The sequence below is a fragment of the Acinetobacter sp. 231_lipA genome (genome assembly GCF_058243005.1).
In genome coordinates this window covers 1,152,737-1,210,407 of the sequence record NZ_JBZAYU010000001.1, presented here as the reverse complement: position 1 = coordinate 1,210,407, position 57,671 = coordinate 1,152,737, and the positions used below count along the sequence as shown (strand labels likewise).

General features: G+C 41.6%; 44 protein-coding genes and 5 pseudogenes (1 of these 49 cut by a window edge). 27 read left to right on the top strand and 22 right to left on the bottom strand.

The features are described 5' to 3' along the window. From guaB to AC4CUX_RS06160, 5 genes are all read left to right on the top strand, one after another. Positions 1-916, top strand: the 3' portion of a protein-coding gene (gene guaB, locus AC4CUX_RS06180) for an IMP dehydrogenase (protein ID WP_004691717.1). The gene continues 551 nt to the left of window position 1, outside the view; 916 of the gene's 1,467 nt are visible here — the last part of the coding sequence; its start codon lies beyond the left edge, outside the window; it ends in the stop codon at positions 914-916. Between the two features lie 121 nt (positions 917-1,037). Continuing rightward, complete coding sequence (glmM, locus tag AC4CUX_RS06175) at positions 1,038-2,369, top strand: phosphoglucosamine mutase (RefSeq protein ID WP_201706901.1); 1,332 nt, start codon at positions 1,038-1,040, stop codon at positions 2,367-2,369. A 14-nt stretch (positions 2,370-2,383) separates the two neighbouring features. Beyond that, positions 2,384-3,040 carry a pyridoxamine 5'-phosphate oxidase gene (gene pdxH, locus AC4CUX_RS06170; RefSeq protein WP_058951540.1) on the top strand — a complete coding sequence of 219 codons (657 nt, stop codon included), beginning with the start codon at positions 2,384-2,386 and terminating at the stop codon, positions 3,038-3,040. Then, a complete protein-coding gene (recJ, locus tag AC4CUX_RS06165) occupies positions 3,041-4,747 on the top strand; it encodes a single-stranded-DNA-specific exonuclease RecJ (protein ID WP_201952860.1) in 1,707 nt (568 codons plus the stop codon). An 89-nt stretch (positions 4,748-4,836) separates the two neighbouring features. Further along, positions 4,837-6,141: an IS4 family transposase gene (locus tag AC4CUX_RS06160; RefSeq protein ID WP_062032364.1), complete on the top strand. Its 1,305-nt coding sequence runs from the start codon at positions 4,837-4,839 to the stop codon at positions 6,139-6,141. A gap of 51 nt (positions 6,142-6,192) precedes the next feature. On the opposite strand, the gene AC4CUX_RS06155 is transcribed toward AC4CUX_RS06160, so the two are convergent. The 4 genes and pseudogenes from AC4CUX_RS06155 to AC4CUX_RS06140 all read right to left on the bottom strand — a co-directional run bounded on the left by AC4CUX_RS06155 (position 6,193) and on the right by AC4CUX_RS06140 (position 8,986). After that, on the bottom strand, positions 6,193-7,029 hold the full coding sequence (locus AC4CUX_RS06155; RefSeq protein ID WP_201952856.1) for a putative porin: 837 nt from the start codon (positions 7,027-7,029) through the stop codon (positions 6,193-6,195). A 165-nt stretch (positions 7,030-7,194) separates the two neighbouring features. Continuing rightward, positions 7,195-7,977: a putative porin gene (locus AC4CUX_RS06150; protein ID WP_201952853.1), complete on the bottom strand. Its 783-nt coding sequence runs from the start codon at positions 7,975-7,977 to the stop codon at positions 7,195-7,197. A 174-nt stretch (positions 7,978-8,151) separates the two neighbouring features. After that, a pseudogene (locus AC4CUX_RS06145) lies at positions 8,152-8,544 on the bottom strand (transposase family protein); the annotation flags it as partial. Between the two features lie 37 nt (positions 8,545-8,581). Beyond that, the gene (locus tag AC4CUX_RS06140; RefSeq protein ID WP_000669095.1) at positions 8,582-8,986 is read right to left on the bottom strand and encodes a transposase family protein; all 405 of its coding nucleotides are present in this window, start codon (positions 8,984-8,986) and stop codon (positions 8,582-8,584) included. A 425-nt stretch (positions 8,987-9,411) separates the two neighbouring features. Here AC4CUX_RS06140 and prfB point away from each other — a divergent pair. From prfB to AC4CUX_RS06115, 5 genes are all read left to right on the top strand, one after another. Then, a protein-coding gene (gene prfB / locus AC4CUX_RS06135; RefSeq protein ID WP_100222790.1) for a peptide chain release factor 2 occupies positions 9,412-10,507 on the top strand; the annotation gives its coding sequence in 2 pieces (ribosomal slippage) (positions 9,412-9,483 and positions 9,485-10,507; 1,095 coding nt in all). A gap of 140 nt (positions 10,508-10,647) precedes the next feature. Further along, positions 10,648-10,947 carry an ArsR/SmtB family transcription factor gene (locus AC4CUX_RS06130; protein WP_004978252.1) on the top strand — a complete coding sequence of 100 codons (300 nt, stop codon included), beginning with the start codon at positions 10,648-10,650 and terminating at the stop codon, positions 10,945-10,947. 15 nt (positions 10,948-10,962) lie between these two features. Next, positions 10,963-12,042 (top strand): alkene reductase, encoded by a 1,080-nt coding sequence (locus AC4CUX_RS06125; RefSeq protein WP_201952850.1) that lies wholly within the window; start codon positions 10,963-10,965, stop codon positions 12,040-12,042. 99 nt (positions 12,043-12,141) lie between these two features. Then, the gene (locus tag AC4CUX_RS06120) at positions 12,142-13,422 is read left to right on the top strand and encodes a 3-deoxy-D-manno-octulosonic acid transferase (RefSeq protein WP_201952848.1); all 1,281 of its coding nucleotides are present in this window, start codon (positions 12,142-12,144) and stop codon (positions 13,420-13,422) included. Positions 13,423-13,635: 213 nt separating this feature from the next. Next, positions 13,636-14,346: a 16S rRNA (uracil(1498)-N(3))-methyltransferase gene (locus AC4CUX_RS06115; RefSeq protein WP_126034864.1), complete on the top strand. Its 711-nt coding sequence runs from the start codon at positions 13,636-13,638 to the stop codon at positions 14,344-14,346. On the opposite strand, the gene AC4CUX_RS06110 is transcribed toward AC4CUX_RS06115, so the two are convergent. Then, positions 14,332-15,303, bottom strand: coding sequence for a mechanosensitive ion channel family protein (locus tag AC4CUX_RS06110; RefSeq protein ID WP_004691703.1), 972 nt, complete (start codon positions 15,301-15,303; stop codon positions 14,332-14,334). The two genes, AC4CUX_RS06115 and AC4CUX_RS06110, sit on opposite strands and share 15 nt — an antisense overlap. Positions 15,304-15,755: 452 nt before the next feature. Here AC4CUX_RS06110 and acs point away from each other — a divergent pair, with 452 nt between their 5' ends. After that, on the top strand, positions 15,756-17,699 hold the full coding sequence (gene acs, locus AC4CUX_RS06105) for an acetate--CoA ligase (RefSeq protein ID WP_490792239.1): 1,944 nt from the start codon (positions 15,756-15,758) through the stop codon (positions 17,697-17,699). A gap of 119 nt (positions 17,700-17,818) precedes the next feature. Here acs and AC4CUX_RS06100 read toward each other — a convergent pair whose 3' ends face one another. The 5 genes from AC4CUX_RS06100 to msuE form a co-directional block, all read right to left on the bottom strand. Continuing rightward, positions 17,819-18,433 carry a riboflavin synthase subunit alpha gene (locus tag AC4CUX_RS06100; RefSeq protein ID WP_176536751.1) on the bottom strand — a complete coding sequence of 205 codons (615 nt, stop codon included), beginning with the start codon at positions 18,431-18,433 and terminating at the stop codon, positions 17,819-17,821. 61 nt (positions 18,434-18,494) lie between these two features. Then, positions 18,495-19,328, bottom strand: coding sequence for an SDR family NAD(P)-dependent oxidoreductase (locus AC4CUX_RS06095; protein ID WP_490792238.1), 834 nt, complete (start codon positions 19,326-19,328; stop codon positions 18,495-18,497). Then, on the bottom strand, positions 19,325-19,735 hold the full coding sequence (locus tag AC4CUX_RS06090) for a DoxX-like family protein (protein WP_125274275.1): 411 nt from the start codon (positions 19,733-19,735) through the stop codon (positions 19,325-19,327). Before AC4CUX_RS06090 ends, AC4CUX_RS06095 begins: the two co-directional genes overlap by 4 nt. 127 nt (positions 19,736-19,862) lie before the next feature. Further along, positions 19,863-20,966 carry a dimethylsulfone monooxygenase SfnG gene (gene sfnG, locus AC4CUX_RS06085; protein WP_490792237.1) on the bottom strand — a complete coding sequence of 368 codons (1,104 nt, stop codon included), beginning with the start codon at positions 20,964-20,966 and terminating at the stop codon, positions 19,863-19,865. A 27-nt stretch (positions 20,967-20,993) separates the two neighbouring features. After that, positions 20,994-21,722, bottom strand: coding sequence for an FMN reductase (gene msuE / locus AC4CUX_RS06080; protein ID WP_490792236.1), 729 nt, complete (start codon positions 21,720-21,722; stop codon positions 20,994-20,996). Between the two features lie 377 nt (positions 21,723-22,099). Between msuE and AC4CUX_RS06075 the strand changes: the two genes are divergently transcribed. Beyond that, the gene (locus AC4CUX_RS06075; RefSeq protein ID WP_004691689.1) at positions 22,100-22,750 is read left to right on the top strand and encodes a response regulator; all 651 of its coding nucleotides are present in this window, start codon (positions 22,100-22,102) and stop codon (positions 22,748-22,750) included. A 59-nt stretch (positions 22,751-22,809) separates the two neighbouring features. Here AC4CUX_RS06075 and AC4CUX_RS06070 read toward each other — a convergent pair whose 3' ends face one another. Both AC4CUX_RS06070 and AC4CUX_RS06065 read right to left on the bottom strand, forming a co-directional pair. Next, entirely contained in the window at positions 22,810-23,577 is a 768-nt protein-coding gene (locus tag AC4CUX_RS06070; protein WP_490792621.1) for a hypothetical protein, read from the bottom strand. 402 nt (positions 23,578-23,979) lie between these two features. Beyond that, positions 23,980-27,477: a PAS domain-containing hybrid sensor histidine kinase/response regulator gene (locus AC4CUX_RS06065; RefSeq protein WP_490792620.1), complete on the bottom strand. Its 3,498-nt coding sequence runs from the start codon at positions 27,475-27,477 to the stop codon at positions 23,980-23,982. A 186-nt stretch (positions 27,478-27,663) separates the two neighbouring features. Here AC4CUX_RS06065 and AC4CUX_RS06060 point away from each other — a divergent pair, with 186 nt between their 5' ends. The 4 genes and pseudogenes from AC4CUX_RS06060 (at position 27,664) to AC4CUX_RS06045 (ending at position 32,777) form a co-directional block, all read left to right on the top strand. Next, positions 27,664-27,996, top strand: a complete 333-nt coding sequence (locus AC4CUX_RS06060; RefSeq protein ID WP_004691685.1) for a DUF485 domain-containing protein — start codon at positions 27,664-27,666, stop codon at positions 27,994-27,996. Continuing rightward, a complete protein-coding gene (locus AC4CUX_RS06055; RefSeq protein WP_114836372.1) occupies positions 27,996-29,711 on the top strand; it encodes a cation acetate symporter in 1,716 nt (571 codons plus the stop codon). Before AC4CUX_RS06060 ends, AC4CUX_RS06055 begins: the two co-directional genes overlap by 1 nt. A gap of 251 nt (positions 29,712-29,962) precedes the next feature. Next, complete coding sequence (locus AC4CUX_RS06050; protein WP_004691682.1) at positions 29,963-30,652, top strand: ion channel; 690 nt, start codon at positions 29,963-29,965, stop codon at positions 30,650-30,652. A 157-nt stretch (positions 30,653-30,809) separates the two neighbouring features. After that, positions 30,810-32,777 (top strand): annotated as a pseudogene (locus tag AC4CUX_RS06045) (glycine betaine transporter). Between the two features lie 49 nt (positions 32,778-32,826). On the opposite strand, the gene omp33-36 reads toward AC4CUX_RS06045, so the two are convergent. Beyond that, a complete protein-coding gene (gene omp33-36 / locus AC4CUX_RS06040) occupies positions 32,827-33,720 on the bottom strand; it encodes a porin Omp33-36 (protein WP_490792235.1) in 894 nt (297 codons plus the stop codon). 1,084 nt (positions 33,721-34,804) lie between these two features. Between omp33-36 and AC4CUX_RS06035 the strand changes: the two genes are divergently transcribed. Beyond that, entirely contained in the window at positions 34,805-36,571 is a 1,767-nt protein-coding gene (locus AC4CUX_RS06035) for a GGDEF domain-containing protein (RefSeq protein WP_490792234.1), read from the top strand. Here AC4CUX_RS06035 and AC4CUX_RS06030 read toward each other — a convergent pair. Then, positions 36,562-37,590, bottom strand: coding sequence for an IS701 family transposase (locus AC4CUX_RS06030; RefSeq protein ID WP_176536921.1), 1,029 nt, complete (start codon positions 37,588-37,590; stop codon positions 36,562-36,564). The genes AC4CUX_RS06035 and AC4CUX_RS06030 overlap by 10 nt on opposite strands. Before the next feature lie 129 nt (positions 37,591-37,719). On the opposite strand from AC4CUX_RS06030, the pseudogene AC4CUX_RS06025 reads away from it, so the two are divergent. Further along, a pseudogene (locus tag AC4CUX_RS06025) lies at positions 37,720-37,893 on the top strand (HIT family protein); the annotation flags it as partial. Between the two features lie 62 nt (positions 37,894-37,955). On the opposite strand, the gene AC4CUX_RS06020 reads toward AC4CUX_RS06025, so the two are convergent. Beyond that, positions 37,956-39,088 (bottom strand): IS3 family transposase gene (locus AC4CUX_RS06020; protein WP_490792228.1). Its coding sequence is split into 2 segments (ribosomal slippage): positions 37,956-38,836 and positions 38,836-39,088, totalling 1,134 coding nucleotides; the frame shifts between segments, so codons are not numbered across the junction. A gap of 90 nt (positions 39,089-39,178) precedes the next feature. Between AC4CUX_RS06020 and AC4CUX_RS06015 the strand changes: the two are divergent. Further along, a pseudogene (locus tag AC4CUX_RS06015) lies at positions 39,179-39,472 on the top strand (diadenosine tetraphosphate hydrolase); the annotation flags it as partial. Positions 39,473-39,683: 211 nt separating this feature from the next. On the opposite strand, the gene AC4CUX_RS06010 reads toward AC4CUX_RS06015, so the two are convergent. From AC4CUX_RS06010 to tenA, 4 genes are all read right to left on the bottom strand, one after another. Further along, positions 39,684-40,193 carry a hypothetical protein gene (locus tag AC4CUX_RS06010; protein ID WP_078388338.1) on the bottom strand — a complete coding sequence of 170 codons (510 nt, stop codon included), beginning with the start codon at positions 40,191-40,193 and terminating at the stop codon, positions 39,684-39,686. A gap of 99 nt (positions 40,194-40,292) precedes the next feature. Then, the gene (gene uvrA, locus AC4CUX_RS06005; protein ID WP_114836368.1) at positions 40,293-43,124 is read right to left on the bottom strand and encodes an excinuclease ABC subunit UvrA; all 2,832 of its coding nucleotides are present in this window, start codon (positions 43,122-43,124) and stop codon (positions 40,293-40,295) included. A 320-nt stretch (positions 43,125-43,444) separates the two neighbouring features. Next, on the bottom strand, positions 43,445-43,819 hold the full coding sequence (locus tag AC4CUX_RS06000) for a hypothetical protein (protein ID WP_114836367.1): 375 nt from the start codon (positions 43,817-43,819) through the stop codon (positions 43,445-43,447). A 160-nt stretch (positions 43,820-43,979) separates the two neighbouring features. Next, a complete protein-coding gene (tenA, locus tag AC4CUX_RS05995) occupies positions 43,980-44,654 on the bottom strand; it encodes a thiaminase II (RefSeq protein ID WP_004691671.1) in 675 nt (224 codons plus the stop codon). 211 nt (positions 44,655-44,865) lie between these two features. Here tenA and AC4CUX_RS05990 point away from each other — a divergent pair, with 211 nt between their 5' ends. From AC4CUX_RS05990 to ssb, 3 genes are all read left to right on the top strand, one after another. Next, the gene (locus AC4CUX_RS05990) at positions 44,866-45,945 is read left to right on the top strand and encodes a DUF475 domain-containing protein (RefSeq protein WP_058870674.1); all 1,080 of its coding nucleotides are present in this window, start codon (positions 44,866-44,868) and stop codon (positions 45,943-45,945) included. A 159-nt stretch (positions 45,946-46,104) separates the two neighbouring features. Beyond that, complete coding sequence (locus AC4CUX_RS05985) at positions 46,105-47,469, top strand: MFS transporter (protein ID WP_279692466.1); 1,365 nt, start codon at positions 46,105-46,107, stop codon at positions 47,467-47,469. Positions 47,470-47,520: 51 nt separating this feature from the next. Further along, positions 47,521-48,105: a single-stranded DNA-binding protein gene (gene ssb, locus AC4CUX_RS05980; protein WP_114836365.1), complete on the top strand. Its 585-nt coding sequence runs from the start codon at positions 47,521-47,523 to the stop codon at positions 48,103-48,105. Between the two features lie 211 nt (positions 48,106-48,316). On the opposite strand, the gene AC4CUX_RS05975 is transcribed toward ssb, so the two are convergent. Further along, on the bottom strand, positions 48,317-49,735 hold the full coding sequence (locus tag AC4CUX_RS05975; RefSeq protein WP_114836364.1) for an aspartate ammonia-lyase: 1,419 nt from the start codon (positions 49,733-49,735) through the stop codon (positions 48,317-48,319). A 134-nt stretch (positions 49,736-49,869) separates the two neighbouring features. Between AC4CUX_RS05975 and AC4CUX_RS05970 the strand changes: the two genes are divergently transcribed. Then, positions 49,870-50,760 carry a LysR substrate-binding domain-containing protein gene (locus AC4CUX_RS05970; protein WP_114836363.1) on the top strand — a complete coding sequence of 297 codons (891 nt, stop codon included), beginning with the start codon at positions 49,870-49,872 and terminating at the stop codon, positions 50,758-50,760. 136 nt (positions 50,761-50,896) lie between these two features. Here AC4CUX_RS05970 and AC4CUX_RS05965 read toward each other — a convergent pair whose 3' ends face one another. Further along, on the bottom strand, positions 50,897-52,195 hold the full coding sequence (locus tag AC4CUX_RS05965) for a dicarboxylate/amino acid:cation symporter (RefSeq protein WP_114836362.1): 1,299 nt from the start codon (positions 52,193-52,195) through the stop codon (positions 50,897-50,899). 896 nt (positions 52,196-53,091) lie between these two features. Between AC4CUX_RS05965 and AC4CUX_RS05960 the strand changes: the two genes are divergently transcribed. The 4 genes from AC4CUX_RS05960 to ahpC all read left to right on the top strand — a co-directional run bounded on the left by AC4CUX_RS05960 (position 53,092) and on the right by ahpC (position 56,585). Further along, positions 53,092-54,084, top strand: a complete 993-nt coding sequence (locus AC4CUX_RS05960; RefSeq protein WP_004978188.1) for a DUF1852 domain-containing protein — start codon at positions 53,092-53,094, stop codon at positions 54,082-54,084. Between the two features lie 36 nt (positions 54,085-54,120). Next, complete coding sequence (locus AC4CUX_RS05955; RefSeq protein ID WP_005401562.1) at positions 54,121-55,167, top strand: methionine synthase; 1,047 nt, start codon at positions 54,121-54,123, stop codon at positions 55,165-55,167. 84 nt (positions 55,168-55,251) lie between these two features. Continuing rightward, complete coding sequence (locus AC4CUX_RS05950; protein ID WP_005401563.1) at positions 55,252-55,743, top strand: flavin reductase; 492 nt, start codon at positions 55,252-55,254, stop codon at positions 55,741-55,743. Between the two features lie 278 nt (positions 55,744-56,021). Beyond that, positions 56,022-56,585, top strand: a complete 564-nt coding sequence (gene ahpC, locus AC4CUX_RS05945; protein WP_005401564.1) for an alkyl hydroperoxide reductase subunit C — start codon at positions 56,022-56,024, stop codon at positions 56,583-56,585. A gap of 97 nt (positions 56,586-56,682) precedes the next feature. Here the strand turns inward: ahpC and AC4CUX_RS05940 are convergent. Next, a pseudogene (locus tag AC4CUX_RS05940) lies at positions 56,683-57,606 on the bottom strand (LysR substrate-binding domain-containing protein). Between the last annotated feature and the right edge of the window lie 65 nt (positions 57,607-57,671).

The following is a 57,671-nucleotide window of genomic DNA, read 5'->3' as shown; positions in this document are numbered from 1 at the left end:
TGTTGGTGAACACAACGAACTCAAAGGTTTAATTACAGTCACTGACTTCCGTAAAGCGGAAAGTTATCCAAGTAGCTGTAAAGATGACCTTGGTCGCTTACGCGTGGGTGCTGCCGTCGGTACAGGTGTAGAAACACCAAGCCGTGTAGAAGCTTTGGTTGAAGCGGGTGTAGATGCGATTGTCGTAGATACGGCGCATGGTCACTCTGCGGGTGTGATCGAGCGTGTACGTTGGGTGAAAGCGAATTACCCACAAGTCCAAGTGATTGGCGGTAATATTGCAACAGGTGATGCTGCATTGGCACTCCTTGATGCAGGCGCAGATGCGGTCAAAGTCGGTATCGGCCCAGGTTCAATTTGTACCACTCGTATTGTGGCGGGTATTGGTATGCCGCAGATTTCTGCGATTGATAGCGTTGCCAATGCACTGAAAGATCAAATTCCATTGATCGCCGATGGTGGTATTCGTTTCTCTGGTGACATGGCGAAAGCGATTGGCGCGGGTGCGAGTACGATTATGGTCGGTTCACTCCTTGCCGGGACTGAAGAAGCGCCAGGTGAAGTGGAATTCTTCCAAGGTCGTTACTATAAAGCGTATCGTGGTATGGGTTCATTGGGCGCGATGGCAGGCGCAACAGGTTCTGCGGATCGTTATTTCCAAGACTCTAAAGCAGGTGCTGAGAAACTTGTTCCTGAAGGTATCGAAGGTCGTGTGCCATACAAAGGACCAATGGGCAACATTGTGCACCAAATGATGGGCGGTTTACGTTCTTCTATGGGTTATACGGGTTCATCTGTGATTGAAGATCTTCGTCAAAATGCGAAGTTTGTGAAAATTACTTCGGCAGGTATGTCTGAGTCACATGTTCATGACGTAACGATTACCAAAGAAGCGCCGAACTATCGCGTGGGCTAATTCAGCTATACCAATTGTTCAAAGTAAAAGCCGTCATTTTTATGACGGCTTTTTCGTTTTGGTGTAAAGTGATGTCAGTAAAAAGTGATGATTTAGATCACCATTAAGAAGTGAGTAAAATATGAGTTATTTTGGTACCGATGGTATTCGCGGTAAGTTTGGCGTCCTCCCTATTACCCCTGAATTTGCCCTTAAGTTAGGCTTTGCCGCAGGGAAAGTTTTAAAACGCCACAGTAAAAAATCAAAACCATTGGTGGTACTCGGTAAAGACACACGTTTATCGGGTTATATTTTAGAGTCAGCATTACAAGCGGGTTTAAACGCAGCAGGGGTGTATGTACATTTACTAGGCCCATTGCCAACCCCAGCGATTGCTCATTTGACCCGTGCTTTACATGCAAGTTTGGGCATTGTGATTTCAGCATCACATAATCCTTATTTTGATAATGGGATCAAGTTCTTTTCCAGTGAAGGTAAGAAACTACCAGATGCTATTCAAGAAGAAATTAATCAAGAACTTGAAAAAGAATTAGTGATTGAAGACACGGCAAACTTGGGTAAAAGTGTCCGCGTAAAAGATGCCAATGGGCGTTACATCGAGTTTTGTAAATCCACATTTCCATACCATTTAGACTTGAATGATTTAACCATTGTGGTGGATTGTGCCAATGGTGCTGCATATAACGTGGGTCCATCGGTCTTTCGTGAGCTCGGCGCCAAGGTCATTGCCATTCATAATGAGCCTAACGGTGTAAATATCAATGAGCAATGTGGTTCAACACACCCTGAAAGTTTGCAACAAGCTGTAGTTGAAAGTGGTGCAGATTTGGGCATCGCTTTTGATGGGGATGCAGACCGTGTTATTTTGGTGGATAAAGATGGCAAGCTAATTGATGGCGACCATATTTTATATATCTTGGCGACACAGAGCGCTAAAAAACCTGCTGGAATAGTGGGTACCTTAATGTCAAATATGGCTTTAGAGCTGGCTTTGGAAAAAGCCGGTGTAGGGTTATTACGTGCCAAAGTGGGTGATCGCTATGTATTACAAGGTCTAGAAGAAAAAGGCTGGGTGATTGGCGGTGAGCCATCAGGGCATATCTTAACCTTGGATAAAAGTACCACTGGTGATGCCATTATTGCGGCTCTACAAGTCCTTACCGTGATGGTCGAGCAGAAGAAAGCACTGCATGAATTGGTTGCTGACTTTAAGCTTCTACCGAATGTGCTGGTGAATGTACGTTTAGAGGCGATGTTTGACCCTTATGCGGTGCCTGCTTTGGTGGCTGAATTTGATAAAGCCGAGCAACAACTCAAAGGTCGTGGTCGTTTGTTGATTCGTAAATCAGGTACTGAGCCTGTGATTCGTGTCATGGTGGAAGGGGATGACCTCGATGAAGTCAGCACTTTAGCCCATACATTAGCTGATGCTGTACGTGCGAATGCAGCTTAAAAGGGAGTGAAGAAATGAGTGATTTAATTAAAGATCTCAGTGAGCTTCGTTTAAGTTATCAAAAAGGCGAGCTGCATGAAGATCGAGTAGAAACCCATCCACATGCTCAGTTCTTGATTTGGTTTAATCATGCTTTAGAAGCACAACTGCACGAACCTTATGCTATGTCATTGGCGACAGCAAGTGTGCAGGGTCGGCCGCATGTACGAACGGTATTGCTGCGCGGTGCAACTGAAGCAGGGTATGATTTTTATACCAATTATGACAGTCAAAAAGGCAAGGATCTGGCAGAAAACCCATATGCAGAGTTATTGTTTTATTGGCAAGAGCAGGAACGTCAGATTCGCATTGGCGGTAAAGTGGTCAAAATTTCTGAAGCAGAATCGACGGACTACTATCATAAGCGTCCACGAGATAGTCAAATTGCAGCACATATCAGTACACCACAAAGTGGTGTGATTGAAAGCCGTGAGGTATTGCAACAACGTTTTGAGCAATTGCAAAGCCAAGTTGAAGGTAAATCAGAACTGAATAAACCTGTCTTTTGGGGTGGTTACCGCCTTGAGCCTGACTATTATGAGTTTTGGCAAGGGCGTCCGAACCGTTTACATGACCGTTTAAGTTATGAAAAACAGCAAGATGTCTGGATGCTGAAGCGTTTGATGCCATAAATGTCAGCCATTCAAATTAAGCAAAGACCCTTCATTACCCGTCCTGAATTATTTCAGGACATTCCTGCGTTTATTGCAGAAATTTTAGCCCGTCGTGGGGTGGCGTCAACGCAGGAGCTGGAGTTAAAGCTCAAGCATTTACTGGCCCCTAGTCTGAAAGGCTTAAATGAAGCGATTCAGTTGATGGATGCTGCAATTGATCAGCAACACAAAATCGTGATTGTGGGTGATTATGATGCAGATGGTGCAACTAGCACCGCTTTAATGATCTTGGCTTTGCGAAAAATGGGGGCGCAGGTAGAGTATCTGGTTCCAGATCGCTTTAAATATGGTTATGGCTTAACGCCTGCGATTGCGGATTTAGCATTTACCAGCTTTACACCTGATTTATTGATTACCGTTGATAATGGTATTTCCAGTCATGACGGCGTGAAACAAGCGCAAGATCATGGTATGCAGGTGATTATTACCGATCACCATTTGACCACCAAACCGACTCCCAGTGCCCAAGCGGTAGTGAATCCGAACCAGTTGGGGTGTGATTTTCCAAGTAAAGCCTTAGCTGGGGTGGGCGTGGCCTTTTATGTCTTGGCCAACTTATCGACCTATCGTAAAAAACTGCATAAGTCCTCGGCACTCATGAGTCAGTATTTGGATTTGGTGGCCTTAGGCACCTATGCCGATGTTGCGAGTCTTGACTATAACAATCGCATCTTGGTCGATGTTGGCCTGAAGCGCATTCAACAACATTTATGTCGTCCTGGCATTAGTGCTCTACTGGAGATTGCGGGGCGAGAGGCTGCAAGTTTAAAAGCGCAAGATTTGGGGTTTGTACTGGGACCACGTATTAATGCGGCAGGTCGTATGGAAACCATGGATATCGGGATTGAATGTCTATTGGCACAGGACTTTGCCTCTGCCTATCCATTGGCAGAACAACTGAATCAGTTGAATGTGGAACGTCGTCAAGTTGAAACCACGATGAAACAAGAGGCCTTAATAGCCTTGGATCAAATTCAACTGGATGATACGGTCTTACCTGCGGCTTTAATTATGTTCGAGCCGCATTGGCATCAAGGGGTGATTGGCATTGTTGCAGGGCGTTTAAAAGAACAGTTTCACAGGCCAAGTATTGTATTTGCCGCAGATGAAGATGGGATACATATCAAAGGTTCTGCCCGCTCGATTGAAGGAATCCATATTCGCGATGCCATTGAGTGTGTTGCTGAGCAAAATCCACATTTGGTCAGCCACTTTGGTGGGCATGCTGCGGCAGCGGGTTTAACCATTCAAAAAGTTCATTTTGAAGAGTTTAAGCAGGCCTTTGAAGCACTGATGGCAGCTCAGGATGAAGGTTTATTTACGGCGACTTTATGGACCGATGGTGAGTTAGCAGCAGAAAATATTCAGGTTGAAACGGTTGATCTGCTGCAGCAGATTAGTCCATGGGGGCAAAAGTTTCCAGCGCCTATTTTTGAAGGAAATTTTCAAATTTTAGATTTCCGCTGGCTGAAAGAAGTGCATTTAAAATTACGTGTTGCTTTAGACAATGGACAGGTCGTGGATGCCATTGCTTTTAATGCGGCGGACAAATACCAGTTCAATGAGATGAACCATCAAATTCGTTTGGTCTATGAGCTGGATAAAAATGAATTTCGTGGCAATGTAAGCGTACAACTTCGCATTTTGCACTTAGAACAATACTAAAAAAACCGCTCTATAGAGTAATGCCAGTCAGTTAAGCAAAAAAAGTTAAAATGCTGTAAAAAGAGCGTATGTAAATACGCTCTTTTTTTATGAATTTATCTCAGAATCTAGATTTAACATTAAAACAAACCTTACCTTCACTTTCACAATTCAGTGAATTGATTGATTTAAACTGGATTGAAGATTGCTTAGACCAAACAGGTAAAGCATCAATTCGAAAAAGAAAACTGCCTGCTGAACATGTTGTTTGGCTGGTAATCGGACTTGCTCTATTTCGAAATCAACCGATTTGGTATGTGGTTCAACAATTGCAACTTGTTTTCGGTACGGCAGAATACTGTGTACCGAGTGCATCCGTACAAGCAAGACAACGCTTAGGCTTAGAACCCATGAGTGCTTTATTTTCGACATTAAGTCAGGCATGGTTTAAAGACTCACAACAACAATATAGCAACTTTCACGGTCTATGCGTTTGTGCTGTAGATGGTGTGGTTTGGTCTATGCCTCATACAGAAGAAAACTTTAAGCACTTTGGTTCATCCAAAGGCAAAACAGCAGCTGCACCTTACCCACAAGTTAGAGCGACTTGCCTGGTGAATACCAATACCCATGAAATGATTGATGCCCAAATGGGCAGTATGGATCAAGGTGAATTAACCTTAGCCAGTCAATTAAAAGCACCAGTTCGCAGTATTACCCTATTTGATCGTGCTTACTTCTCTGCTGATTTTTTAGTGAGCTGGCAATCTCAGGCAGAAGAGAGTCATTGGTTGATGCGAGCAAAGGACAACCTGCGTTATGAAGTGATTCATCATAATGCGGCCCATGACTTTCAGATCAAAATGCCTGTTTCAGCAAGAGCAAAAAAGATAAATCCGTCATTGGGTGACTATTGGGAAGCACGTTTAATTGAAGTTGAATATGCAGGAAAAATAAGACGTTACATTACATCATTAACAGATTCTAAAGTTTATCCATTCAAAGACCTTGCAATGCTTTATATCCAGCGTTGGGAAATAGAAATGTGTTATCGGGAAATTAAAAGTGATTTACAGGATGCAAGGATTTTAAGAAGCAAACAACCTGATTTGGTCTATCAAGAATTGTGGGGGGTATTTATTGCATATAATATCTTAAGAAGACAGATGAGGTTTATCGCTGAACATGCAAAGGTGAGTCCTTTAAGGATCAGTTTCCATGTTGCATCTATGAGTATTATCAATATCTTAAGGCACACACCTTTAGAATCAGCAGGAAACCTACCCAAACATTTAGCGCAATTATTTGAACAATCTAAAATATTTGTATTACCTGAAAAAAGGCAAAGGCAATGTCCGCGAGTAGTGAAAATTAAAGCACAAAAATATCCAAGAAAATGCCAGTCAATTTCTTAACTGACTGGCATTAGCTCTATAGAGCGGTTTTTTTAGTACATTTAGTTGCAATTAGAAGCGGAATGTACCATTGATACCGTATGAATCAGCATCTTCCGTTGTTGTGTAGTTCAAGCCAACAGCAATAGCAGGCGTAAAGAATTTTTGCGCGCGAACAGCCCAAACAGTGTCAAAGTCATCGAATGTTGTATCCATAAATGAAACACCAACACTTAAGGTTGGATCGATATATAAATCGGTACCTAAGCGGTAAGCAGTTTCATCGCCAAAGTATGTTGCACCTTCAAAATTGGTAAAATAGTTACCAATTTGAGTCACATATTTAGCGCGTAAGGTCACAGCTGTATCGTCTGCTACTGCGGAGATATTTGAGAATGTATCAATGAAGCCATTTTTTGAAACATACATTGGATCAAGATTTTCTTTGGCTACACCAGCCGCAATGAGTAGCCCATCGACAGGCAGGTAACCTGCTTCTAATGCATAACCCACATTATCATCTGATGCTTTACCAAATTCACTTTCAACCGTTACTTCAGAGCGGTTGAGGCTACCAGAAACATAAAATTGAGAGTTTGGGATGAAAAATTCACCATTTAAGCCGACTGAGTCAATTTCTAAATCAGCACCGTCTTCATCAATACTTGAGTTTGTATAGCCTAGACCAATGTTGCTTGCTTTACTTAAAAAAGCGGCTTCTGCCAGTGGACCATTTTTAGTATTTACCCCATTTAAGTAGTACTTGCCACCGATGCCAAAAGTATCAAGATCTTCACTATCACCATCAAAGCTTGTATTTTCGTAGTTTGCATTGATTTCTGCTTGGTAAGCGTGAGCAGTTCCGAGGCTCGCAATAAGTGCGGTAGTAAGTGCAAGTTGTTTAAGCATGTAGAAATTCTCTCTTTGTTATAAAATATGACTGTTCTATGACAGTTGTAACGAAGTGTACAAAAAAGTGGCAGGGAGTCAATCTTTATTTATAACAATGCCTTATCAGAGTGCAAAAAGCCCATTCGAAAATGGGCTTTGAGTATTCAAGGTTTTTAATTGGTTTTAGAAACGATATTTCGCAGCTAAACCGAATTTGTTGTAGTCGTTGTTGCCATCTTTACCAAAACCAACACGGCCTTCAAGGCTGACTTGCGGGGTAAAGAATTTACGTGCATTGATACCAAATTCGTTAGTATCACCATAGTCACGGTCTTTGCTGTAGTAATCTACACCTAGGCTTAAGGTTTTATCGATGAAGTAATCTGCTGCAAGATTATATTCGTCTAAATCACCAAAACCTGCGCCTGCTTCTAAGTTAATGTCTTTACCATTGCTTAAAGAAGTGACATATTTAGCGCGAAGAGTAGGATCTACGCCATCGTCATAATCGTTGTCATAGCCTTTTAGACCCGCAGCAATTAATAAACCTGGTGCTGGTAAATAACCCACTTCAGCGCCATAAACGGTCTCATCAAAATCGCCACCGCGGTCAAATTTCCTATCATCGCGACCAACATTACCACTCACATAGAAATCTGAGTTAGGGACAAAGACTTCAGCACCGACGCCATAACGATGACGTTCATTATCACCTACTTCGTCGTATTGGTATTTTGCGTTAACGTTACTTGCACGGTCTAAGAATGCTGCTTCTGCAAGTGGCGCATTACGTGTTTGAACTGGGTTGAAATAGTATGTGCCATCTACGCCAAAAGAGCCGCTTGAACTACCGTTGTCTGGATCAATTAGGCCAGCTGAAGCACCCACCTCTGCTTGGTATGCATGTGCAGTACCTGTGATCGCTAGAGCTGAAAGTAATGCTGAAGCAATTGCTAATTTTTTCATGGTATGTACCCCTCGTAAGTGGAACTGTATTTCATTAATTTTTTGTTACAACTTCAGTCTAGGGCAAAATAAAAAAGCGTCAACCAAAGGAAAGTTAATGCTCTGTATCTAAGGTTACATCGTGTAATTTTTTAAATTTAAATGATTAGACTTCCTTCATAAATCATTTTTCAATCAATTTAATTGTTTATCTTTCACCCAATCTAAATTGTATATGCCAGCAAGTAAATTAAACCGCAGGTTTAATCTTTTACGACGATTTCTATATACACAAGATAAAATCTTAAAACATTTCATCCTTCCAAATACATGCTCTACTTGAATTCGTCTACGACCAATCTCTGTATTTAACTTTTTTAATTCAGAATCTAATTTTTCAGTTTTCTTTGCTTTAGATGGCATGAGGCATCCAAAACCCAATTTTTTTATCCCTAAATACCCCTTATCAACGATAAAAAAGGGCTTAAATTTTAATTTCCTCATACTTTTTTTAAATATTTTAAAATCATGCATGCTTCCATGACTTCCACATACACTCAGTATTTCACCTGTTGTATAGTGCATAGATAGCTGAAATTTAAAGGTATGTCGCTTTTTTTTACCGCTATACCATTTCTTCTGTTTTTTTTGGACGTTGAACTAATATTTCAGTTGCATCAATCACAACAACTTCCCAATCCACTTCATCTCGATTAGGAAGTTGTTTTGGCAAGTTAAATTTTCCAGAACGGATTAAGGTATCTTCAATAACACGTGTGATACGAATTGCACTCGTTTCAGATACACCGTAACTCATACCAAGATGGAAAAATGTTCGATATTCTCTCCAATATTCTATACATAAGAGCAAACGATCTTCCAACGGTAATTTATGCGGTCGTCCTTTACCAATATGACGAGGTAAATGCTTATTTAGCTCGGCCAACATGAGGTTAAATGTAGCCCAACTAACACCGGTAAGCCTACGAAACTTAACGTTTGATAATTTTTGAATATCTTTGAATTTCATCCAAGGATTATCTCTTGAATTAAATAATTTTGCTGATTAATTTAAGATCAAATAAATTGTACGTTTTTTGATTTATGACGGAAGTCTATTGATAATAAATTATAAATTTATAATGTTTTGTTTTATTAAAATTGTGTAGATTCTGTGGAGTTCATAATTTTTGACGCCATTTTAACCAATTTTAACTCAAAATGTTTAGTCCGTTTGTCTGTTGAGAACACTTCTCAGGTGTGTATTTTGTGGGATGGTTCGCATTTATATGCAGCTTGATTGCGGTTGAAGAGAATGCTTTTTTGGAAACTAAACGGTTTTAAGGACTAGAAAGAAGGCGTAATTTTGTCGAATTTGAGATGAATAATCCCAGCCGTCGACTGTGGTATAATCAGCGGCTATTTTTCGCTTTATATTGATTGAGAGTAATTCACGTGGAAATTAATCCGTATCTAAACCAATTAAAAGACTTAAACGACCGTGGTCTCACATTACGGGGGTATCTTTGACTACGATCTGAAAAAAGAGCGTTTAGAAGAGGTTCTCCGTGAATTAGAAGACCCAGCGATTTGGAATGATCAAAGCCGTGCACAAGCCATGGCCAAAGAAAAAGGCGAACTTGAAAACGTCTTAAATGTGTTAGATGGTTTGGCAACGCAGCTTGAAGATGCGCAAGCGATGCTTGATTTGGCAGTCGAAGCAGATGATGAAAGTCTGTTGGCTGATGTCCAAGCTGAATTGACTTCTGCAGAAGAAGAGTTAGCGAAGCTTGAATTCCGCCGTATGTTCAGTAACCCAATGGACCCAAATCCATGTTATGTGGAAATTCAAGCCGGTTCAGGTGGGACAGAAGCACAAGACTGGGCTTCAATGCTACTGCGTATGTATATGCGCTGGATTGAGCGTCATGGCTTTAAAGCTGAATTGATGGAAGAGTCGGATGGTGATGTGGCTGGGATTAAGTCAGCAACGATTCGTGTGGAAGGTGAATATGCCTATGGTTGGTTGCGTACCGAATCGGGCGTGCATCGCTTAGTACGTAAATCGCCATTTGACTCGGGTAACCGCCGTCATACCTCATTCTCTGCGGTGTTTGTCTCGCCAGAAGTCGATGACAATATTGAAATTGATATCAACCCATCTGACGTGCGTACCGATACCTACCGTGCTTCGGGGGCAGGTGGTCAGCACATTAACAAAACAGACTCTGCGGTACGTTTAACCCACGCGCCAACAGGCATTGTGGTGGCGTGTCAGAACCAACGTTCACAACATGCCAACCGTGACCATGCTTGGAAACAGTTACGTGCGAAGTTGTATGAGTTGGAAATGAGCAAACGTAACGAAGCAGCGCAAGCACTTGAAGACTCGAAGTCGGATATTGGTTGGGGCAGTCAGATTCGTTCTTATGTATTGGATGACTCGCGTATTAAAGACTTACGTACGGGTGTTGAAAACTCCAACACAGGTGCAGTACTAGATGGTGACCTTGATAAGTTTATTGAAGCAAGCTTAAAACAAGGTTTGTAATTTAAATGATGAATAAAAGCAAAGGGTTATCAGTTATTCTACAATATATCTAAAAAAATCGATATTAAAATCGAAAAAATGCGATATATTAAGTAAAACAAGCTGACAACGCTTTGTTGCCTATTAAACGTGTCTTGAGTATGGATATAGATTTAATTTTTAAAGCCTTGGCTAATCCAACGCGTCGCCAAATTTTGGAATGGTTAAAAAAACCGGAACAATTTTTATCGAGTGACGAATGTGGTGACTTTAGACGCGGCGTATGTGCAGGTCATATCGAACGGTTGGGAAATGTATCGCAATCGACGATGTCGAACCATTTGTCCGTTTTACAGCAGGCTGGTTTAATTCAAGTGGAAAAATATGGACAATGGTCTTATTTTTCTCGCAATGAAGCGTTGATTCAGCAATTTATCGAACACCTACAACAACACCTTTAACAGGTGGGAGTAACGATGGCTGAATTAAATTCTCCTTTAACGCTCGGTGCGTTAGAGCTTAAAAACCGTGTCATCATGGCGCCGCTGACCCGTAACCGCGCAACTGCTGATCGCGTTCCAACCCCAATGATGGTTGAGTACTATGCGCAACGTGCAAGTGCTGGCCTGATCATTTCTGAAGCTACAGTGATTTCTGAAGAAGCCAATGGCTATTTGAATACTCCAGGATTGTTTACCGATGCTCAGGTCGAAGGCTGGAAAAAGGTCACTCAAGCGGTTCATGAGAAGGGCGGTCTGATTGTTGCCCAGCTTTGGCATGTTGGTCGTGTATCGCATCCGGATCTGTTAAATGGTGAAACACCAGTCTCTGCAAGTGCAGTACAACAGGCGGGTCATGTCAGCTTGTTACGTCCAAAACGTCCTTATGTGTTGCCGCGTCCGCTGGAAATTTCGGAAATTCATGCCATTACCGAGCAATATAAGCAAGCCGCGATTCGTGCTAAAGAAGCCGGTTTTGATGGTGTTGAATTACATGCTGCCAATGGTTATCTGATTGACCAGTTCTTGCAAAGCAAAACCAATCAGCGTGAAGATGAATACGGCGGTTCAGTGGAAAATCGTACACGTTTCCTGCTAGAAGCAACTGATGCACTGATTGAAGTATGGGGCGCAGATCGTGTAGGGGTGCATTTTGCGCCGCGTTGTGATGACCATGACATGGGTGACAATGATCCACGTGAAACATTTGGCTATGCCATGGAGCAGCTGGGTAAGCGCAAGATTGCCTTCTTCTTTACCCGTGAATATCTGGCAGAAGACAGTATTTCTGAATATATGAAAGAGCATTCTGGTGGAGTGGCTTATATTGCCAATATGCAACTGAGTCGTGAAGATGCGATTGAGCTGTTGGCATCAGGCAAGGCTGATGCGGTGTCTTTTGGTAAGGCGTATATTGCCAATCCAGACTTGTATGAGCGTTTACTGCAAGATGCGCCATTGAATGAATTGAAACTGGAAAATATGATTGGAACAGATGTCGCGGCAGGCTATGTGGACTATCCGACTTTAGCTGAAATGGAAACTGCTGCGGTTTAAATTGCTTTTCCGTTCAATTCGCGACAAGATAACAGCGCAATTCATGGGATAATATGAGTTGCGCTGTTTTATTTTTGCATTGATTTTTGGAGCACGTATTTGGCTACTCCTTTTTGGTATAACGCAGCACTTGCGCTGATCAAACCGCTGTATAAGTCTAAAATAAAAAAACGTGCAGAGACTACAGAACAATTTCAACAAGAATGTCTCGAACGTTTCGGGCCATTTCAACCGGTTAAAAATCGCCAAGCGATTTGGTTTCATGTGGTGTCGGTGGGTGAAACCAATGCAGCGCAGCCTCTCATCGAGCATTATTTAAAAGCCGGTCATCCAGTCTTGGTGACCAATACCACCAAAACGGGACAGGCACGGGCCAAATCACTATTTTTAAAAGCACCTTATCTAGACCTGTTCCAAGCAGTATATTTACCTGCGGATCAAAAACCTTTAGTTCGTCAGTTTTTCGCATTGTATCAGCCCAAACTTTTGGCTTTGGTTGAAACGGAACTGTGGCCAAATTTAATTGCCCAAGCGGGGCAGAGTCAGGTGCCATGTATCTTGATTAATGCGCGCCTCTCTGAAAAATCAGCCAAAGGCTATGCCAAAGTATCTAGCCTGACGCAGCCGATGTTACAGGGGCTAGATCAGCTTTTGGCACAAGATCGGGCAACTGCAGAGCGCTTTATTCAGCTTGGTGCAGCGCCATCGGTAACACAGGTCGTGGGCAGTATTAAGTTTGATATTCATGCGCCAGAATCGGCTGTCAAACAGGCAGCTCAGCTCAAGCAAGAATGGTCACTCGCTGGGCGTAAGATCATCACTATTGCCAGTACTCATGCACCCGAAGAACAAAAACTGTTAAGTGCGTTTAAGCCATATTTGGATACACAGCCTGAACTGTTGTGCATTGTTGTACCGCGTCATCCAGAGCGTTTTGATGAGGTCTTTGCTGTTGCACAGAGTTTAAATTTAAACACCACTCGCAGAAGTACGGGACAAAGCATAGAGGCGGAAACCCAAGTCTATTTAGCCGATTCGATGGGAGAGATGTGGTTATGGTATGCCTTATCGAATGCTTGTTTTGTCGGGGGATCACTAAATGAACCGGGTGGCGGACATAATATTTTAGAGCCAATTGCGTTACATGTGCCGACGGTTTTGGGCAAAAACTATTTTAATTTTCAAACCATTGTCGATGAATTTGTACAGGCCGATGCAGTGAAAGTTGTTGAGGATGCTGAACAAGCTGCTGAGGTGTTGATGATACTGTTAGATGATGCCGAGCAGGCGAATACACTGAATCAAGCGGCACAAAAGATTATGCAGTTAAATACCGGCTCTTTGAAAAAGCATATTCAAGTGATTGATGCTTATTTATAAAACTTGAGTGAGTTTGTCATTACTACAAATACTGTAGATTTTATGGATGGCTTTGCGTAGGTGGCTCCTACTTTTCAAAGATGAAAAGTAACAAAAATCTTTTGCTGTGCTGAGGTACATCCTGTACCTCAGCACAGCGGGCGACATCCTTGTCGCCTTTCACGATGACATCTGCTGATGAGGCCTCCACTGTTTGGATTTTTTCTATTTATTATGAATATCGTTCTATTAGACCCGCGCCAAACTGAATCTGAACTCTGGTCCATTAGCGCCAAGCGTCAGCTTGAACATTTGCATCGTCATTTAGAGCTGAAAGTCGGTGATACGTTAAAAGTAGGGATACAAAACGGAAAGCGTTATCTTACACAAGTGGTTGATGTTTCTGAAACAGTGGTACGCTTAAAGCCCTTATATGAAGAACCTGTACCTGCCAAACTAGCATTGACTTTAATTGTCGCGATGCCACGCCCTAAAGTTCTGCGTCGTTTGATTATGGATGCGGTGACTTTAGGGGTTGAAAAAATCATTTTGCTGCACAGCTATCGGGTCGATAAAAGTTATTGGCAAACCCCGTTCTTACAACAGTTGGATCAATATGTGACTTTGGGGCTAGAGCAGGCAGGTGATACGGTTGCACCCAAAATTGAAATTTATAAACGCTTTAAGCCTTTTGTTGAAGATCACTTGCCAAGCTTAATTTCAGCCGACTGTCCTGCCTATGTGGCACATCCTTATAGCGATGCCAAAATGCCTTTTGCGATTAAGCATCCGTGTACGGTTGTGATCGGGCCGGAAGGTGGGTTTATTCCTTACGAAGTTGACCTACTTGTAAAAAACGGCTGCCAAGCGATGAGCTTAGGCAACCGTATTATTCGGACTGAAACCGTGATCCCTTATGTTTTAGGACGCTTATTTAGCGGTTGAAGTTTCTGTCGGGTAGCTGTCATTTTTTGCGACGCGAACTTCTTGGACTGGGTATGGAATAGAAATTCCTTGCTCAGCAAAGGCCTGAACCACATATTCTTGTACCGAACTGATCGAGCCAGATACCGTAGTTTCTGTGGTGTTTACCCACCATTGGACTTTGAGATTCACCGAAAAATCTGCAAGTGCAGCGACGTTCACGCTAAAACCGGGTTGACTTAAAATGGTCGTATCTCGGTCTAAAATGCCTAAAATAATATCTTTGGCTTTTTTGATGTCATCTTCATAACCAATACCGACCAAGAACTCGCAGCGACGACGTGGATAGGCGGTGTTAACAGTGACCGCACTGGTATACACAGTCGCATTCGGAATCACGATACGACGACCATCTGGCGCACGTAAGTAAGTGGCACGAATTTGAATATCTTCAACGTTGCCTTCCATACCCGAGACAATAATGTCATCGCCAATCTTAAACGGTTCACCCAGTAAAATCAGGATCCCTGAAAGAAGGTTTTGGAAGATATCTTTAAATGCAAAACCAATGGCAACCGAGCCAATCCCCAAAGCACTCATCAGCTGACCAGGGGTGAAACCCGGAATCGCAATCACCATGGCAATCAGGAAGCCAATAAAGACGATGGCCGAACTGCCGACACGGTTCAGGACAAGGACAAGGTTTTGTTTGGTATAAGAACGATCAGATAGTGCTTTACGAACAAAAAGCTTAAACAGTTTGGAGAGCAAATAAAAAATGACGAAGGTAATCAGCGCAATACAAAAATAAGGCATACGCTCCCAAAAACTATCGACAAATTTGTCGATGGTGGAATAGGCGTCATTATATTTTGCTGTATGTGCAATTACACTTTGGGTGGTTTTCGCTGTCGCGTCATGTAGCATCTCTGACGTACCTTGAGCAACCTCGCTCAAGGTATGGGTTTGTTCTGACACTGGTGCTCCAATCGCTGAAAATTTGGCATATTTTGCCTGAAAATTGTGTGTATTTAATAGAGAAAAGCGTATGAAATTATCGCATTCTGAGTGATTGATAAACGGATAAAAATCTATCTGTCTGTTTTTTAAATGCTTGATTTTTTGAATCAAGGTGCTGAGCCATGCTCCTATGTATGAAATAGCACAGCCTGAAGTGTAACAATATGCTTAAAAAGCCTAGCTGGAGCCACTTTACGGAGTTCGACGTTGTTCATGTTACGGATTAAACACAGGATCTCATTGAAAGATCACTATAAAATGTGTTTTAAATTGTAGAAATAATATACGACCAAAGCCGTGTTGATCTGTTTAAAAAACAATCGTCATACTGTGGTTATGCAGTCCAATAATAAACCAATAACTGTGGCATGAACTCTCGCGATGAGAGTCAGAATATAAGGAAGTATGATATGAAAGAAGTATATCCTGTACCTGCAGAATTTGAAAAAACTGCGCGCACCAATGAACAAGAATATTTTGAACGCTATCAAAAATCGATAGAACAACCTGACGAGTATTGGGCTGAACAAGCGTTGAAGCTAGATTGGATCAAGCCTTTTAGCCAAGTTAAAAACACCAGTTATGATAAAGACAATTTTAAAATTGAATGGTTTGCCGATGGCCAGTTAAATTTAAGTGCCAATTGCCTTGATCGCCACTTAAAAGAGCATCCGTATAAACCTGCCATTATTTGGGAAGGTGACCATCCCTCACGCCATAAAATCATTTCCTTTGCTGAACTGTATGACGAAGTGTGTCGTTTTGCCAATGTCCTGAAAAAGCATGGCGTGTTGAAGGGTGATCGTGTGGTGCTGTATATGCCAATGATTTCAGAAGCGGCCATTTCGATGTTGGCCTGTGCCCGAATCGGTGCCGTGCATTGTGTGGTGTTTGGTGGTTTCTCGCCTGATTCATTGGCGAGCCGAATTGAGGACAGTCAAGCCAAAATTGTGATTACCGCAGACTCTGGAATGCGAGGGGGGAAACCAATTCCGCTGAAAGAAAATGTAGATGCGGCATTGAATCTACCCGGTACAGACTCGGTACAAAACGTGATTGTGGTATATCGGACAGGTAATCCGATCACGCTGAAAGAAGGGCGTGACTTGTGGTATCACATGGAGATCATGACCGTCAACGAGATTTGTCCACCTGAACCGATGAATGCGGAAGATCCCTTATTTATTTTATATACCTCAGGTTCAACCGGTAAGCCGAAAGGTGTGCTGCATACCACAGGGGGCTATTTAACTTATGTGAATAGTACCTTCCGTGAAGTGTTTGACTTAAAACAAGATGATGTGTTTTGGTGTACCGCCGATGTAGGCTGGATTACGGGACACTCTTATGTGCTGTATGGCCCCTTGTCGAATGGAACCACAACAGTGATGTTTGAGGGGATTCCACAGTATCCAAGTTGGGCACGTACAGGACATATTGTCGACAAACACAATGTGACGATTTTATACACGGCACCGACAGCGATCCGCGCCATGATGCGTGAAGGGGATGCCTTTGTCCGTGAGAGTGACCGTAGCAGTTTGCGTTTAATTGGTTCCGTCGGAGAGCCGATCAACCCTGAAGCATGGAATTGGTACTACACAGTGGTGGGGGAAAGCCGTTGCCCAGTGGTGGATACTTGGTGGCAAACCGAAACTGGTGGAATTTTAATTTCTCCACTTCCGGGTGCGACACCACTTAAACCCGGGTCTGCAACGCGTCCTTTATTTGGAATTCAACCTGCTTTGGTCGATGCAGAAGGCAACGAGTTAGAAGGAGAGGCTGAAGGGAATCTGGTGATTAAGGATTCATGGCCGGGGCAAATGCGAACCATTTGGGGGGATCCTGAGCGGTTTATCGAAGCGTACTTTGCAACTTATCCTGGAACGTATTTCACGGGCGATGGTGCACGCCGTGATAAAGATGGTTATTACTGGATCACAGGACGGGTGGATGATGTACTGAATGTGTCAGGGCACCGCTTAGGCACTGCTGAAGTGGAAAGTGCTTTAGTGGCACATGAGGCGGTGGCTGAGGCTGCCGTAGTAGGAATGCCACATGAGATCAAAGGGCAGGGAATTTGTTCCTTTGTCACTTTACAAGCGGGCACTGCACAAACGGAAGAACTCCGTGCAGAGCTCATTCAGTGGGTAAGAAAGGTACTCGGTCCTGTGGCGACACCAGATGCCTTACATTGGGCACCATCTTTACCGAAAACACGTTCAGGTAAAATTATGCGCCGTATTTTAAGAAAAATTGCGGCGAACGAGTTAGATAGTTTGGGCGATACATCGACGCTGGCTGAACCGCAAGTGGTCGAAGTGTTGATTAAAGAAGTATATCCAAACGGATAAAATCAACCTAAAAAATACCGTCTTAAGCAGACGGTATTTTTATTTTGACATATTGATGGACTATATCAGGTTGCTGTATACAAATTTGTAAGTACGAGACGTTTAGAAATTAAATAGTTCTAACGCTGATGGATGCTTTCTAAGGTATCCACCATGGTCCGTGTCATCTGATCAATTTCATAATTGACGGCATCGCCGACTTGTACCGATGCCCACGTGGTTAGACGCAAGGTTTCAGGAATCAAATCAACTGAAATTTCATGGCTGTTACGATCAACACGGTTGACGGTGAGGCTACAACCATTCAGACCAATAAAACCTTTTAAGAAAAAGTATTTAATATTGCCTTCTGGAATGTGAAGATCCACATGCAAGGTCTCGCCGTGACGGCTTAGCTGCTTTACTGTAGCCGTTCCTTCGATATGTCCATACAAGTTATGCCCCCCATTTTCCATCCCGACTTTGGCTGAACGTTCGATATTGACCTCATCACCTGCCTGTAAAGTGCCTAAAGTGGTCAGGCGTCGAGTCAAATCCGAAACATCAAAATGGACTTGATTGGCGTTAAGATCGATGCGCGTTGCAGTTAAGCAGGTGCCATTGATGGCTACACTTGCACCGATGAAGACATCGTGAAAAAAGTTGTGTGTATTTGAAACCACAAGGGTGCTAAAACCGTCGCCTTGACGGACATCTAGAATTTTCTCTAAGCCTTGTACGATACCTGTATACATCAGAAGTCTTCCTAATTCGGGGTTTATGTTTAATGTAAATGATCTATCACTTGATGTGGCATTATTTTGAATGGAGATGCGCTAAAGCTGTATCTTTCATGGGATTCCGCCGCCAATAATAGGGCCGCAAAAATCGGAGCAACAGACGTAATGGCGTCATCCATACGATGCGACTATGGCGACGTTTATTTTCTAAAATACGTTGAGCCAAATAGCGATAGACCACTTCGGGAGGATCGATAATAAACAAAAAAAGCCGTTTCATTTTGTTCCAGTGCTGAACATTGCCATTTTGCCAAGAGGATACCAGTAGGTCAGTTGCTACCATTCCGGGACTGAGTGTACCGACTTGAATCTGGGTCTGTTTGGTTTCTTTAAATAAGGCTTGACTAAAGTACCCTACGGCACGTTTGGTAGTGGCATAGGCGGTCATGCCTGCACTCCATTCGCCTCGAGTACCCCAGCCTTCCATATTGAAAATTTGACCATAGCCTTGTGCTAGCATGCCGTTTAAGGCCACTTGTGAGCCGAACATACTGCCTAGAATATTGGTCTGAACCACAGTCTGTATGTCTGCTGCTGCGAGATCTTTAAAGTCTAGTGTCGCTGTACAACTGCCTGCATTATTAATCCAAATCTGAACAGCACCAAAGTGTTGAATGGCTTCATCCCAAAGCGTTTGTACTTCATGGATCTGCGTGACATCACAAGTGACGGCATGAATCAGCGCAGCAGGAAAGCGATGCCGTAGCTGTTGCAGGGTGCGCTGTAAATCTGTGCTATTTCGCCCAGAAATCACGACAGCTTGTTGTTGTTCCAAGAAGGCTTGAGCTAAACCCAAGCCGATACCTTTAGAACTGCCTGTAATGATGATGCAACCTGATTTTGAATTCATATGGAGCCTTTACTTTGTGAACTAAAGGACGTCGCTTCTTGGCTGTGAAGCATGCAATAACAAATGGATAGACTGATCATTGCAAGGTTCATGACCACAGGATTAAAAGCACGAATGAGACTGTCTGGTATTAGAAAAGCGACCAGTGCGAATAAAAACACTAAGCTAAAGATACTGAGGTAATGCAGATATTTACTGGAGCTAAATAGGAACAATAAAGCAAAAACACACTCAAGCACACCTGAGCCCTGACCTGCCAGTTGGGCTTGTGTGTAGGAAAGCCCAAAAGTTTGCCAAATGGCAATCTCATCGGGATTGATAAAAAGGATTTTAGGAATTAGACCTTGATAGCCCCATAAAAAGGCCAAAGAGAGATTAATGAATTTAGAGGGTTGGCTGTTGTTCATATAAAGTGGTTATTTTTTACTTTGTGTGGATTATACACCAATAAAAAAACCCTCAAGCCGAGCCTTGAGGGAAGAATAGAGTCACCTATGATTATTATTTTTTAGTTCGTGTCTGCTGCTTACCGAGCTAAGCAGATTTGGCAGTCTCAACGGATTGCTGCTGAGCTTCCAACTCACGAACCAATGGCAACACTTTGGCACCGAAGTATTCAACCTCTTCGATAAAATGTAAAAAACCTGAAAGGATTAAATCCACCCCAACAGCTTTTAATTCCACAATACGTTCGGCAATTTGGCGTGGTGTACCAATCAAATTGGTTTTAAAGCCATCATTGTATTGAACCAAATCTTCAAAGGTCGATTTGGCCCAGTTGCCTTCACCTTCCAGTGTGGCAGCACCCGCTTCACGGGTGGCATCGCCAAAGGCATGAACCGCTTGAATATTGGCTTTATCAATAATTTCTTGCAGAACCGTTTTCGCTTCTTCGGTATCTCGGGCAATAATGAAAGCATTGACCCCAATTTTGACCTGATGACCATTCTGTTGGGCTTTTGCACGAATATCATCAATCTGTTTTTTGAGCTCCTCAGGGGTATTGCCATTGGTAAAATACCAGTCTGAAACCCGTGCAGCCATATCCCGTGCAGCGCGTGAACTGCCGCCTTGTAAAATTTCAACACGCGGCTTTTGCACAGGTTTGGGTGACAAAGTGTAGTCTTTGAACTGGTAGTATTTTCCATTGAAACTATAGTTGTCTTGGGTCCAAACGCCTTTTAATGCACGAATAAACTCTTCCGAGCGGGCATAGCGTTGGTCATGTTCAGGCCATGGTTCACCAATGGCATCAAATTCGCCGCGAAACCAACCACTAACCACATTAATCGCAATACGTCCTTGGGTTAAGTGGTCGATGGTTGCAAGCTGTTTTGCGGCAAGCACGGGTTTCCACGGGCCAGGTAAAATAGCGGCAATGACTTTGAGTTTGCTGGTTTTGGCTAAGATACCGTGACTAAAACTGACCGATTCATGTTGGTTTTCTGCGTTATAACCTGCAGTAAAACGAATCTGAGTCAGAGCATAAGCAAAGCCACTTTTTTCTGCAGCCTGCGCTAAACGGACGTTATAGTCATAACTCCAGTCTGTGCGCTGCTCAATATTACTCACCACTAAGCCACCGCTGACATTGGGAACCCAATAAGCAAACGTAATATTTTTATTCTGTTGTGACATGTGAAAACCCTCTCAATGCTTTTTGCGTTAAGCAACCTGTGGTTTAGCTTTTTTCTGATGCAAGCGAGACTCGGCCGCATCTAAATTCGGAACCGCCGCTGAAGGCAGCACATCATCTTGTTCGATTTGCGTGTTGATACCCAAGTTCTGATTGGCAAGTTGGGTCTTTTCTTTCACCACTTCTGCACGCTGACCTTTGGCAGGTGCCCATTCTAAGATGGGTAAAGCACGAGCTACGGCAAGAGTAATGCGATCTCGTAATAATTCACTGTGGATGGTATACGCTGGGGTAAAGTCTTTGTCTGTGGCATAGACCCCAATCGGTAAAGTTTGCGCTTGGAAGAAACTAAATAGTGGGCGAAGTTGGTGTTCCAGTACCAGTGCATGACGCTCACTGCCGCCTGAGGCTGCAAGTAGTACCGGTACATCGACCAGCGCCGTTTGCTCAACAAAGTCGAAAAAGTGTTTGAACAAACCAGTAAATGAAGCACGGTAAACTGGTGTTCCAACAATCAAAGCATCGGCAGCTTCGACCGCGGCTAGGTTATCTTGCACACGTTGTGGCAGTTGGTTGCGGTAAATCGCGCCACCGAGTAAATGGCCAATTTCGCTGAATTTAATGAAATGTACATTGATTGGGGTTGCATTGCCCAGTTCATTTAATATTTCTTGTACTAATGCCTCAGTTTTAGACGGGGTATTTAAACCACCTGACACAGCGACAATATTGAGTGGTTTTTGCAGTAAAGTAGACATAAGGACAGCCCTAAAGTGTTGTATCTCGGAATGGGCTTATTTATCTAATATTTGCATTTGGTCTGTAAAATAAAGAAATAGCGTTAAGTTATCTGATTTTAAGATATATCTGTTGAACTTGAAAAAGGCTGCTTAAATTTTTATTAAATGGTTGTATTTTATATATATATTTAAAATAAATAACCTTTTTCGATGTACTGATAAATTTTATATCAAAATGTGATTAGTTATTTATATTTCAAGATCGACTTGGAATTGAGGCTATTTTTCTGAATAAAGCGTGATAAAGTGAAAAAAAGTTAGACTTTGCATATCCTTATCGGCACTTGTATGGTTAGAATAGTCAAGACTAGTGCACTCGAAATCTGTCGTTGCTTATGAATATATTAATCGTTGATGACCATCCGCTGTTTCGCCATGCGTTAATCCAAGCTGTTCGTTATAGCTTACCGCAAGCTCAAATTCATGAAACAGCTGCAGTAAACGAGTTTTATGAACGCCTTGAAAAAGGTCCTGAACCTGATTTGGTGCTATTGGACTTAAACTTACCAGGTGCTTCAGGTTTTTCTGCATTGGTACACGTTCGTGCCCAGTATCCATCATTACCGATCATTGTCGTTTCAGCGCATGAAGAGACGTCGATCATTCAGCGTTCAATTGCACATGGTGCGATGGGTTATATTCCAAAGTCGGCACATCCAAGTCATATTGGCGAAGCAATTCGCGAAGTCTTAGATGGTGAAATTTGGTTGCCGCCAAATCTACCCGCTAACATGAACTTTGATCCACGTGCTGCCGATGAAACTGCACTGGCTGAGCGGATTCAATCCTTAACGCCGCAGCAGTTCCGTGTTTTGATGATGGTGGCAGAAGGTTTGCTGAATAAGCAGATTGCCTATGAACTTGATGTTTCAGAAGCGACGATTAAAGCGCACGTGACTGCGATTTTCCGTAAGCTCGGGGTACAAAACCGAACACAAGCTGTACTCGCGATCAATGCTTTAAATATTGAAGAAAAACGAATGTAACGTATTCTATTGAATTAAAAAAGCGCTGAATCATCAGCGCTTTTTTTTCAGTCTTAAGTTTAAGCCAAGCAGTTTTGTTTGCTGGTGACATCAGTACAAAATAAAGGATTTAAAGCACATTGCAGATCATCAATTTGCTCTTCAGAGACATAGCCCTGTTGTTTCAAATAAGCGGCAACACGGTCATCGCGCAGACTTAAAAAGGCCGCATCATACACGCCAAGATCGACAAATAAAGCCGCTGTTTCTAAGCTATTGAAACGGTCTAAATGGATTTCGTTGTCATACATGAGGAAAATATGGTCTTGTGTCCCTTGCGCATCAATACTTAAACGATCCGCCAAGACTTGTGGTGGTGTTTTAATAAAGAGCAGATCCGACAATTGGTCAAACTGGGTGGTGTCGAGTTGATCCTGATCGGTTTTGACTTTACCGAGCCATGCTTTAAACATCAATACTGCACCACCGCGAAGGAGCATGCTCCAAATTTGATGGCGTACATCTTCACTGAGTCCGCTAGACTCGGTTTCCAATGCCATCAAGAACGGCTCTTCTTGTTGCTGAAGTTTTTCAAAGAGGCCTAAACCTTGCGGTTGGTAAGCCGCTGGTCGAAACACATCAAAGTCGAGCTGTTCAAACACTTGTAATGCGAGGGGAATGGCGGTGTGATACAGCGTATCTAAGGCCTGAATATGAGTCTCGTTGAGTTTACTTTGTTTAAAGAGTTCAACCCAGTCGATACTGGGTAAAAAGGCATTGGCACTATACTGGCGCAGAAATTGTTGCGACTGATCTGAGCCATGTGGCATTGCTTTAGAAATGTTCATCATAAAACTCCAAGAGAAGGATGATCAGTTTCTTCAGCGAAGGAAGGGGTATATAGGTAGAAAAACTGATCTTTTCTTAGTCCTAGTTATCTGCCAATGCCTTATGGAGATGAATACGACTAAAGTCGTAGTTTGTGTTTTTATGTATTATTATTTTAAATAAAACATACACTTGAAAAATTGTAACTAAGTATACAAGTGTTCACTAATGTAACTGGTGTATTTTGCCATAGTAAAAATGGATGTGTAATTTTTAGTCAATATTATTGGGCTTCAAAGAGCTGGAAATGAGCACTTTGGTCGAAATCCTTAAAACTTTAGTCAGTTTACTGTATATACAGAGCCTAAAAAAGACAAAACCCAAGTCAGATGACTTGGGTTTGGTGAGTGAATGTAGTGAATTTATTCAGGATTTGAAATTTTTAAACCCGATAACCATGCTCGTAAAGAAGCAGGTTTTAACGGCTTTTTCAACAGCACGATATTCATATCTTTGACCCGTTGTGGCAGTTCAGGATCTGAGTCTGCGGTAATCAAAGCGACGGGGACATTTTCTTGGCGATTAGCCAAAATAAAGTCCAAACCAATTTTGTCATGATTCAAGTGCTGATCGACCAACCAGACCTGAATGTTTTCTTGCTGAATCATCTCAAAAGCTTGTTCAGGTTCGGTTGCCTTAAACACTTGATAGCCCCATTTGGTGAGTAAAGTCGACATTCCTTCTAAAATGGTTTCGTCATTGTCCAAGCATAAAATCTTATAGGCTTTGGTTTTGAGTGGAACCGCTTGTACAGGCGCTGCCACGACTTTTGGCGGGTCAATGATTGGTACTTCAATCATAAAGCATGACCCTTTGCCATACTCTGAATAGACATGCACTGGGTAGTCGAGCAGGCTGGTCATCCGTTGTACGATGGCTAAGCCCAAGCCAAGCCCTTGCTCACCCCACGGTGAGGTATGGCCACAGCGCTCAAACTCTTGGAATAGTTTGATTCGTTGTTCTTCTGCAATCCCGGGTCCTGTATCCCAAACTCCAATTCGAATATGGCGTGGTTTGTCCGTGGAGCGGAGTACCCCCACCACCACTTTGCCTTTGGCAGTGTAGCGTAGGGCATTACTGACAAAGTTCTGAATAATACGGCGAATCCATTGTGGGTCGGTATCAATCCAGAACTGTGCATCATGTACGCTAAAAAGAATACCACGCTGTGCGGCAATGGATTTAAACTGCAATTCGAGGTCACTGAGTAAATCATGCAGCGGATAAGCCTGACGGTTGGGTTGAATGGTGCCACCTTCCAGACGGGCAATATCCAGTAGGGCAGACAACATACTTTCTGCACCGTGTAAGGCACGATCAAGCTGTTGTAAGGTTTTACGGTCTTCTTCACTTTGTACGCTTTGTTCTAAAGCCGTACTGAACAGACGCGCGGCATGCATCGGTTGCAATAAGTCATGACTGGCCGCAGCAATAAAGCGGCTTTTCGACATATTGGCTTTGTCGGCTTGTTCACGTGCCAGTTGTTGCTCAGTCAATGCATCTGCTAACTGTTGAGTTCGGTCTTGGACACGCGCCTCCAGCATGGCTTCATTTTCACGGAAGGCGGTAATGTCGGCAAAGGTGGTGACAAAGCCACCGCCTTCAATCGGGTTACCGCGCATTTGAATGACACGACCATCTTTACGAATCCGTTCAAACTCGTGCGCACTACCGACTTGCATCCAGTGCATCCGTTTCCGTACATGTTCTTCAACCGAACCCGGGCCACATTCGCCGCGCTCTGCGTTATACCGAATCAAATCGGAAATCGGACAACCGACATAGACAATATCTTTCGGATAATCAAACAGTTTTAAATATTGATTATTCCACGCCACCAAACACATATTTTCATCGACCACACTCACCCCTTGGGTCATGTGGTCAATCATGGTCATGATCAGGTTTTGATTAAAACGTTGCCACTGTGAGGCTTGGTCTAGAATGTTTGCCACTTGCCCCAAAGCGAGGCCATTGTTGACCATTGCGGTGGTGAGCAGGGTACGTGCCGATGCAGCGCCAATCGTGCCTGCTAAATATTGTTCGGTAAAACGCCACCACATGCCGTTGGCATTGCTGTTTTCATTCAGCACCACATTGTTCTGGGCACAGAACTGTTGGAAAGCGCGCATAGTTGCGCCATCGCCAGTAATCCGTTTGGCTAAGGTGATTAAATCACCAACTTTTAAGCGTGCAACATCGTGATGAATGTAGTTGATGTCTGTTGACGTGCTCTGTGTTGGCAGTGGCTTAGTTTCATAATAGAAAAAGCTTTCTGCTTGAATTTGTTCGGCTACGCTGGGGCGGAAAATTCGGGAAATCCAAATGTATAAAATAATATTCAGACCCAGTGCCCACACCACCCCATGGGTAAGTGCGGCAAAGGATTCAAAACCGAGCAGGGCTTCAGGACGTAACCAGTTAATGCCCATTGGCCCGAAATTGAGAAAGCTTTCGGTAAAGTGTGAATATTCAGCAGGCAAACTGCGCAGTACAGTGGGTAACAGCAGGGTGTAGGCCCACATACCAAAACCCGCCAATAAACCTGCATAGACACCTTGTTTACTGCCGCCACGCCAGTACAGACCACCAATGAGGGCTGGTGAGAACTGAGCCACCGCACTAAAGGCCAACAAGCCAAAGACTGAGAGTTGGTCAATATCATTGAAAAAATGGAAGAACAAAAAGCCCAATAACATGACGGCTAAAATACAGACCCGACGGGTAAATTTAAGCACCAAGGGTAAGCGCTTATCGTGGCGGGACAGTAAATTGGTACGCCATAAGGCAGGCATGATCAAGTCATTACTGAGCATGATCGACAGCGCCACTGAAGACACCAACAGCATACCCGTAGAGGCAGAGAAGCCGCCTAAAAAGGCCAATAGGGTTAACCAGTCTTGGCCATAACTTAGGGGTAAAGACAAAACTGCGACATCGGGGATCGCTAAGTAATCTGGCGTTGCATGCAGCGCCCAACTGGCAATGGGAATAATGGCAATGATGGTTAAAACTAAATAAACTGCGAACCAGCGACGTGCCCCGCGAATATGCTTTTCATCACGCAATTCGACCACAGCGACGTGGAACTGACGCGGTAAGCAAATGATCGCGAGTCCAGCCAACAAGGTTTGAACCCAAAATGTATCGGGTACACCAATGAGTTGTACTTGATGGAAAGTCTCTGCAACATCCTTAGAAATTTGATGAATGTTTTCAGGTGCAGCAAACACGAAAAAGAGCGCGACACACAGCAAAGCAAACAGTTTGACAAAAGACTCGAAGGCAACCGCCAACATCAGACCGCCATGTTGTTCTGTATTGGCAATCTGTCTAGTCCCGAAAATCATGGCTAAAATGGCCAAGATACCAGTGAGGAACAGTACACCGTTGGTAGTTGAGGCGATACTGCCTGCGGTGGGCTCTAAAATCACCGCAGCACTAAGTGCAATAGCGCGTAACTGCAGGGCTAAGTAAGGAATAATCGCAATAACGGCGAGGATGGTCACCATCGAGGCCAAAGGCCCACTTTTACCATAACGTGCAGCAACAAAATCGGCAATTGATGAAATAGCATGGTGCTGACGGACGCGGCCTAAACGACGCCAAATGTCATAGCCCAGTGCGACGAAAAGTAGTGGGCCAAGGTAGATCGGCAGAAAGATAATGCCTTCACGAACCGCTGCACCTGTTGCGCCATAAAAGGTCCAAGATGAACAGTAGACCCCTAAAGTTAAACTAAACAATAGCATGCGCCCACGCGTGCTCAGGCGGCTGGCGTGTTTCTCACCAAAAAAAGCGCAGATAAAGAGTAAGACGATATAGAGGGCCAATACCCCGATAATGAGCCAGCTGTTCATTTTACCTAAAGTTTTTCCTTCATCTCGGCCATCATAGCGCATCTGGGATAGAGGCTGCTGAGCTTGTTTAAAATTTACAGACCAAAGTCTAAATTACAACCAATACAGAAGCTTGCTACTTTAGCAAATGTAATAATTCGAATTAAAAAATTGTATCTACGGTTGGATACGCACAGGAGTATGGTTATGGATGAGAGACAAGTAGAACAGATTCTACAAAATCCCAAATTCAAGGAAATGGTTAGTCGTAAAAGTAAACTGAGCTGGACACTGACAACTATTATGTTGGTTGTATACGTTGGTTTCATGTTGTTGGTCGGCTACAACAAAGAATTTTTAATGACTTCAGTCAGTGGTGGGGTGACCACGATTGGCATGCCATTGGGTCTAAGCATTATTGTATTGTCTTTTGTTTTGTGTGGTGTTTATTCGTATATCTCGAATAACAAACTCGACGCATTAAATGAAGAAGCAATGCGTGAAGTTGAAGCCATTGCGCAAGAGAAAGGACAGCACTAATGAAATGGAATTCATTGAAAGCGCTTACAGTCGCTGCTACAGCACTGTTGGCTTCGAGCCTAGCACTTGCAGGCCCAGATTTGGGTGAGGCTCAACAGCAAGCGACAAACTGGCATGCCATTATCATGTTCGGTATCTTTGTCGGATTTACTTTGCTCATCACCAAATGGGCAGCAAAACAAACCACCAATACTGCTGACTTCTACACAGCGGGTGGCGGGATCTCAGGTTTCCAAAATGGTTTAGCGATTGCGGGTGACTATATGTCCGCAGCGTCATTCCTGGGTATTTCCGCAATGGTTTTCAGTTCAGGCTTCGACGGCTTGCTGTATTCATTGGGTTTCATGGTCGGTTGGCCAATCGTCTTGTTCTTGGTGGCTGAACGTCTACGTAACTTAGGTAAGTTCAACTTATCTGACGTAGTATCATTCCGTTTAGCAGAAAAACCAGTACGTACGCTTGCAGCAGTAAGTTCATTGGTTGTCGTTGCATTCTATCTGATCGCTCAGATGGTTGGTGCAGGTCAGCTGATCAAACTGTTATTTGGTTTGAACTACAACATTGCTGTGGTGATTGTCGGTCTTCTGATGATGGCTTACGTGATCTTCGGTGGGATGTTGGCTACGACGTGGGTACAGATTATTAAAGCTGTAATGCTTTTGTCTGGCGCGACATTCATGGCTTTCATGGTGATGAAAGGCGTAGGCTTCAGTTTCTCTGAAATGTTCACGCAGTCAATTCAAGTTTTCTCTAAAGTACATGACATTTCTCTAGCCGAAGCGGGCAATATCATGGGCCCAGGTAAACTTGCAGCGAACCCAATTGATGCCATTTCTTTAGGTTTGGCATTAATGTTCGGTACAGCGGGTCTACCACACATCTTAATGCGTTTCTTTACCGTTAAAGATGCTAAAGAAGCACGTAAATCAGTGGTTGTAGCAACGGGTTTCATTGGTTACTTCTACCTTTTAACCTTCATCATTGGTTTTGGTGCGATCCTTTATGTATCGAACAACCCACAGTTCATTGATGTTGCGAAAATGGCCGTGACGGGCAAGCTAGAGCTTGTTGGTGGTAACAACATGGCAGCGGTTCACTTGTCTGATGCATTGGGCGGTGACTTGTTCATGGGCTTCATTTCAGCAGTGGCGTTCGCAACGATTCTTGCTGTTGTTGCAGGTCTGACCTTGTCAGGTGCTTCAGCAATCTCGCATGACTTGTACGCAAACGTATTCAAGAAAGGTCAAACGACTCCTGAATCTGAACTTCGTATGTCTAAAATCGCGACTTTAGGTCTTGCTATTTTTGCAATGATTTTAGGGATTCTGTTCGAGAAACAAAACGTTGCCTTCATGGTAGGTTTAGCATTCTCTGTAGCAGCATGTGCCAACTTCCCAGTGCTTGTACTGTCAATGTTCTGGAAAGGTTTAACCACACGTGGTGCGGTGATTGGTGGTGTGATTGGTCTAGCGACTGCAGTAACACTGATTATCTTATCTAAAGCCGTTTGGGTCGATACATTGGGCATTTCTGAAACCCCAGTAAACCCATTCAATGGTCCAGCAATCTTTGCAATGCCATTGGCGTTCTTCTGCTGCTGGTTGTTCTCTGTGACTGATAATTCAGCACGTGCACAAGCAGAACGTAAAGCATTTGATGCGCAGTATGTACGTTCACAAACAGGTATTGGTATCTCAGGTGCTTCAGATCACTAATCTGAACCTGAACTAAAAAAAGCCCCATTCACTGGGGCTTTTTTTATGGTGTTGACGCTCCTAACTGTGTCAGCTTTGTATATTGAAATGCATAGATCGTGACATTCAGTATTCAAGCAGTACTCAAATTGTTGGACAAAATGAATCGACTGACACGAATAAAAAGCATCGGTTTCAGTGGCTATTCATGCTAAGTTAAAAAGCGAGAACAAGAACCAATCAAACTTGGCTTTAAAAACAACAGGCTGCATATGCAAGTATTTGTCGAATTTTGGAAAGGTTTCCGTCTACTGCCTTCAGCATGGTTACTGCTGTTGCAATTTATTATGCTGATTTTGGCACTGTTGAGCGGCCATAGCTTGTCCTTACGTGTATTGGTTTGGGGCTTAGGTGTTTTGGTCCTGTTACTCATTGCCAAGGTCATTCGTCAAACTCCCGTGTTTACCATCCTCGGCTTGAGCTTTGTTGGTGGGGCATTGTTCTTTTCCTTACTGATTTTGCTGGGTGCGCGAGATCCAATGCTTTTGGTGATTAGTCATGCCTTTGAGGCGATGGCCTATTTTATTGCGGCCTATGGCTTGCTGCGCTATATGTTTGCAGACCGTTATTTGACCAAAGATGAGCTATTTGCTGCAGGGGCAGTGTTTACGCTTATTGCATGGGGTTTTGCCTTTTTATATAGCATTTGCCAGATTTTAGAACCCAATAGCTTTTTAAATCCCAATGTAGCGGGCGCACAGTCATGGCTCGATTTACTTTTTTTAAGTTTTAGTTTGCAGTCGGCGACAGGTTTGTCCGATCTAATGCCACTGACACCGCTGGCTCGTATGATTGCGATGTTACAGATGTTTTGTGGGGTGATGTATTTGGCTTTAGTCGTCTCACGCTTGATTGCCTTGCAGTATATTCAGCATCGACCGAATGATCATAAAGAGAATTAAACTGTTACAGGATTCGCACTGCCTTATTTTTAAACATAAATTATGATGGAACAGAATCGTTAAATTTTAAGCTATTCATTCTTCACTCTTTATTAGACTCGTCTAATTAACCATTTTGGTTATATCTTTGTACTAAAAATAATTTTCTGGGGGAATTATGCCTTCCATAAAGCCATCGCTGTTTGCAAACATCAAACGGAATGTATTTCTCAGCACTGTCGTGATTCTGGTGCTTTTTCTGGCCTTGATTCTTTTTGACCCAAGTGGTTTTGAGGCTTTAACCAAACATTTAAATCAATGGATTATTGACTCATTTAGCTGGTTTTACGTTTTATCTGTCGCGTTATTTCTGATCTTACTGATCTTTATTGCACTCTCCGATATGGGGAAAATCAAACTCGGCCCTGATCATAGTCTGCCTGAATATAGCAGTGGTTCTTGGTTCGCCATGCTGTTTACCGCAGGGATGGGGATTGGTTTGATGTTCTTCGGTGTCGCTGAACCCGTGATGCACTATGTCAACCCGCCCACGGGAGACGGGCAAACCGTAGATGCCGCACAACAAGCGATGCGGATCACCTTTTTCCACTGGGGATTACATGCATGGGCCATTTATGCGCTTGTGGGGTTGTCGCTCGCCTATTTCTCTTTCCGACATAATTTGCCTTTAAAGGTTCGCTCTGCTTTATATCCTTTGGTGGGCAAAAAAATCTATGGTGCAACGGGAGATGCGGTTGATACCTTTGCAACCTTAGGCACTATTTTCGGGGTTGCTACCACACTTGGTTTTGGGGTGACCCAAATTAATTCGGGACTGAATTATCTTTTTGGTATCCAGCAAAGTATTGGTATTCAGGTCGGGCTAATCATTTTTGTCACTTTTTTAGCTTCGCTCTCAGTCGGGTTTGGTTTGGACAAAGGCATTAAACGGCTGTCTGAATTGAACTTGGTGCTGGCAGTGGTTTTACTGTTATTTGTGTTTTTTGCCAGTTCTTCCATTTATATCTTACAAACCAGTATTCAAAATGCAGGGCAATATGTATCTAATCTGTTCACGATGACCTTCAACCTGTATGCCTACCAACCCAATGGTTGGATTGGTGGTTGGACCATTATGTATTGGGCCTGGTGGATTTCATGGTCGCCTTTTGTTGGAATGTTTATTGCCCGAGTGTCTAAAGGTCGAACCATTCGCGAGTTCATTGTCGGGGTGTTGTTCATTCCAACAGGTTTTACCCTGATTTGGATGGGCTTCATGGGGAATGCAGCGCTGTTCAGTATTATTCAAGATGGGCACACATCTTTAATCTCAGCGGTACAACAAGATTCATCCGTCGCACTGTTTGAATTTTTGACCCATTTACCTTTCTCTCAAATATCGAGCCTGATTGCGACCGTTCTGGTGGTGCTATTCTTTGTGACTTCAGCCGACTCAGGCTCATTGGTGATTGATTACTTAACCGCAGAAACAGAAAACTCACCCTTGTGACAACGGCTATTTTGGACCATTTTGATTGCGTTACTGTCGATTATCTTACTGATGGCAGGCGGACTTTCAGCCTTGCAATCGGCCACAATTATGAGTGCCTTGCCCTTTACTCTGATTATGTTACTGGTCTGTTGGGGCTTACTGAAAGCATTGCGTTTGGATGTCACCAAAATGCGTGCACTACAAGATGCGCGAATCACGCCACGTGCGATTCAAAATCCACGCAGTTGGCAACAGCGTCTAGGTCTGATTATGCATTATCCGCATACCCAGTCTGAGGTCGAAGAGTTCATTGGCCAGCAGGTACAACATGCATTTTCAGCGGTACAAAAGGAATTTCAGCGCCGTCAGCTAGACGTGACCATTCAACCGATTGAGCATGGCTTGCAGTTACGTGTAGATCACCATAATGAAATTAACTTCATCTATCAGGTGGTTGCCCGTGAAACCCAGCCACCCAGTTTTATGGCAGATAGACTCGAAGAACAGCAGTTTTATCAAGCTGAAGTTTTCTTAAGAGAAGGTGGACAGAATTATGATGTGATGGATTGGACTTTAGATGATCTCTTGCAAGATATTATTGACCAATATGAGCGTCATTTACATTTCTTAAATTTAGTCAGAGCCACAAACTAAAAAAAGGACGCTTAAAGCGTCCTTTTTTCTATTCAGTTTCTAAATTGAATTAGAAGCGGAATTTAGCGTTTACGCCAACAGTTTGTGTATCGAGATTCTCAGTATTGTCTTTAGCGTTAGCATTTACATAGCTTGCGCCTACAGCAACTGCTGGAGTGATGAAGTAGTTAACGTTTGCACCCCAAGCTGAATCTGGAGTACCAGCAAAGCTTGATTCAACATAAGAAGCACCAACACTTAACGCAGGAGTTAAGTAAAGGTCAGTTTTAAGTTGGTAAGCGGTGTCTTCACCGTAAACAAGACCAGCTTCTAAGCCGAGCGCCATGTTTGTACCGTCGATGTTACCTACGTATTTAGTACGTGCAGTAACCGCGTCTTGATCTTCACCGATCGTAGCAGCTTCACCAACAGCTTTAACAACACCATTGCCCATTACGTTGAACGCATCAAGAGCAAATTGGTCAGCAACGCTAGTATAACCTACAGCAACCAAGAAGTTCGGAGCAGCTAAAGCACCCACTTCAAGTGCATAACGGTCGCCATTATCATCACGAGTTACTGAATTTTTGCCATCAGTGTGAGTATGGCTGTAAGACGCGCTTGCATAAGCAGGAACGAATTTAGTTGGTACATACGCTTCAGCTTTAGCACCGTAAACATGAGATTCGATGTCAGAACGACCTTCATCTACAGGAGCATCATACTGACCATATTGGTAAGCTAAAGATACATTTGATGCTTGGTTTAAGAAAGCAGCTTCAGCTAAAGGACCTTTAGATGAATCAACGTTTTTGAAATAGTAAGTACCTTGTACAGCACCAGTGAAGTTTTTGTCGTTTTCAGTTGTATCTACATACTCTGACTGACCTTGTACTTCGAATTGGTATGCTTGAGCACCGGTCATGGCTAATAATAAAGCAGTGGCTAAACCGAGTTTTTTCATGATATTTACCAGATTGTTAACATTGGATTAAACTAAGGCTATTCTATTGTAACAATTTATTAAGTCAATGAGCTCTAATGGTATTATATTATTGAGTAATTACTCTAGATGTGTTATAGGTTAAAAAGTGCTCAATTGAGTGTATCCATGTCAACCAAAAAAAACTTACAGCAGAACAATAGGGTATACCTATTTAGAAAACAGAGAATGCAGGAAAATGAATTGTACTGAACTTGATTTTTAATTGGTAAATTAGATTGAATATATAGATATAAACGGTAAAAAAGTTAAATATGGTACCTCAAATATAGGCGTTTTTGTGTCCTAAATCTAAAAAACGCCTAAAATTAGCGCAAAAAGCTCGTTTTTTGCTTGCATAATGTACATATCCTCTGAGTATTTGTGATAATTTTCACGATAATTATAGCGTTGTGTTAATCCATAGTGCTTTAGTTGGCTTTACAAGTGAACGGATTTATTTCATAATGATTTTAGCGAATCATTTAACAATATTGTTGTTTTGTGAGAAGCTAATTCTCCTCAAACAGTTTTTGTTTATCTGCCCAACTTTCCCCAAGGTTGGGCTTTTTTTTATTTAAATTTTCGAGATCTTCTTTTTTCTAATAAAAATCTATTGGAATTTAATGCACAATAATGGTGCAAATGTGAGGCTGTATTTTTCATTAAAAACTTTTATTCGAGCAAAAAAAAACCAACTTCTAAGAGGAGTTGGTTTTTTCCGCCAAAATTTGTGGGAAAATTAGAATATTTGCTGAGGATATACTTTAATTCGCCCCAATACTGTGCATTATGCACTTAAATGTTGCATGTGTAAATATAGGCAGTTTAAAAAATGGGAATTAAAAATATTGAATGAAATTCACACTAAACATGAATATTATTAAGGATGGATTGACTCAGCTTTCATAGGTGAGTGAAAGTTTAGCTGTGATCATTTGGGGATGATGAAATCTTAAAACGATGCAAAACAAAGAATTAATCACTTAAATACACGATATACTGTTCGTATAATAAACAGTTAATTTAGTTTTCTTTTATTTGGGAATGGGGGCGTGGTTGAAGTATGCGAGAAATACGCTCTGAGTATTTGAGTCAAAAGCTGTATATTGCAATGAGCATTATTATTTTGTCATTGTGCAGCTTATCCATTCCGTTGATAGTTAAAAGTTATCGTGATTACAACAAAACCAACCAAGCTTTAACTGAAATACAAGCCTTACAGGCTGTTGCAGACTTGGCCAATAAGATTTCACGAGAGCGTGCGCCAGCCAACAAACTCATGTCGAGTAATCAACAAGACTTTGCCAAACACGTGCTTGAGTTAAAACTATATCGGCTCACGGTGGATGAGCAGATGAAAAAGACTTTAGAAGTTTTAAAGCACTCGAACCTCCCAAATTTAGATTTAAGTTTAGTTGACCGTTTAGATGAAGCTTTAACGCAAGGCAGACAACAGGTAGATGCCTATGCAGCTCTACCACGTGAGCAACGTAATGCCGAGAACATGGATCAAGCCATCCTAAAAATGTTTAGTGCTTGGGATCGTAGTCATGATGTTTTAAAAGACGTAATCGCTGTATCTGAAGGCAAAGACACCGCTGTTTCAAACTTCTATGTCCAAATTTTATTATTAGCGGATTTACGCGATCAGGCTGGTCGTGCTGCATCCAATGTGATGGCGCATGTAGCTTTTAAACAACCGATTCCTGAAACCAATTTAGCGCGTTCTTTACAGACTCGGAGGCAAGTGATGTATTTGTGGGAACTCATTGATACCTTACAGCCCGAGCGTGATAAAACCGAAGAATTTAAAGTGCTGCATCAAGCGGTTTATAACGAGTTTTTAGCCAAAGGGCTATTGATTGTTGAGCGCTTGATGAATGAAAGTATTTACCATCGACCGTACTATTTAACGGGGACACAGTTAACCGAAGCAATCGTTGATAAATTTTCGACCGTGGTGGAATTGCAAAATTATTTACTCAAATATAGCGTTGAAAAAGCCATTATCGAAAAGCATAAAGCACAAAATATTTTGCTCACAACGGTGGGTATTTCACTCATTTCAATTTTTGCGGCACTGTTTACCATGATCTATGCGCGTAAGAGAGTGTTTAGTCCACTCATTCAAGCGCGTGAAATTCTGTTTGATTTATCCCATTCCAGTATTCGGCCTAACCCCATGGATACCAAAGATCAACCCGCCAATATGTATTCTTTATTTACAGCGATTCAGCAGTTAAAACAGACACTTCAGCAGCGAGATGCGTTGGAGTTTCGACTCAAGAATATTGCACATTTGGATTCATTAACCGGGGTTGCAAACCGTTATGCGTTGAATGAATACATTAAACTTTTGGAAAATCAGCCGACTCAGTTTTCGGAGACTTGTTTAATGGTGATCGACATTGATCATTTTAAACAGGTCAACGATGTGTATGGGCACCTGATGGGGGATCAGGTGATTCAGTTTGTGGCTGAAAAATTAAAAGAAAATATTCGGACATCTGACTTGTTGGTACGTTACGGTGGCGATGAATTTATCGTACTGATTGAAAATGTTGGAATGGAGCGCGCTTTAAAAATTGCGGAAAAGATTCGTTCTGAGATTTATGAAGCGAAGTCAGTTGATAATGTACGCTGCCCTGATTTGAAAGTCAGTATTAGTATTGGGGTGGCAATTGGTGCGACCAGTTGGATGGCACTGTTAGAAAAAGCCGATCGTGCTTTGTTTCAAGCCAAAGAGCAGGGGAAAAATAAGGTTGTGGCTTATTCAGTCGATGAAGTGAATGAGTCATATTATATAGGACTTACGCAGTATTATTTATAGATTCTCTGTGGTAGCAGATGATTTTTATCGAGAATAAAGTCATCAATGAAGTTTTTGATCATTGGTCTAAATAACTTCTTCTGCCAACGATATACATTTTCAAAGATCCGCTCAAACTGGTTCTTTTGTATCTCAACGTAGGCCATCAAGGCTGAAAAAATATGATTCGAAATCAGTTTAGATCGTCTTACTTGAAACTTTTCAATATGACAAACCTGTTTAATCACTCGGTGATATTGTTCTATTTTCCAATGACTTGAATGTAATTCATGAAAACCCTCAAAGGACAATAAATCATCTTCATCTTGATGCACAATATAAAACCTCTGCTGTTCTTTTAACTGAGTCTTAAATAATTGTACAAAGCCAAAATCTTTGAGCCAGACCACTTGACCCTGATGGAAATTCGGCAATAAACGCAGTTGAAACCATTGTCCTTTTTCTGGGGAAACCTTACGGTTACAGTCGATACCAAACATAAATCGAATACCATATTTTCTTATGGTTTTTAGATTTGCAGTCGATGAATACCAACTATCACCTGTAATAAATTGAATCTTTGCACCCCAACTGAGTACTTCACTTAACATATCCATAAAGTAATCATTCTTGGTTTTACTTTCAGATTTGTCATAAATTCGGAAATTAATTGGAATATTTTGACCATTTTGATCTGTCGCATACAAGGTAATGAGATTAATACCCTTGACGGATCGGTGGTGTTTGCCTGACCAAAAATAGCTAACCAAGTCCATATGCTGACTATACGGTTTATCTAAAACAGTATCATCAATACTGACTATAAGTTTATTATTATCAATATGTTGAATTGCTTCTTGATATAGGTCGTGAGGTGTGTAGTCTTCACGCTCTAGAAAGCGATTTACACTATCATGCGAGATGTTATAAGTCTCGGCAAGTTGTGTGCAGCTAATAGAGTTCGGTTCTGTCATGAGAAAGCCCATATAAATGGGTAGAGTACAAGTTGCTGTAGAAGCATTTTTAATTCGTCTGATCACAGATACTTTATAAAGTATTTTAATACTTTTTTGAATCCGTCAATGCGTAAGTCCTATTATATTTAAAAGAACTAGATCAAAATAAATAAGTAAATTAAATAACAGTACAAAAGAATAGATGAGGGGCAAATGGGAACAGACTGTATTTTTTGTCAGATGACACGAAATGAAATACCTTGCCATATTATTGATAGTAATGATGAATTTATGGCATTTCTCACGATATTCCCCAATACTTTGGGTGCAGCTGTTGTAATCCCCAAAAAACATTACACAAGTTATGCTTTTGATTTGGATGATGAAGAGAGGTGGTCCCACTTGTTTGAACAACTAAAAGCTTATTTATAAGTGATATTCTGCTCTAGTTAAGCTACCTTATTTTGTTGTGGTAGCTGGTCATAGTAAAACTCATCTGGAGTCATTTTGTCCAGACTCGAATGAGGTCGTTTCAAATTATAAAATTCAAAATATGCGTTTAATTGCTTTTTCGCATCGGTGACACTGCTATAAGCTTTGAGATACACCTCTTCATATTTAACGCTTCTCCATAACCGTTCAACCATCACATTATCAATCCATCGACCTTTACCATCCATACTGATTTGAATGCCATTTGATTTCAATACATCAATAAATGCATCACTGGTGAACTGACTGCCCTGGTCTGTATTAAATATTTCAGGTGATCCATATTTTTCAATCGCTTCATTTAAAGCCGAAATACAAAAATCCACCTCCATACTAATCGATACCCTATGCGCAAGTACCTTGCGGCTATGCCAATCAATCACAGCACATAAATAAACAAAGCCTTTTGCCATAGGGATATACGTTATATCCGTAGACCACACTTGATTACTGCGCTGAATAGCCAATCCTTTGAGCAGATATGGATATTTACGGTGAGCTTGATTGGCCTGACTTAGATTTGGTTTACGATATAACGCATTAATGCCCATTTTCTTCATTAAAGTACGTGTATGACGTCGTCCTATATGATGTCCTTGACGATTCAATAAATCACGCATCATCCGGCTACCTGCAAAAGGGTATTGCATATGTAACTCATCCATACAGCGCATCAGCTTCAGATCTGATTCACTCACAGGTTTTGGGCGATAGTAATAACAACCACGGGAGACTTTCAGCAGCTTAGCTTGCTTAGATACTGAAATCTGAAGTGAGTCATCGATTAACTTTTGTGGTTGAAGCGGCCCAGTTTCTTCAACACACCTTCTAAAAAATCAATTTCTAATGCCTGCTCACCGATTTTTGCATGTAACTTTTTAAGATCAATGGGGGGTTCTGATGGAGCTTTTGATTGATCGAAAGCTTGCGAGGAAGCTGAGATCAATTGATTTTTCCAGTCAATAATTTGGTTTTGATGAACATCAAATTCAGCACTCAATTCAGCAAGTGTTTTTTCTGCTTTAATCGCAGCAAGTGCTACCTTAGCTTTAAAGTCATTTGAATGATTTCTTCTTGGTCTACGTGTCATAAAATACTCCATATATTGATGTTTATAACATCATTTGGGGAGCAAAATATCACTTATAAGTGTTGTTCAAATTTCCTGATCCACCTCTAAGTTTTAACTGGATTGATGCTATATACCAAGAAAGTTGCGAAAAAGTTAGATGGATTTTTTGAAGACGTTGGGCGTACAGCAATGGTATTTGAAGGTTTTGGTGTGGATCATGTTCACGCTAAGTTATTTCCAATGCATGGTACTAAGCAAGTGCATGAAAACTGGCAAGCTGTGAACTCTAATGTTGATAAGTATTTTGAGCAGTACGAAGGCTATATTTCATCACATGATTTTCAGCGAGTGGATGATGGAGAGTTGGCTTTGCTTGCTGAGCAGATTCGAGCTTTTGAATAATAAGTTGAACGATTGGTATTAATGACTATCGTTTTAGAGCATCTTCCTACTGGATTGCTGGCGTAATTGCTATTGTGTAGCGTTATCTCATTTTTACTGGGTAAAAGTGACAAAACCCATTTGTTTGACTATGCTCAGTCCCTTGAGCATAGTCAAACAGGCGACATTCATGTCGCCTGTCGTGTGATTGGATTTCAGATAAATTCAATCATTAGTGAATAGCTTTGTGTAGGCTTTGATACAAGTTCTTTCTAGCCTCTAGAATTTTAGTTCTATATTCGGCTGTTTTCTGTATATCTACCGAGCCATTTTTAAACAAAGTATAGGAATTGAATTTTCCTAAAAGTTCTCCATAAAATCTTAATTTTTCTTGTTGTTCTGTGTATCCGTGGAGTAATAAAAGACCTTCATTCTTGCTTAAAAGATCGAAGTCATTGAAAAGTGATGTTCTTAAAGGATCAAGTCGTTCTAATATTTTAGTTTGATTTATTGGTGATTTCTTTGCTTCGAACTCAAAGATACTCCATATCTTTAATATTAAATGATTAATTTCTTCAACATCTTTAGAAATATTGGTTAGTAGATTTCGGTTGTATAAAAGATTTTCTTTGGTAACAGAAGCTGAGATGCTCGCTTTTTGATTAAAATACGCTATTACACCTGTGACCAGTGCTCCTAAGCCAATTTTAATGGATGTATCTAATATTTCTAATAAAGTCATAAATGTTAAAATTATGAATAAATCATAGTTTTAGCATAATTATTTTATGAATCAAATTCTTCTTCAACCTCCTTTGAAAAAGGAGGTTGAATTATAAAATCACTTCAACATTGGCTTTAAAAACTTCGCAGTATGTGAAACTTTATTTTTCGCCACTACCTCGGGCGTTCCTTCCGCGATAATCATCCCACCACCTGCACCACCTTCAGGGCCTAAATCAATTACCCAGTCAGCAGTTTTGATCACATCCAAATTATGCTCAATCACCACAATAGTATTGCCCTTATTACGAAGCTCATGGAGGATATCTAACAGTTTAGCAATGTCATGGAAATGTAGACCTGTAGTGGGTTCATCCAAGATATACAACGTTTTACCCGTATCACGTTTTGCCAATTCACGTGCTAATTTCACACGTTGCGCTTCACCACCTGACAGTGTCGTTGCAGACTGACCTAAACGAATATAGCCTAAACCGACTTGATTTAACGTTTCCAAACGACGGTGAATCACAGGAATCGCATCAAAGAAATGCATGGCATCTTCAACCGTCATATTCAGTACATCGGAAATATTCTTCCCTTTATACCCAACTTCTAAAGTTTCACGGTTATAGCGTTCACCATGACAGTTATCACACGGCACATACATATCAGGTAAAAAGTGCATAGCCACTTTGATCATGCCGTCACCTTCACAGGCTTCACAACGACCACCTTTCACGTTAAATGAGAAACGTCCCGCAGCATAACCACGTGCTTTGGCTTCAGGCGTTTGCGCAAACAATTCACGAATTGGGGTAAACAAACCCGTATACGTTGCAGGGTTAGAGCGAGGTGTACGACCAATCGGGCTTTGGTCAATATCAACCACTTTATCAAGGAATTGCAGACCATCAATCGAATCAAATTTCTCGGCCGTTAATGTCGTTGCACCATTAAGCTGTGTCGCTGCCAAAGGCAATAAAGTACGGTTAATCAGCGTAGATTTACCTGAACCAGACACACCAGTCACACAGGTCATCACACCCAAAGGAATAGTTAAATCCACATTTTGTAGGTTATGACCCGCAGCACCCATCAATTTAATTTGTTCTTCAGGCTTTGGCGGTTCAGTACGTTTTTTCGGTACTTCAATTTTCAGTTTGCCTGATAAATATTGACCTGTAAGTGATTCACTATTCGCAAGGATTTCATCATAAGTCCCTTCAGCAATCACATGACCACCATGAATACCAGCACCAGGACCAATATCGATAATATGATCTGCTGCACGAATCGCATCTTCATCATGCTCAACGACTAAAACGGTATTCCCCAAATCACGTAAGCGGACTAAGGTTTCCAATAGGCGATCATTATCACGTTGATGCAGACCAATCGATGGTTCATCGAGGACATACATCACACCCATCAAACCTGCGCCGATTTGCGAAGCCAAACGAATACGTTGCGCTTCACCACCAGACAATGTTTCTGCTGAACGAGAAAGGCTTAAATAATTCAGACCCACTGAAACTAAGAAATGTAAACGCTCACGGATTTCTTTAAAAATCTTATCGGCAATTTCGCCTTTTGCACCATCAAGATTTAAATCTTGATAATAACTTTCCGCATCACCAATCGACATTTTAGTAATTTGGGCAATGGTTTTGTCTTTAACCCGAACATGGCGTGAAATTTCATTCAGACGTGATCCACCGCAGGCATCACATGCCGCATTAGACAAATATTGTGCCAAATCATCACGAACATAGTTTGACTCTGTTTCACGATAGCGACGTTCTAAATGTGGCAAAATTCCTTCAAAAGGTTGCACACGATTATGTTTGCGACCCCGTTCGTCGATATAACTTAAATCAACTTTTTCTTTGCCAGTACCGTATAAAAATTTCTTTTTGGTGTCGGCATCCAATTCATTCCAAGGTGTATCCAAAGAAAAACCAAAATGTGCTGCCACTTTTTCAATCATGCTGTAGTAGTACGGACGTTGTCTGTCCCAACCACGAATCGCGCCTTGGCTAATAGAAACCTCAGGACTTGGAATGAGTTTTTCGGCACTAAAATGGCTACGGGTCCCTAAACCATCACAGGTTGGGCAGGCACCAAAGGGATTGTTAAATGAAAACAAACGCGGCTCAAGTTCTGCAACGGCACGGTCACATTCAGGACATGAGTGTTTAGCCGAAAAGACCCGATCTGGGTGTTCACCATTCATCCACGAGAGAATGGCAATATCACCGCCCAAACGTAGAGCAGTTTCAAAAGATTCTGCGATGCGGTTGCCGAGGTCATCACGGACTTTAAAACGATCCACCACCACTTCAATGGTGTGTTTTTTCTTTTTATCGAGTTCTGGAATTGGGTCTAGATCAACAATCTCACCATCGACGCGCGCCCGTACAAAACCTTGACTTTGTAGCTGTTCAAACAGGTTGGAATATTCGCCTTTACGTTCACGCACCACAGGTGCAAGCAGCATCAGCGCTGTTCCTTCATCCAATCCTTTTACGGCATCGACCATTTCCGATACGGTCTGTGCCACCATCGGCAAATCATGCTCTGGGCAAAATGGCGTGCCGACACGTGCGTAGAGTAGACGTAAATAGTCATAAATTTCGGTAATGGTACCCACCGTAGAACGAGGGTTGTGGCTGGTTGACTTCTGTTCAATCGCAATGGCAGGGCTTAAACCTTCAATTGAGTCAACTTCAGGTTTTTCCATTTGTGACAAGAACTGGCGCGCATAGGCCGAAAGCGATTCGACATAACGACGCTGGCCTTCGGCATAGAGTGTATCAAATGCAAGCGATGACTTACCTGAACCAGAAAGTCCCGTGATCACCACGAATTTGTCGCGGGGAATATCAAGGTTCACATTTTTTAAGTTATGGGTACGTGCGCCTCGAATACGGATATGACTTTGGCTCATAAAACTATCTCGAAATTGTGCAGATGAAGGAGGTATATGATAACGACTTATGCTTTATTCAAGTGTTAAACATGATTTTATAGCGACAAATCATGTCGGCCAAAAGAAAATTGATGTTGCTAGACTGTAGCTAGATTTCAGTGTTGAAACAAGTCTCAAGCTATCGATATTGGCTGAGACTGAAGACAGAAAGGTATTTATAAGTTCCCTAAAAAAGAGTGGATCACCCATTCAGCGCAGCGCAAAAGTTGCATCATGGTTGTGCTATTTTTGGTTTGCCATACGCCTTCAGGGATAGAGTGTTGTTGTGGTTGCAGCATTTAGCATGCTAGCGCATAAGGACGTTCAAAGATTGAATCGACCGTCTCAAAAGCAAAGGGACGGATAATGTCATGATGGAGAAGGGCATAGAAATTGACTTCGTGCTCAAGAGTTTGTAAGAAGGCGTCGTAGTCATTTTCAAAGTCTGGTAGGTCGAGTAAGTCTTGTTCTCGACTTAAAACGCAATGATATTTTTTAATAAACGCCAACATCAATTTTTGAATATGTGGATTGGTATAATAAATGAGATAGGTCGCGGCAGAACCGCAGTGTAAACAGCCTTTTTCAAGGTATATTTCTTCGTTATTTAGCCAGCAGCATTGTACGGTAAAAAATGCACGAATGGCTTCAGTACCTAGAGTATCAGGATGCATGAGAATGGCCCTCGAAAGTTAATTATGTAAATGATAATTATTATCATTGGTGGAGTTTAGTTTCAAATGCTTAAAATAGCAATCATGCTATTTGCAAAATACGAGATTCGGTCAATAAAAAGCCCTGAAGGGTTCAGAGCTTTTTGGATCATGTGCGCTTTTAAGCGTGGTCTAAACCGAGCCATTGCTGCTGTTTATAAGCGCTGTCCCAGAACAACCATTCCAGTTCAGCCCCTTTACGGTAGGCTTTATGCATTTTCTCAATGGTATCCGCATCGCAACGTGCAGCCACTTTATCGATGGTTGCAATCACATTACGTACCGCTTGGTTGAATTCCTCACCTGCGTAAGTATCAATCCACGCTTGGTACGGGTTGTTGGCTATAGAGTTACCCACAATGTCTTTACCGACTTCAGCATAAATCCAAAAACAAGGTAAGAGTGCTGCTAACACCACAGGGTAGCTTTCAGACCAAGCGGTTGCCGTTAGAAATGAAGTGTAATGGTGACATGCCAAAGTCAGCGGGGTTTCTTCAAACTGCTGCTTTGAAATATCAAAATTTTTCATAAAGCCATCATGCAAACTGCGTTCCACCACAATCGCTTCTTTGGCCCCTTGGCTAAACTGAATAATGTCGTCAGCCTCATACGCTTTGGCACCACACACCGCTAAAGCACGACCATAAGCCACCAAGTAGTGCGCATCTTGAATCACATAATGGCAAAACGCTTCTTTATTAAGTGTGCCTGAAGCCAATTCTTGGTTAAAAGGTAAAGCCAGTGTTTTTTGATATAAGTCGACATTACGTTGCCAAACGTCTTGAGAAAAAGCCATGATTAGATCCTGAGGGAAGCCAAAATATGGGCAAGACTATAACAACAGTTTGCGCGGAACAACAATCCATCTCCGTACATCGGTGAGATAAGTAAAAATTAACGAAGATGTTTTGGTTTCAGGCGCAAAAAGCGTCATAATTGCGGCCATAAAACTCAACCTGTTTTTTAAGTTTTCGTTCATCTCCAAATTTTTTATAGGTCGATCTGTCATGATGAAACATTTTGGTTTCTCTATCATTTTTACGATCGTGTGTCTTGCGTTGTCTGCGTACTGGGGTTTTACCCATGGACCAGAAGCGGGCTTAAAGACCATGTTTACTGCTTTGACCATTACTGCAATTTTAGCGGTGATGGAGGTCTCGTTATCTTTTGATAATGCCGTGGTCAATGCATCTGTGTTACGTGGTTGGGATCATTTCTGGAAAACCTTGTTCCTGACCGTGGGTATTTTAGTCGCTGTATTTGGTATGCGTTTAATCTTCCCTGTCGCAATTGTGGCGGTAACTGCAGATATGGGCTTTGTTGAAGTCGTACAACTGGCTTTGAATGATCCAAAAACCTACTCACAACGTCTGATGGATCATCACCCTGAAATTGCTGCATTTGGTGGTGCATTCTTGTTACTCGTGTTCTTAAACTTCTTCTTAGATGAAGAGAAAGACACGCACTGGTTCCGTTGGTTAGAACGCCGTTTGACCAATTTAGCCAATGTTCCTGCAATGTCAGTCTTCCTTGCACTGATTGCACTTTTGGTGATGGCGGCCAATGTCGATGAAGCCAAACGCCTGGTGGTAACCATGGCGGGAATCTGGGGCATTGTGGTGTATATTGGCGTACAAGTCTTAAGTCATTTGTTGGGTGGTGAACCTGAAGTTGATGAAGACGGCAATGCAGTTACGCATGATGCCAATGGCGCAACCACAGGTGTGGTCAAAGCAGGTATTGGTGGTTTCTTATACCTAGAAGTACTCGATGCATCGTTCAGTTTTGATGGCGTAATTGGCGCGTTTGCGATTACTTCCGATGTTGTGATTATTATGCTGGGTCTCGCGATTGGTGCGATCTTCGTGCGTTCGATGACCATTTACTTGGTAGAGAAAGGGACTTTGGATGCCTATGTCTTCCTTGAGCATGGTGCACACTACGCAATTGGTGCTTTAGCATTCATTATGCTGGCAAGTGGCACAGGTCTACATGTACCAGAAGTCGTCACGGGTTTAATTGGTGTGGCCTTTATTGTTTGGGCTGTTATTGCATCTATTCAATACAAAAAACATCAAGCCGCTTAAAGCAGATTGCTTTAAACCGAAGAAAAGCGCAGCTCTGGCTGCGCTTTTTGTTTTTCAGATCATGAAGGCTTTTATTAAACATAAAATTCATGCCGCTAGTCGGATTGAATAGCCTATAATCTTGATCCAAGATTAATTCAATACAGTCTGTCCTCGTTTATGATGAATGCTTTAGAACGTCGTTCAACTTTTGCCTTAAGCAGTATTTTTGCCTTACGCATGTTGGGTTTGTTCATGATCATCCCTGTATTTTCTGTGGCAGGGCAGACCTATGAATATGCAACGCCTGCGTTGCTCGGTTTGGCTGTGGGGATTTATGGCTTAACACAGGCTATTTTACAGATTCCTTTTAGTTTGATTGCTGACCGTTATAGCCGTAAGCCTTTGGTGGTTTTCGGGCTACTCCTGTTTGCTTTGGGTGGTGCAATTGCAGCGATGTCAGACACCATTTATGGGGTGATTATTGGTCGTGCCATTGCGGGTGGGGGGGCAGTGTCTGCAGTGGTGATGGCACTACTGGCGGATGTGACCCGTGAAGAAAACCGTATGAAAGCCATGGCAACCATGGGCATGAGTATCGGAGTTTCTTTTGCAGTTGCCTTTAGTTTGGGGCCGTGGCTTACCGGTTTAGTGGGTATTTCAGGACTATTCTGGGTAACGACCATCATGGGTTTGGCCGCCATTTCAATGTTGCTGTTGGTTCCAAAAGTTACCCGCCACCATCGAAATTTTGATCAAGGTTATTTGGCTCAGCTCAAACAAGTCTTAAAAATGGGTAATCTGAACCGTCTGCATGTATCAGTGTTTAGCTTACATTTATTGCTAACAGCAATGTTTATTTATGTCCCATCACAGTTGATTGATTTTGCCAAAATTCCACTAAATTCGCATGGCTGGGTGTATTTACCGCTGTTGGTTATTAGCCTATTTTTTGCCTTTCCAAGTATTGTGTTGGCTGAAAAATATCGCAAAATGCGAGGCATCTTTTTAACGGCTATTGGCGGCATTATTTTAGGCTTAGGCATCCTAATTTTTGGCTTTGAGTCGAAGTATATTTTGCTGACAGGTTTGGGCTTATTCTTTATTGCTTTTAACGTCATGGAAGCGTTGCTGCCGTCATGGTTATCGAAAGCTGCGCCGATTCAGTCTAAAGCCACCGCGATGGGCGTAAATGCCAGCAGCCAGTTTTTAGGCGCATTTTTTGGTGGTGTCACAGGTGGTCAGTTGCTGCTGTTAAACAATACAGCCTTGGGCTGGAGCATCCTGACTGGACTAGCGATTGTTTGGTTATTGATTAGTTTTGGCTTGGCACAACCACGCTATCTGTCTTCGATGGTGTTGCGTTTACCTGAGCATAAACAAACGGATGAATGGACTTCACAGCTTTTAGCGATTCGTGGTATTGAAGAGGTCGTGGTGATGTCTGATCAGCAAGTAGCGTATGTAAAAGTCGATAAGCAGCAAATAGATGATGCTACACGACAAGATTTAACGCAGTTGTTGGGGAAAGAGGTAGCCATTTAAGCATAACTCTTATAAAGTAAATAATAGAAATAGATAGGAAGTAAACATCAGATGCGCGGTGTAAATAAAGTTATTTTAGTGGGCACATTAGGCCGAGATCCAGAGACGAAAACTTTTCCAAACGGTGGTTCGTTGACACAGTTTTCAATTGCAACGAGCGACTCTTGGACAGATAAAAGTACAGGTGAGCGTAAAGAGCAAACCGAATGGCACCGTATTGTGTTACACAACCGTCTAGGTGAAATTGCGCAACAATACCTACGTAAAGGTTCGAAAGTTTATATTGAAGGTTCACTGCGTACTCGTCAGTGGACAGATCAAAATGGTCAAGAACGCTACACCACAGAAATTCGTGGTGAGCAAATGCAGATGCTCGACAACAACCGTCAGCAAGGTGAGCAAATGCAAGGCGGAAATGATGGTTATGCACAACCACGTTTCAACAATAACCAAGGTGGTGGTCATAACAATAACAACAACCAAGGCGGTTATGGCGGCAATCCAGCAGCGGGCAATAGCAACAACCAACAAAGTGGTTATGCGAACAATAACCCAAGCGGTTTTGCACCCAAGGCGGCTCCTCAGTCAGCGCCTGCGGCAGCACCAGCAGATATGGATGATGATCTTCCATTCTAAATTGTACAATACTTAATTATTGTATTTATTAAAGAGAAAGAGCTTGATTTATATCAAGTTCTTTTTTTTATGGCTAGGCAAATTTGGTATTTGAAAAACTTTATAAAATAAAAAATGTTCATCTCATGTGAGTGACACAGCATGCTTTTCTTCTCTATAAAAAAGGGACCTCTGATGAGATCCCTTTTTAAAAAGACTAAATGCTAATAAATCATGATAAAGATTGCTGAGGATGAACCATATTTTTGATTGATAGCACATCAGCTAAAAGTTGATCAGACAATAGGTTTTCAGCTTTAATTAAAGCCAATACACTTTGACCAGTTTCATTCGCTTGTTTTGCAATACGAGTCGTTGTTTCATAGCCCAAATATGGGTTGAGTGCAGTAATAATGCCGATTGAATTATCGACATTTGCCTGACAGTGTTCAGCATTGGCATGGATGTTTTCAATACATTTATGTTGGAACATTTGCATAGCTTTACCCAACAAATCGATCGATTCGAACAGTTTAAAAGCAATTAACGGCTCCATCGCATTGAGCTGTAACTGACCTGCTTCGGCCGCCAAAGTAATGGCCAAATCATTTGCAATCACTTGAAAACAAACTAAATTCATTGCTTCTGGAATAACAGGGTTCACTTTGCCAGGCATAATTGAGCTGCCTGGTTGACGCGGTTCTAAATGAATTTCATTCAGACCTGTACGAGGACCACTAGACAGCAAGCGCAGGTCATTGGCAATTTTTGAGAGCTTAGTCGCGGTACGTTTTAAGAAGCTCGATAATAAAACGAAATCGCCCATATCTGAGGTTGCTTCGATTAAATCAGGTGAACTACTGATCTGCTTTTGCGTAATTTCAGACAATGCTGCGATGGCATATTCACGATACTTAACTTCGGTATTGATGCCTGTTCCAATTGCTGTTCCGCCCAAATTTACAACACTTAAAGCAGACGGCATGATGTCATTGAGCTTGTTTAAATCATTTTGTAAGGTATTTGCAAATGCGCCAAATTCTTGACCCAAGGTCATTGGAACGGCATCTTGCAATTGGGTACGACCCATTTTTAAGATATGCGAAAACTCATCTGACTTGTTCTTAAAACTTTGAATTAAATTTTGAAACGGGCTATTCAATTGCTCTATTGCAAAAATTAAACCCACTTTAATTGCTGTTGGATAGACATCATTGGTTGATTGAGACATATTAATATCATTATTTGGATGTAAATATTGATATTCGCCTTTTAAATGCTCTAAATGTTCTAAGCCAATATTAGCCAGTACTTCATTGATATTCATATTGGTGGATGTTCCCGCACCACCTTGAATCATATCAATTGGAAATTGGTCATGATACTTATAATTAATAACTTGTTCACATGCATACTGAATAGCATTGTATTTATTTTCTTCAAGCTTATTGAGTTTAAAATTGGCTTCTGCGCATGCAGCTTTAACCATTGCAAGGGCATTAATAAAAACAGGGAATTGATTGAGTTTATTTGGGCTTAAATTAAAGTTCTCTAAAGCTCTTAAAGTTTGTACGCCATAATAGCAATGAACGGGAATCTCTTTATGCCCTAATAAATCCTTTTCAACGCGTGTGTTAATCTTAATGTTCATTTAAATAGACTCTAATCTCGAATAAATCGATATTAAAGTGCGCACGGTTTTTTTTCTAATGTAAAAATATATTACTACATGCATTTTTTGCATAATAGATTATAATTGATCAAAGGATGAGTGAAGAATGAGTTATGACTTTAGAAATTCGATGGATTGAAGATTTACTTGCATTAGAGCAAGAAAAATCGATATCTCAAGCAGCAGCTCTACGACATGTCACGCAGTCTGCCTTTACGCGCAGAATTCAGAATATTGAAAACTCATTGGGTTTCCAAATTTTGAAAAGATACAGTAAAAATATTGATTTCACAGAAGCAGGCCAGGTTTTACTGGCTTCGGCAAAAAATATACAAAATCAACTCACTACAACAATAAAATATTTAGAAAAGAATGTGAAACATGATGAGTTAACCGTCAAGTTTGCAGTGTCACACTCGCTCATTACCCAGTTTTTCCCCCGCTTTATTCATGAGTTATCGATGGATATGACGGACTTAAAATTGGAAATTGTTGCCTCAAATTTCAAACAGGGCATGCGCTTATTAAAAGATGGTTCGTGTGATTTTTTAATCAGCTATTGCGATCAAAAAACATTAGAACAATTCGATCGTTCTTTGTTCGAATTTCATAAAATTGTTGAAATGGAAATACTCCCGGTGACGGCCTTAGATCATGATGGGACGGCCAAATATTCACTCGATCAGTCTTTTCCTTTGTTGTCTTATAGTAAACAAGCATATTTAAGAAACTGTGTGGATGAAGCGATTGAAAATAAGTTGGATTATAGAACTTTATATGAGACGGATAATGCAGGTGATTTAAAAGAGTTGGTATTACAAGGTTTAGGTGTGGCATGGCTGCCTAAATTATTGGTTGAAAGAGAAATTCAAGAAAATAAATTAAAAGTACTGGACGGTAAGCAGTACTATTTATTTCAAGATGTCTATTTGGTTAAACGTGAAATGTCATTTTCAAATCGAATTAATTATATTTGGAATATTTTGATTCAGAAAAATAAATAATTGAATTTTATTAATTATTTTGGTTAATCGTTTTGAGGTATATTTAAATAATAAATAAGGTGATTTTATGAATAGTAAATAAAGAACTTTTACTTACTATTTAAAAATCACCATTTTATTCTATCTATAAATAATTCTAACTGTTATCGGCCAATTGGTTTACGGGAGGAAGATTGTTCACCATGATACCTTCTTGCTCGGTAAGCTCATCATTATTGCCTTCAGTACGTGCAATTACGGCAGTTGCAATACTATTTCCAATCACATTGGTTGCCGTACGGCCCATATCTAAAAACTGATCAATCGCTAAAATTAATAGAATACCGGCTTCAGGAAGCTTGAACATAGCCAGAGTGGAGGCAATCACCACAATGGATGCCCGTGAAACACCTGCAATCCCTTTACTCGTAATCATGAGGGTAAAGAGTATGAGTGCTTGCTGGGAAAAACTTAAATCAATGTTGTAAGCTTGTGCAATAAATAACACGGCAAATGCCATATACATCATCGAGCCGTCGAGGTTGAAAGAATAACCTAAAGGGAGCACGAAACTGGTAATACGTTTAGGCACACCGAATTTATCCAAAGCTTCCATGGTTTTTGGATAAGCCGATTCACTACTTGCGGTCGCAAATGCCAACATGGTGGGTTCACGCACAATTCGCATCAATCTAAAAATATCTTTTTTCAAGAAGATATAGCCGAAAGCAATCAGGAGAGTCCAAAGCACCAGTAGTCCCACATAGAACTGTCCAATGAAAATACTATAATCGATAATCAGTTTAGGGCCTTGGATGGTAATCGCGGAAGCAATGGCTGCAAAAACGGCGATAGGGGCAAATGCCATGACATAATCTGTAATTCGGAACATCACCTTACAGAGTTCATCAATAATTTTGCCAATGACGGTTACTTCATTTTGATGTTGAACATAGGCCAGTGCGGAGCCAAAGAAAATTGAGAAAACCAAAATCTGTAATATCTCATTATTGGCCATGGCTTCAGCAAAACTACGCGGGAAAATATGCGTAATGAAGCTTTCTAAGCTCAGACTTGTCGCACTGACACCAATATCAACCGCTGTTTGAGGAACGGTGAGATTCATTCCAGCGCCGGGCTGGAATAAATTGGCTAAGCCCATGCCCAGTAAAAGTGAAATAAATGACGCACCAATGAACCAACTCATGGCCTTTAAGGTAATTGATCCCAGCGATGAGGATTTTCCCATCGAGAGCAGACCAGAAACGATTGTTGCAAACACTAAGGGTGCAATAATCATTTTAATTAATCTTAAGAATACATCGGTCACAATTTTAAAATAGGCGGCAAGTTCTGTGGTTTGTGCAGTTGTTAAAGTGCTATGAAAAGCCCAACCAATCAGTATTCCAGAGATCATGGCAATCAGAATATATTTTAGTAATTTCTTCTGCTTCATACTTATCGTTCCTTCTTTAATCTTCTTTTCATCAGCTTTTGGCCTGATGTAGCAAGGCATTGATGACATTCCATGTTGATCAATTTATATAGGCATTGCTTTAGATATTGAGTGCTAAATCGTCGATTGGGGATTTAACTGTGGCAAGTGTTACTTTTTTTTAAAAAAAACGACAATGCAATTTTTAATTCAGTTATGCAAAAAATGCATTAGATGATTCTTTAGTTTTACTTGATATAGGTGAGCTGTTCTTAATATAAAGACCGAATGTTTGTTTTTTTAATTCTGATTGGTGATAGGAAAGATACTACATTTCCTGATTCTGTGAGGAAGAGCCAAGGTCTGAAAGTGAAGCCAAAATTAATGAATGTACGAACTCAAAACCAAGCTTTTGCTCATCATTTTCCCACAGACAAAACCATTGAATTGCCTGTTTTATCTAATATTTTAATAATCAGTTCATGACTTTAAGTTGCTGATATAAATAGATAATTAAAAATAGAGAGGTAGTGTGTTGATGGCGTTGATTTAGCAATATCATGACTTTTCATTGCTCGCGCACGAGGGCTGATGTTTTCATTCTTTCCTTTCGTACATCCACAAAAAATTATCTATGCGCAATTGATTGTTAAAGCGAAAGAATTTCTAAACATGAATTTAGTTCACCTTGGTGTGAGATTAAATCATTTTTATTCATGTGATCATTCAGGTATAAATTAAACCACGCTCTTAACGATAGATCATATTCATCGTTGCTTCTTAGCCTGATGCTCAGAAAAAGCTGAGAAGGCTGGAAAGACGATTTGCTAGAAAGATCCAAAAAGAAAATTGGACCCTCTAGAAAGAGCATGAAAGAAATTCAGTTTTATCGCAGAAATATAGGGTAACAGATCGCCATGAGTACAGAGTTTGCATGTTCAATTAAACGCATTCGTTTTGATGAAAACTATCAACCAGCAGATAACACACGTCTAACGACGAACTTTGCTAACTTGGCGCGTGGTGAAAGCCGTGAGCAGAACCTACGTAATACACTTCGAATGATTAATAATCGTTTCAATGCCTTAGCACAAACAGATAACCCGAATGGTGATCGTTATTCGCTTGAAATTGATATTATTTCTGCAAATTTAGACATTGAGGGGAATGGTCAAACTTTCCCAATTATTGAAATGTTGAAAAGCACGATTAATGATCATCATACTCATCAACGTATTGAAGGCATGATTGGGAATAGCTTCTCATCTTATGTACGTGACTACGATTTTAGCGTAGTGCTGAAAGAACATAATAAAGAGAATTCGACGTCGTATGCACCTGAAGGTTTTGGTGATCTACATGGCAAACTGTATCAATACTTAGTGAACTCAGAGACTTTTAAAGCAGAGTTTAATCAACAGCCTGTGATTTGTTTGAGTGTTTCAACAGCGAAAAAGTATCACCGGACTGCCAATGAGCATCCTGTTTTAGGCGTTGAGTATAAACAAGATGAATATTCACGTACCGATGAGTATTTCCATAAAATGGGCTTACAGGTTCGCTTCTTTATGCCAAAAGGGAGCGCTGCACCTTTAGCATTCTATTTTGCGGGTGATTTACTGCGTGATTACACCGATCTTGAATTGATCAGTGCGATTAGCACCATGGAAACCTTCCAAAAGATTTATCGCCCTGAAATTTACAACGCAAATTCATCAGCGTCCCAAGTTTATCAAGCAAGCCTAGAGTACCCAGATTACTCATTAACACAAATCGTCTATGACCGTGTTGAACGTGGTCAGCTCGCGGTTAAGCAAGGTAAATGGACGGAAGAGAACTTTATTAAGCCTTATCAAGACATCCTTGAACAATGGGCTGCGAATTATACCGTAGACAGCAACGCTGCTTAATTTAACTGAAATAGAATATTGAAATAGAGATTTAAAATGGCCATTTTATTACCAACATCAACTGCGGGCAGCTTACCTAAACCTTCTTGGCTTGCTGAGCCTGAAAAACTTTGGTCACCTTGGAAACTCGAAGGTGAGGCATTACTCGAAGCGAAACAAGATGCTTTACGTTTGTCATTGCAAGAACAACTCCATGCAGGCATTGATATTGTCAGCGATGGCGAGCAAACCCGCCAACATTTTGTCACCACCTTTATTGAACATCTGGATGGCGTTGATTTTGAGAAACGTGAAACGGTTCGTATCCGTAATCGTTATGATGCGAGCGTACCCTCAGTAGTAGGTGCAGTAAGCCGTCAAAAACCAGTGTTTGTGGAAGATGCTAAGTTTTTACGCAGTCAAACAACTCAACCGATTAAATGGGCGCTGCCTGGTCCGATGACCATGATTGACACGCTGTATGATGGTCATTATAAAAGTCGTGAAAAACTGGCTTGGGAATTTGCCAAGATTCTGAATCAAGAAGCGCGTGAGTTAGAAGCTGCTGGTGTCGATATTATTCAGTTCGATGAACCTGCATTTAATGTGTTCTTTGATGAAGTGAATGATTGGGGTGTTGCAACTCTTGAACGAGCACTTGAAGGTCTGAAATGTGAAACTGCGGTTCATATTTGCTATGGCTATGGTATCAAAGCCAATACCGATTGGAAAAAGACCTTGGGTTCAGAGTGGCGTCAATATGAAGAAGCATTCCCTAAACTGCAACAATCTAAAGTTGATATCATCTCACTCGAATGTCAAAACTCGCGTGTACCAATGGATCTGATTGAACTGATTCGCGGTAAAAAAGTCATGGTCGGTGCGATTGATGTGGCAACCAACACTGTTGAAACACCTGAAGAAGTTGCGAATACACTACGTAAAGCACTTCAGTTTGTCGATGCAGATAAACTCTATCCTTCGACCAACTGTGGCATGGCCCCTTTAGCACGTGAAGTCGCACGTGGTAAGCTGAATGCGTTAAGCGCAGGTGCAGAAATTATTCGTAAAGAACTTTCGGCTTCATACGCAGCAAGCGCGTGATGTGAAAGGGCTATCTATTTGATCAGAAATGGGTAGCTTTTATCTGAGTCAAAGCATGTGTCCGTTCTACTGAGGAATAAAATGATGATTGAAGCAACAGACTTTAGAAATGCAATGTCTTTGTTAACCAGTGCAGTGAGTGTCGTAACCACGGCAGGCATGGCTGATCGTCATGGATTCACAGCATCTGCCGTATGCAGTGTGACGGATACACCACCGACATTATTGGTCTGTATGAATAAAGCATCGCGTTCACATGCACATTTTGTCGATAATAAAATCCTAACTGTGAATGTGTTAGGTGCACAACATCAGCATATTTCGAATGTCTTCGCATCTAAAATGACGTCTGAAGAGCGTTTTAAACATGGTGTGTGGACAGAGCTAGAAACGGGCGCACCTGTTTTAAAGGATGCTTTGGTCAATTTTGATTGTGAAATTGATGATATTCAAGAAGTGGGAACACATACGGTTTTTATGTGCCGTATTGTCGCGATTCAACAAAGCCAACATGAGCAAAGTTTGGTTTATTTTAATCGTGCTTATCATCAGGTGGGGCAGACCGAAACGGCTTAAATTCACTTTTTATTGAACATCAAAGCTTTGAAAGGCCCTTCCAAATCATAGATTTTCCACTGCTTGACTCTAGATTTGACTGTATTGAGCTCATTTAAAAAGTCGAAAGGTTTTCATTTAGGTCACAAGATGGTGAAAATCGGGCAACAGTGTCGGGAAATAATAAATCTAAAAATCCGATAAAAATAATAAAAACTTACTGTTTTACCAATTTTTGGTTTGTGCGTATTCTTGCTTCATCACTTAAGCACTCTCACAAATCTTTTGAGGACGAATACATGAGTTTAATCAATACTGAAGTTAAGGCGTTTAATGCAACAGCTTACCAAAATGGTGAATTCATTGAGTTGTCTGAGCAAAACTTGAAAGGTAAATGGTCTGTCGTATTTTTCTATCCTGCTGATTTCACCTTTGTGTGTCCAACAGAATTGGGCGACTTAGCCGATCACTATGCTGAATTTCAAAAACTCGGTGTGGAAATTTACGGTGTATCGACCGATACCCACTTTACCCATAAAGCATGGCACGACACGTCAGATGTGATTGGTAAAATTCAGTATCCATTGATTGGCGATCCAACTTGGACTTTGTCTAAAAACTTTGACGTGCTGATTGAAACAGAAGGTCTCGCAGACCGTGGTACTTTTGTGATTGATCCTGAAGGTAAAATCCAAATTATTGAAATTAATGCTGGCGGTATTGGTCGTGATGCATCTGAACTATTACGCAAAGTGAAAGCAGCACAATATGTGCATGCACACCCAGGCGAAGTATGTCCTGCAAAATGGAAAGAAGGTGAAGCAACGCTTGCACCGTCAATCGACTTGGTTGGTAAAATCTAAGCTGACCTCGATGGTTGCATTGTGTTGAGTCATGAGCATGATGCCTGTAAAAAATCAGCCCAAGTGGCTGATTTTTTATGCGGGATTCTTTTCGGTTCTAGAGATGATAACCCTTGCTGGTGCTGGCAAAGTCTCTTAAACCCTGAATCAAATGCTCAATCAGTTTTTCCATGACCAAACGTTGTCCTTTACGTGAAGCATAGACCAACTGTACGGTTCCAATATTGGAACACCAGTCGGGCAAAATGTGAATGAGGCGACCTGAAGCAATATCTGCCTCTACCGTTAAGTAAGGTAGGCTGGCAATGCCGAGTCCATCTAGAGCCGAATAATACACACCTGCGACATCATTACTTTTGACCCGTGGTTATAAAGGAATCACGATCTGTTCATCACTCTGGGTATGATGCAATATCCATTGATAATCGGACTTTTGTACCCCCAGTGCGAGCGTCGGAAAGTCATTCAGCTCGGTGGCAAATTGAATTTCACGGCCTTGTAGCAGATCAGGACTGGCCACCAAACAATGCGTGGTTTTGACCACATCACGGACCACAATACTCGAGTCTTCATTGGCACTAAAATTGGTCCGAATGGCAAGATCAATGTCATCATGCAAGACATCGACACGACGGCTGGTCAGCTCCATTTCCACTTGGACTTTGGGATATTGTTTTAAAAAAAGATTGAGTAAGTTTCGTACTTGATAGCGCATCATCACAGAAGGGCAGCTGATCTTGATTAAACCTTGCGGTTCACTTTTCTGTTTCAGTAAAACATTGTGTGCACTTTCGACTTGCTGAATGATTTGACGACATTCTTCAAACAGCTCTTGTCCCAAGGGGGTGACTTTAAAATGTCGTGTTGAACGCTGAATCAGGGTCACGTTGTACTTGGCTTCAAGGTCTAAAATGCGGCGACTAAGCTTAGACTTAGTGATGTTCGAGGCATCACTTGCAGCACTGAAACCGCCGTGCTTGACCACAAGATAAAAATAATAATAGTCGTCAAATGAATGCATGATGGGTTCAAGCCTGTATTGATTTTTGACCGAAGGCAGTCTGTGATGGATGATCTGATACTGTA

Excerpts from the sequence above, each read along its gene's own strand:
- AC4CUX_RS06160 (WP_062032364.1), top strand. The coding sequence starts at position 4,837 with ATGAATTTATCTCAGAATCTAGATTTAACATTAAAACAAACCTTACCT.
- AC4CUX_RS06070 (WP_490792621.1), bottom strand. The coding sequence starts at position 23,577 with ATGAACATTTCTAAAGCAATGCCACATGGCTCAGATCAGTCGCAACAA.
- AC4CUX_RS06140 (WP_000669095.1), bottom strand. The coding sequence starts at position 8,986 with ATGAAATTCAAAGATATTCAAAAATTATCAAACGTTAAGTTTCGTAGG.
- AC4CUX_RS06055 (WP_114836372.1), top strand. The coding sequence starts at position 27,996 with ATGAAATGGAATTCATTGAAAGCGCTTACAGTCGCTGCTACAGCACTG.
- AC4CUX_RS06155 (WP_201952856.1), bottom strand. The coding sequence starts at position 7,029 with ATGCTTAAACAACTTGCACTTACTACCGCACTTATTGCGAGCCTCGGA.
- acs (WP_490792239.1), top strand. The coding sequence starts at position 15,756 with ATGAAAGAAGTATATCCTGTACCTGCAGAATTTGAAAAAACTGCGCGC.
- omp33-36 (WP_490792235.1), bottom strand. The coding sequence starts at position 33,720 with ATGAAAAAACTCGGTTTAGCCACTGCTTTATTATTAGCCATGACCGGT.
- AC4CUX_RS06115 (WP_126034864.1), top strand. The coding sequence starts at position 13,636 with ATGAATATCGTTCTATTAGACCCGCGCCAAACTGAATCTGAACTCTGG.
- AC4CUX_RS05960 (WP_004978188.1), top strand. The coding sequence starts at position 53,092 with ATGAGTACAGAGTTTGCATGTTCAATTAAACGCATTCGTTTTGATGAA.
- AC4CUX_RS06125 (WP_201952850.1), top strand. The coding sequence starts at position 10,963 with ATGGCTGAATTAAATTCTCCTTTAACGCTCGGTGCGTTAGAGCTTAAA.
- ssb (WP_114836365.1), top strand. The coding sequence starts at position 47,521 with ATGCGCGGTGTAAATAAAGTTATTTTAGTGGGCACATTAGGCCGAGAT.
- AC4CUX_RS05950 (WP_005401563.1), top strand. The coding sequence starts at position 55,252 with ATGATTGAAGCAACAGACTTTAGAAATGCAATGTCTTTGTTAACCAGT.
- AC4CUX_RS06010 (WP_078388338.1), bottom strand. The coding sequence starts at position 40,193 with ATGACTTTATTAGAAATATTAGATACATCCATTAAAATTGGCTTAGGA.
- AC4CUX_RS05965 (WP_114836362.1), bottom strand. The coding sequence starts at position 52,195 with ATGAAGCAGAAGAAATTACTAAAATATATTCTGATTGCCATGATCTCT.
- pdxH (WP_058951540.1), top strand. The coding sequence starts at position 2,384 with ATGAGTGATTTAATTAAAGATCTCAGTGAGCTTCGTTTAAGTTATCAA.
- AC4CUX_RS06090 (WP_125274275.1), bottom strand. The coding sequence starts at position 19,735 with ATGAACAACAGCCAACCCTCTAAATTCATTAATCTCTCTTTGGCCTTT.
- AC4CUX_RS06050 (WP_004691682.1), top strand. The coding sequence starts at position 29,963 with ATGCAAGTATTTGTCGAATTTTGGAAAGGTTTCCGTCTACTGCCTTCA.
- AC4CUX_RS06060 (WP_004691685.1), top strand. The coding sequence starts at position 27,664 with ATGGATGAGAGACAAGTAGAACAGATTCTACAAAATCCCAAATTCAAG.
- AC4CUX_RS06095 (WP_490792238.1), bottom strand. The coding sequence starts at position 19,328 with ATGAATTCAAAATCAGGTTGCATCATCATTACAGGCAGTTCTAAAGGT.
- AC4CUX_RS06150 (WP_201952853.1), bottom strand. The coding sequence starts at position 7,977 with ATGAAAAAATTAGCAATTGCTTCAGCATTACTTTCAGCTCTAGCGATC.
- recJ (WP_201952860.1), top strand. The coding sequence starts at position 3,041 with ATGTCAGCCATTCAAATTAAGCAAAGACCCTTCATTACCCGTCCTGAA.
- glmM (WP_201706901.1), top strand. The coding sequence starts at position 1,038 with ATGAGTTATTTTGGTACCGATGGTATTCGCGGTAAGTTTGGCGTCCTC.
- uvrA (WP_114836368.1), bottom strand. The coding sequence starts at position 43,124 with ATGAGCCAAAGTCATATCCGTATTCGAGGCGCACGTACCCATAACTTA.
- AC4CUX_RS06100 (WP_176536751.1), bottom strand. The coding sequence starts at position 18,433 with ATGTATACAGGTATCGTACAAGGCTTAGAGAAAATTCTAGATGTCCGT.
- AC4CUX_RS05985 (WP_279692466.1), top strand. The coding sequence starts at position 46,105 with ATGATGAATGCTTTAGAACGTCGTTCAACTTTTGCCTTAAGCAGTATT.
- AC4CUX_RS06130 (WP_004978252.1), top strand. The coding sequence starts at position 10,648 with ATGGATATAGATTTAATTTTTAAAGCCTTGGCTAATCCAACGCGTCGC.
- AC4CUX_RS05975 (WP_114836364.1), bottom strand. The coding sequence starts at position 49,735 with ATGAACATTAAGATTAACACACGCGTTGAAAAGGATTTATTAGGGCAT.
- sfnG (WP_490792237.1), bottom strand. The coding sequence starts at position 20,966 with ATGTCACAACAGAATAAAAATATTACGTTTGCTTATTGGGTTCCCAAT.
- tenA (WP_004691671.1), bottom strand. The coding sequence starts at position 44,654 with ATGGCTTTTTCTCAAGACGTTTGGCAACGTAATGTCGACTTATATCAA.
- AC4CUX_RS05990 (WP_058870674.1), top strand. The coding sequence starts at position 44,866 with ATGATGAAACATTTTGGTTTCTCTATCATTTTTACGATCGTGTGTCTT.
- AC4CUX_RS05970 (WP_114836363.1), top strand. The coding sequence starts at position 49,870 with ATGACTTTAGAAATTCGATGGATTGAAGATTTACTTGCATTAGAGCAA.
- ahpC (WP_005401564.1), top strand. The coding sequence starts at position 56,022 with ATGAGTTTAATCAATACTGAAGTTAAGGCGTTTAATGCAACAGCTTAC.
- AC4CUX_RS06065 (WP_490792620.1), bottom strand. The coding sequence starts at position 27,477 with ATGAACAGCTGGCTCATTATCGGGGTATTGGCCCTCTATATCGTCTTA.
- AC4CUX_RS06075 (WP_004691689.1), top strand. The coding sequence starts at position 22,100 with ATGAATATATTAATCGTTGATGACCATCCGCTGTTTCGCCATGCGTTA.
- AC4CUX_RS06000 (WP_114836367.1), bottom strand. The coding sequence starts at position 43,819 with ATGCATCCTGATACTCTAGGTACTGAAGCCATTCGTGCATTTTTTACC.
- AC4CUX_RS05955 (WP_005401562.1), top strand. The coding sequence starts at position 54,121 with ATGGCCATTTTATTACCAACATCAACTGCGGGCAGCTTACCTAAACCT.
- AC4CUX_RS06035 (WP_490792234.1), top strand. The coding sequence starts at position 34,805 with ATGCGAGAAATACGCTCTGAGTATTTGAGTCAAAAGCTGTATATTGCA.
- msuE (WP_490792236.1), bottom strand. The coding sequence starts at position 21,722 with ATGTCTACTTTACTGCAAAAACCACTCAATATTGTCGCTGTGTCAGGT.